This window comes from Actinacidiphila guanduensis, assembly GCF_900103985.1.
GTDB classification, from domain to species: Bacteria; Actinomycetota; Actinomycetes; order Streptomycetales; family Streptomycetaceae; genus Actinacidiphila; species Actinacidiphila guanduensis.
In genome coordinates this window covers 56,618-112,294 of sequence record NZ_FNIE01000013.1, presented here as the reverse complement: position 1 = coordinate 112,294, position 55,677 = coordinate 56,618, and the positions used below count along the sequence as shown (strand labels likewise).

Genomic DNA, 55,677 nt, shown 5'->3' with positions numbered 1-55,677 from the left:
GCGGCTGCTGGCCGGGGCGGCGAGCGGCGTCGTCTTCGTATTCGCCGCGGGCACGCTGCTCGGGCACCTGCGGGGCAGGTCGGCGCACCTGCCCGGGTGGGGGTTCAGCGGGGTCGGCGCGGGCATCGCCCTGTCCGGCGCGCTGGTGCTCGTCCTGGAGGCGGCCGGGGACTGGCGGACCGCGTGGTGGTCGGCCTCGGGCCTGTGCGCCGTCCTGACCGCGGCGGCCTGGCCGCTGCGCCCCGAGCCGGACCCGGAGCCCGCGGCGGGCGAGCGGGGGGCGGCCCGGCCGCGCACTCACCGGTGGTTCTCGGTGCTGTTCGCGAGCTACACGCTGGAGGGCGTCGGCTACATCATCGCCGGGACGTTCCTGGTCGCGGCGATCGTGCAGAACTCCTCGCGGACGGTGGGCGGGGCCGCGTGGGTCGTGGTGGGGATCGCCGCGGTGCCGTCCTCGGTGCTGTGGGCGCGGCTCGGCCGGCGCCGCACCCGGCCCGACCTGCTGCTGGCGGCGCTGCTCGTGCAGGCGGTCGGCATCGCGCTGCCCGCGCTGGTGGGCGGGGTGGCCGCCGCCTTCGTGGCCGCGTTCCTCTTCGGCGCGACCTTCCTCGGCGTCAGCTCCATCGCCCTGGCCGCGGGCACACATCTGCGCTTCCCGCGCGCGGTCGCCCTCTTGACGGCCGGCTACTCCGCGGGCCAGATCCTCGGCCCCCAGGTGGCCACCCCGCTGCTCCACCACGGCTACCACCTGGCCCTGCTGATGGGAGCGTCGATCGTGGCGGCGGCCGCGGCCTCGGCCGCCCTGCTGAGGGTGGGCTTCCCGCACCGCATGCCCGCGGCGGACGAGCACCAGGCGGCGGCGGACGCCTGAGCCGGCGGCCGGTCCACCGCCGCCCGAGCTACCGGAGCTACCGAGCAGTCCGAACCACCGAGCCGCCCACGGGGGCCCGCGGGGATCCCCATACCTCGCAGGGCCCCGCGATTGCTCCGATGTCCTCCGCCCGCACCACCCTCCTCCGCCGCGAATCGGCGCCCCGCGCCCGCAGTCATCCGAACTCTTCGGCGGGGCAAGGGGATTGGCGTAGCACAGGCGGCGCACTACAGTCCCCCGTGTTCGCCGCGGTCACTCCGCCGGGCAGGCGCCACGCCTGCCCCTCCCCCCTCAGGAGTTCCCATGCACCGACGCGCACCCACCCGGCGGAACAGGGCGGTCCGCGCGGCCGCGCTGCTCGCCGCCGCGCTGCTCGCGCCCGCCTTCGCCGCACCCGCGCTCGCCGCGGGCGCCTCCGCCGCCATCCCGGAGGCACCCGCGGCGGCCGCCGCCGATCCCGGCGGCTGGACCGGCACCTGGTCCGTCTCGCCGCAGAGCGGCGGCCCCTCGTACGGGGGCCAGACGCTGCGGCAGGTCGTGCACACCAGCATCTCCGGGACCTCGGCCCGCATCCACCTGTCCAATACCTTCGGCACGGCCCCGCTGACCGTCGCGGACGTGCACGTGGCCCGGCGCACCTCGGGCGCCTCGGTCGACACGGGCACCGACCGGGCCGTCACCTTCGGCGGTCAGTCCTCGGTGACGATCCCGGCCGGGCAGAGCGCGGTCAGCGATGCGATCGCCTTCTCCGTCCCGGCACTCGCCGACGTCTCGGTGAGCTTCTACCTGCCGCAGTCCACCGGTTCCGCCACCTACCACCAGCAGGGCACGCAGACCAACTACGTGGCCGGCGGCGATGTCAGCGCCGCCGCCTCGCTCACCAACCCGTCCACGACCGGCAGTTACGCCTTCCTGACCAACCTGGACGTGCAGAACTCCGCCGCCCAGGGGGCCGTGGTCACCCTGGGCGCCTCCATCACCGACGGTGTCGCCTCCGCCCAGGACGACAACCGCCGCTGGCCCAACGACCTGGCCCAACGGCTGAGTTCCGCGGGTCTGACGGTCGGCGTGCTCAACCAGGGCATCAGTGGCAACAAGCTGCTCACCGACGGCGCGGGCCAGAGCGCGCTCAACCGGTTCGACCGGGACGTGCTCCAGCAGCCGGGGGTGCGCTGGGTGGTCTTCTCCGACGACCCGATCAACGACGTCGGCGTCTCCAACCCGCCGAGCGGCGCCCAACTCATCTCCGCGCTCCAGCAGTTGATATCCCGCGCGCACGCGGCCGGGATCTCCTTCCTGTGCTCGACGCTCACCCCGTTCCAGGGTTCGAGCGGCTGGTCGCAGGCCGGCGAGACCGCGCGCGAGCAGGTGAACTCCTTCGTCCGCGGCGCCGGGAGCGGCTGCGACGGGGTGGTCGACCAGGACACGGCGACGCACGACCCGTCCCAGCCGACCCGCTACCTGCCCGCCTACGACGCGGGCGACCACCTGCACCCCAACGAGGCGGGCCTGCAGGCGATCGCGAACGCGGTGGACCTTTCGCTGCTCGGCGGCTCCACGAGCACCCCGCCCGGAAACGGTTCCGTGGTCTCGCTGCGGGCCCACGCCAACGGCGACTACGTCACCGCCGACAACGCCGGCGCCTCACCCCTCATCGCCAACCGCACCGCCATCGGCCCATGGGAACAGTTCGACCTCCTCGACGAAGGCGGCGGCTACATCGCCCTGCGCGCCCACGCCAACAACAAATACGTCACCGCCGACAACGCAGGAGCCGCACCCCTGCTCGCCAAAGTCGACGCCGTCGGCACCTGGGAACAATTCCAGCTCATCCACAACACCGACGGCAGCATCAGCCTCCAATCCCGCATCAACAACGACTACGTCACCGCCGACAACGCAGGAGCCGACCCCCTCATCGCCAACCGCACCGCCATCGGCCCCTGGGAAGAATTCGACCTCATCACCGACTGACGAACCGACCGGCAAGACCGGCCGATGAGACCGGCCGATGAGCCGGCTGACGACCGGTCGGCCCGCGGCGACGGCGGCAGGGGCGGGAGCGCACATCGCGCGCCCGCCCCTGCCGCCGTTGCTGTGCACACAGCCCATCACCGGTGCTATGAGCGCCAGATGAGGTGTTGACATCGTCAACGCACCATCCCTAGCATCCTCGTGTACGAGGCCGCCGGAGACGTCCGGCGACCGGACGGCGGAGGGGGCCGTCCGGCCGCCGGCACCCGGCCGGCCTCGCACGCGCTACCCCACGCGCAGGTTCTGCAGGGTGGCCGCGCCACTGAACACGTTGGCGCCGAACAGCCCGCCGGAGTACGCCGCGTCGGTCACGTCGATCACCGGCTCGGCGCCGTCCCCGAGGTACACCCTGATGCGCGGCCCGGCCGCCACGACCTTCAGGTGGTACACCTGCCCCGGCGTGATCGGCGCGGCGTGGACGCCGAGATCGGCGCCCGGCCGCCACAGCTTGATCTGGCCGCCCCCGGTCCGGTTGATGTTCGCGGTGTAGTGCGCCGTGGCGTCGGCGTTCGCGCGGAAGGTGAGCGAGACGGCGTCGGCGGTGTCCAGCCGCAGGTCGCCCTCGTAGGTGAAGTCGGTGCCGCTCTGCGCGGACAGGTAGAAGCCGTCGCCGCCGGCCAGGCCCTGCTCGCCGTCCGCGGTGGCGGTCCAGGAGCCGGAGACCGCGTGCCAGGGCCCGGCCGCGTTGGTGGCGAAGTGCGCAGGCGCGCTCCCCGTCGCGGTCAGGTTCTGCACGGTGCCCGCGCCGCTGAAGACGTTCGCGCCGAACAGGCCGCCGGTGTACGCGGTGTCGGTCGCGTCGATCACCGGCTGCGGGCCGTCGCCGAGGAAGACGCGGATCCGGTACCCCTGGGTCACGACCTTCAGGTGGTACACCTGCCCGGCCGCGATCGGCGTGGCGTAGGTCGCGAGGTCCTTGCCCGGGCGCCACAGCTTGATCTGGCCACCGCCGCTGGTGTTGATGTTCGCCGTGTAGTGGCCGGCGGCGTCGGGGCTCGCCCGGAAGGTCAGGCTCGCGGCCACGGCGCTGCCGAGCGACAGGTCGCCCTCGTAGGTGAAGTCGGTGCCGCCCTGCGCGGACAGGTGGAAGCCGTCGCCGCTCGCCCAGCCGCGTTTGCCGGCGGGCGTGTCGGTCCAGATCGAGGTGAGGGTGGTCCACGGCCCGGCCAGGTCCGTGGTCAGCCCGGCGTTCGCGTTGCGCAGCGCCGCCTTGCCCCCGCGCACATGGAGTCCGTAGAGGCCGCTGCCGTAGGCGCCGTCGGTGATGTCGATCGCCGGTCGCTCGGCGCCGTCGAGGTGGACCCGCAGCCGTGTGCCGACGGCGACGACCTTCACGTGGTGGACGGTGCGCCGCGCCACAGGGACGGCGTATGCGGCGAGCACGGCGCCCGGGCGCCACAGCCGCAGCCGGCCGCCCGCGGTGGTGTCGAGGTCCACGGTGTAGTGGCGGCTCGCGGTGGCGTCGGCGCGGAAGGTGAGGCCGGCCGCGCCGGCGCCGTCCAGCGACACGTCGGCCTCGTAGGTGAGGTCGGTGCCGGTCTCGGCGCTGAGCAGGAAGCCGTCCCCGGTGGCGGTGCCGGTGTTGCCGTCCGCCAGGTCCTTCCAGGTGCCGCCGACGGCCCGCCAGGGTCCGGCGAGGTTGCTGCCCGGGTTGGCGATCGGCACGAAGTCGGGCCAGGCGCGCCGCAGTTCGTGGAACTCGAGCGAGGTCAGGTGCACCCGGCCGCCCTCGGCGTAGACGGCGACGCCGCGGGCGGCCGCCGCCGGGTCGAAGTCGAGATTGTTGCTGGAGGCGAACTGGCCTTGGTTGCCGAAGACTTCGAGCTGACCGCGGTCGACCAGGGCCCGGATGCGGATGCGGCCGCCGGCCGGGGCGAGCGCGGTGCCCATCAGCTGTCCGGCGGCCAGGTCGTATCCGATGTCGGCGTTGCAGGTGCCGTCGGGGTAGGCGTGCAGCTTCAGGCCGAAGCGGGTGGCCGTGGCGGTGGTGGTGTCGAACTCCGCGACCACCTCGTAGGTCTCGCCGCCGAGTCCGGCCAGCGGGTTGGTCGCCGGGTCCCCGGTCACCGTGATGTGCCGCCAACTGCGGCTGTTGTGCCGCAGCTTCGCGAGCTCGGCGATCGGGGTACGGGTGACCCGCGGGCCCTCCGGGAGGGTGACGAGCTCCAACTCCACCGGGAAGGTGGCGTTCCCGGTCCACACGGAGCCGAAGTTGCCCTGCTGCCAGGCCATGTGGACGATCCGGCCGTCGGGCATGTCGTTGAAGACCTGTCCGGCGTAGATGTTGCGGCCGACGTCCATCTGCACCGGCTGCTGCCAGTCGGGGGCGAAGACGGTGCCGTCGAAGTCGCCGATGACGTACTTCGTACTGGCCGCGTTGACCACCCACTTGACGGTCCGGCCGCCGTCCAGGCGCATCGGGTACATGTCGGGGCACTCGAAGAGCCAGTCGGCGGCGAAGCGGCTGGCGTAGGTCCAGTCGAGCAGGTTCTGCGAGGTGAAGATGTCGTAGCCGTTGCCGCCCTCGTTCGACCAGAAGACCATCACCCACTGCCGGTGCTGCTCGTCCCAAAGCACCTTCGGGTCGCGGCTGTCGGTGCTGGCGGGCGGCGGGGCGGCGACCACGCGGCCGTTGCCGTAGGACCTGAACGTCCGTGCGCCGTCGGTGCTGTAGTCCATCAGGACACCGCCGGTGCCGGTGAAGACGACGATCGGGTCGTCGGGGCCGTCCTTGAGGCCGGTGACGTTGCGGTGGTCGACCACGCCGGCGCCCGACCACAGATTGCCCGGCTGCACGCCGGGTTCGAGCGCGACCGGCTGCTGGATCCAGTGCACGAGGTCGGTGCTGGTGGCGTGCCCCCAGTGCATGGTGTCCCAGGCCAGGCCGTGCGGGTTGTGCTGGTAGAACATGTGGTAGGTGCCGCGGTAGTACAGCGGGCCGTTGATGTCGTTCATCCAGCCGGTGCGCGAGCTGAAGTGGAACTGGCCGCGGTACGGCTCGTCGTAGGCGCCGAGTTTCGTCGTCGGGTACGGGTACTCCGGGTAGTCGGCGGGGCTGTCGGCCGCGGCGGGGGCGGTGCGCAGCACGGCGGGCAGGGCCGTGAGCGCGGTGGCCGCGGCGCCCGCGGCGAGGAAGGTGCGCCGGGTGGCGGCGGGCACCGCGGGCAGTGCGGGGCGGGGGCTTTCGGGCATGGCTGTGCTCCAAGGTGTCGGGGGTGCGGAGGGCGCGGCCGTGCGCTCCCGGCGCGGGGTCGCGCCGGGAGGCGGGGACGCACGTCACCCGGGGAGGGAGCGGAGCAGGAAAAAGGGGGAGGCAGGGGCTGCAGAGGCCCTTACTCGGCGCTCGCGGTCAGCGTCTTCGCCCCGGTCATGATCGCGACGGCGTCCTCCATCGAGTGGGAGGCGGGGGTGACGACCCCCGCGCAGCCGCCGAGGCGCTGGATGTGGACGCGGTCGGCGACCTCGAAGACGTGGGGCATGTTGTGGCTGATCAGGATGACCGCGAGGCCCTGGTCCCGCAGGTCCTTGACCAGCCGCAGCACCTGGCCGCTCTCGCGGACGCCCAGGGCCGCCGTCGGCTCGTCCAGGATGACGACCTTGCCGCCGAACGCGGCGGCGCGGGCGACCGCGACCGCCTGTCGCTGGCCGCCGGAGAGGGTCTCCACGGCCTGGCCGATGTTCTGCAGCGTGGTGATCCCGAGCCGCTTGACGTGCTCCTCGGCCTGCCGGCGCATCTCGCGGGTGTCGAGCATCCGCAGCACCGAGCCGAGCGGGCCCTTGCGGCGGATCTCGCGGGCGAGGAAGAGGTTGCTGGCGATGTCGAGAGCGGGGGCGACGGCCAGTGTCTGGTAGACCGTTTCGATCCCGGCGTCGCGCGCGTCCTGCGGCCGTTTGAAGTGCACCTGCTCGCCGTCGACGAGGATGGTGCCGCGGTCGGGCACCATGGCGCCGGAAAGGCACTTGATCAGGGTGGACTTGCCGGCGCCGTTGTCGCCGATGACGGCGAGCACCTCGCCGGCGCGCACGGTCAGCGACACATCGTCCAGGCCGACGACCCGGCCGAAGAGCTTGACCAGTCCCCTGGCCTCGAGCACGGGCGCGCTCATGCCTTCACGCTCCTGATCCACTGGTCGACGGAGACGGCCGCGATGACCAGGATGCCGACCGACAGCACCTGGTAGTTGGGGTCGAAGCCGGCCAGCGCCAGCCCGTTGTCGAAGACCTGGACGATGACGGCGCCGATCAGCGAGCCGAGCACCACCCCGCGGCCGCCGAAGAGGCTGGTGCCGCCGATCACCACGGCGGTGATGGACTCCAGGTTGGCGTTCAGGCCGCTGTTGGGGTCGCCGCCGCCGACCCGGCCGACCAGGATCCAGGCCGCGGCCGCGATGGCGAGGCCGGCCACCATGTAGGCGCTCAGCAGCACCCGGTTGACCGAGATGCCGGCCAGCCGGGACGCCTCGACGTCGTCGCCGACCGCGTACAGGTGGCGGCCCCATGCGGTGTAGCGCAGCGCGAAGCCGATCACGACATAGAGGGCGACCATCAGCAGGACGCCGTTGGTCAGGTGCAGTTGGCCGATCGAGACCGTGTCGGCGGTCCACAGCAGGAAGCCGCCGGGCGGCAGCGAGACCGTCTGGCCCTTGGCGTAGATGAGCGTGATCGCGGTGAAGATGCTCAGCGTGCCCAGGGTGACGATGAACGGCGGCAGTTTGATCCGGGTGACCAGCAGCCCGTTGACGGCCTGCGCGGCCACCGCGAGGGCCGCGCCGGCGAGCAGCGCGAGGACCCCGGGGACACCGTTGTCGAAGACCAGCTTGGACATCAGCAGCGAGGACAGCACCATGACCGCGCCGACCGACAGGTCGATGCCGGCGGTCAGGATCACCAGGGTCTGGCCCACGGCGAGCGATCCGACGACCGCGACCTGCTGGGCGATCAGCGAGAGGTTCTGCAACTGGTAGAAGCGGCTGTTGAGCAGGGCGAACACCACGCCGGCCAGGATCAGGACGATCGCCGGGCTCAGCGCGGGCTGCCGGTGCAGCACCGCGTGCAGGCGCTGGCCGGGGGTGGCCGGCCGTTCCAGGAGGTCGCCGGCCGCGGTCGGCGGGGTGGGCTTGCCCACGTGGGTGGTCATGTGTGGTCCCTTCGCCGCGGGGGCCGCCCGCGGCGTACTGGTCCCGGTGGTGCAGGCGCGCCGACGGGGGTCGGGTCGAGTGGCGCCCGTCGGCGCGCCTGGCTCCGGGGAGGGGAGGGTGGCGGAGGTGGGTCCGATGTGGGGGGACGTGCGGGTACGCCGGGCCGGCGGCGGGCGGGGCAGCGCCCGGCCGCGCGGTGCCGGTCAGCCCCAGCAGGTGCCGGCGCCGGCCGACGGGGAGGTGACGCTGACGCCCGTGACGGGCTTCGCGGCCACCAGCGCGGTGCCGGTGTCGTAGAAGGTCTTGCCGTGGGTGGCACTCGGCTTGGCGCCGCCGCGGGCCAGCTTGGCGATCGCGTCCACCCCGAGGGAGGCCATCTTGCCCGGGTACTGCACGGCGTCGGCGGTGAACTCGCCGCCGGCGACGAGCTTCAGGCCGGAGCAGCTGCCGTCGATGGCGTACAGGGCGACCTTGCCGGCCTTGCCCGCGGCCTTCAGCGCGTTGTAGGCGCCTTGTGCGGCGGGCTCGTTGATGGCGTAGACGACGTTGATGCCCGGATTGGCCGACAGGCAGTTCTCCATCGCGGTGCGGCCGCCGTCGATCGCGCCCTTGGTGGGCTGGTGGCAGGCGATCGTGTACGAACCGCCGGAGTAACGGCCGGACTTGGCCTCCTTGGCGTTCTGCGTGGTGCTGCGCGGGTCGATGCCCATGCCCTGCAGGAAGCCGTGGTCGCGGTCGATGTCGACCGAGACCACCTGGTCGTTGAAGAGGTCGAGCATGGCGATCACCGCCGGCTTGCCCGCCAGCGCGGCCGCCGCGTACTGCCCGTCGAGCCGGCCGGCCGCGGTGTTGTCGGTGGCGTAGGTGATGTCCGCGACGCTCGCCGGGTTCGTCGCGGTGTCCAGGGCGATGACGAACAGCCCTGCCTGCTTGGCCCGGTTGAGCGCGGCGTTCACCGCGTCGCCGTTGGTGGTGATGAGGATGCCCTTGTCGCCGCGGGCGATGGCGTTGTCGATCGCGGTGATCTGGGTCTGGGTGTCGCCGTCGCTGGTACCGGCGGCCACGGTCAGCTTGACGTTGTCCTTGGCCGCCGCGGTCTTGGCGTCCTTCTCCATCGATACGAAGTACGGGTTGGTGAGCGTCTTGACGATCAGGGACACCCCGACCGAACCGCTGCTCCCGCCCGAACCGCCCGCCGCGGAGGAGCTGTTGCCCGACGAGGAATTGGAGCCGCAGGCGGCGAGCGCGGCGGCCAGGCACACCGCCGTCGCCGCCATGGCGGCGCGCGGGCGGTGCCGGCCGGCACGGGTGGCCGTGGTCACGCAGTGTGCAGAGATCTTCATCTCGTAACCTTTCCGGTACTGTCGCGACCCGACCTGAGACAACGTGGTCTCGACGTCAGGGTGGCGTTCATGACAAAGTGCCGTCAAGGCGCGGTTCGAAGTGTGGAAGTAACGAGTCGGTAACGCAACTGCCAGTGGGAGACAACGATGCCTGAGGGCAGCTCAGAACAACCGAAGCGGCCGAACCGCCCCACGATGCGCGATGTCGCGCTGCTCGCCCGGGTGGCCCCCAAGACCGTGTCACGCGTGGTCAACGGCGTGCCCACGGTCGATCCCGCGATGGCCGCGCGGGTCCGCGAGGCGGCCAGGAAGCTGGGCTACCGGCCCAACCTGACGGCCAGCAGCCTGCGTCGCGGCGACGGCCGCACCCGCAGCATCGGCATGTTGGTGGAGGACGCGGCCAACCCCTACTCGGCGGCGCTGATCCGCTCGGTCGAGGACATCGCGCGCGAGCGCGGCGTGCTGGTGCTGATCGGCAGCCTGGACGAGGACCCGGCGCGCGAGCGGGAGTTGGCGCAGGAGTTCATCGACCGGCGGGTGGACGGCCTGGTGGTGGTCCCCGCCGGCCAGGACCAAGGCTACCTGCGGGCCGAGCAGCAGGCCGGCACCTGCGTGGTGTTCGCCGACCGCGAGCCGCGGCTGCTGGAGGCCGACGCGGTGGTCTCCGACAACCGGGAGAGCGCGGTGACCGCCGTACGGCACCTGATGGCGGCCGGCCACCGGCGGATCGGCTACCTCGGCGACCTCGCCTCGATCACGACGGCCGCCCAGCGCCTCGACGGCTACCGGCACGCCCTGGAGGTGGCCGGGCTCCCCGTGGCCGACGCCCTGATCCGGCAGGACCTGACGACCGAGCAGGCCGCGGTGGCCGCCACCCGGGAGATGCTGGCGCTGCCCGAGCCACCGACCGCGCTGTTCACCAGCCAGAACCTGGTCACGATCGGCTGCAGCCGGGCGCTGCGCGAACTCGGTATGCAGGACCGGGTGGCCATGGTCGGCTTCGACGACTTCCCGCTCGCGGACCTGCTGCGGCCGGGTATCTCCGTGATGGCGCAGGACGTCGAGGCGATCGGCACCCTGGCCGCGCGGATCCTCTTCCGCCGCCTCGACGGCGACCGGACGCCCCCGGCCACCACGGTCGTGCCCACCCGGCTGATCGCCCGCGGCTCCGGCGAGATCCCCGTGGCGGCCGCGCTCGCGGTACCCGCGGCGGCGGTCGAGCCGCCGGCCCCGGAACCGCCGGCGGCCGCGGCCCGCGCGGAAGGGGCCCTCGATGTCTGAGCAGGCACCCGCCGCCCCGCCCGCGGACCGGCCGGCCGTGTCCGTGCGCCCGCCGGCCGACCCCCCGGCCCCGCCGGCGCCGCTGCTCACCGTGATCGGCGAGGCGCTGGTGGACCTGGTGCCGCTCGCGGCCGCCCGCACCTTCGAGGCGCGGCCGGGCGGCAGCCCGTTCAACGTGGCCCTGGGGCTGGCCCGGCTGGGGCTGCCGACCGCGCTGATGGCCCGCCTGGCCGACAACGCCTTCGGCCGCATCCTGCGCCGGCACGCCGAGGCCGAGGGGATCGACCTGTCGGCGTCGCCCGCGGCGGTGGAGCCCACCACACTGGCCGTGGTCTCCATGGACGCCCAGGCGCGGGCGAGTTACGACTTCTACGAGCAGGGCACCGCCGACTGGCAGTGGACCGCGCAGGAGGCGGCGCGGGTGCCCGCGGGCACCGCCGTGCTGCACCTGGGCTCGCTCGCCTCCTGGACCCCGCCTGGCGACCGGCACCTGCACGACGCCGCCCTGCGCATGCGGCGGCGCGGCGGGGTGCTGGTCAGCTACGACCCCAACGTCCGGCCCGGGTTGATGGGCGATCCGGCGCGGGCCCGGGCCGCGGTCGAGCCGATGGCCGCGGCGGCGCACCTGGTCAAGGCGAGCCGCGAGGACGTGGAGTGGCTCTACCCCGGGGGTATGGAGGAGGCGGCCGAGCGGTGGCTCACGCTGGGCGCGCTGCTGGTCGTCGTCACCGACGGGCCCGACGGCGCCCACGCCTTCCGGCCGGCCCTGCCCCCGCTCACCCGGCCGGGCCGCGACACCGAGGTGGCCGACACCGTGGGCGCGGGCGACGCGTTCACCGCGGGGCTGCTGGGCGGGCTGGTCCGGCGCGGCCTGCACACCCCGGCCGCGCTGCGCGGCGCCGCCTCCGCGCGGCTGGCCGCGGCCCTGGACGACGCGGTGCTGGTCTCCTCGCTGACCTGCGAGCGGGTGGGCGCCGACCCGCCGGCGCTGTCCGCGGGCCGCGCGCCCATGGCGGACACCCCGCTGACGCCTGCGGACCTGTGCTTCAGGGACGTAGCGGGCGGCCCGTCGCCGGATCGAAGGGACCGGGACCGGGATCGCCCGCCCCCGGCAGCGGCACCCAGCGGTGCGACCAGGCCGTGACGGCCGCCAGCACCGGCTCCAGCTCCAGCCCCTTCTGCGTGAGGTGATACTCGGCCGGGGCGGGGCCGGGCGTGCCGCCCGGCCCCGCCCTGCGCTCCAGGAGCCCGTTCTCCTCCAGGGTGCGCAGCCGCTGGGCGAGCATGGTGTCGCTCAGGCCCGGCACGGCCGCACGGATGTGGGCGAAGCGGTGCTGACCGGTGAAGACCGCCCGGATGATGGCACCCGTCCACCGCCCGCCGATCAGCTCGATCGCGGTGTGGAAGCGCTCGCACACCTGGTGGATCGCGACGGCTTCCCCGGTCGTCATGGTGATCCCCGTTCGACTCGCCGGGGCGCGTGCGGCCGCACGCGCCCCGGTCCGATTCTCTCAGGTTCCCCGCGGGCGCTCCCCCGTCCTCCGATGGTCCCTGACTGCCTCCCGGTGGTCCTGCGGGTCTCCCCCGGCTCCCCGCGTGACCGTCGGCGGCCTGCCGCCCCTCCCTCAGGCCTGGCGCAGCGGGCGCAGCGTCGCCTCGACGCGGACCAGCTCGTCCAGCATCGCCTTGGCCGAGGAGACCATGATCTCGTTCGGCCGCACCTGCTGCTCCTCGTCGAGGAACTCGAAGACGAAGGGGATGTTCACCGCCTCGACGACGGGCGTCATCTTCACCGCGGTGACCACCTGCTTGACCATCTGGAGCGCGCGGGTGCCTGCGGCCACCCCGCCGTAGCTGACGAAGCCGACCGGCTTGTAGAGCCACTCGTTGTGCAGGTAGTCGATGGCGTTCTTCAGCTCGGCGTTGTAACCGTGGTTGTACTCGGGCATCACGAACACCAGGGCGTCCACGCCGGCGATGCGGGCGCTCCAGTCCTTGGTGTGCTGGTGGGTGTACTGGCCCAGGCGCGGGTGGCTGGGCTCGTTCATGAAGGGCAGCGCCACCTCGGCGAGGTCGATCAGGTCCACCTCGGCGAACCCGCCGTGCGTGCGCGCCTCCCCCTCGAACCACTGGGCCACCGGCAGCCCGATCCGGCCCGGCCTGGTGCTCGCCACAATGATTCCCAGCTTCGCCATTCTCTGCTCCTTCTGCGGCCGGCGCCTCGACGCCCGGCCGGCGGGCCCGGACCGCCGAACCCCTGCGGGCCGGCGGAAGATCGCACTAAGGATAACTGAGTGCCAAGCCGGTCCGTCGCCGGGCCCCGGTCCGCCGCGGCGTCCGCACATGGCCGAACCCAGGCGGCGGGTACGGGAGGCGGCCGGCACCGGCCGCTCCCCGCATCCACCCGCCGGGCCAGGCGCGTCACGCCGCATAGGGGCGGGCGGCCCGGGCGTCGCGCAACGCGACGGCCCACCAGACCAGTTGGTCGAGCAGCGTCTTCGACGCCACCGTGCACCCGTCGTCGGTGGGCTCGCCGTCGGCGTCGAAGACGCCCGCCGTGCTCTGGAAGCTGACCGTGTCGCGGATGGAGACGGCGTGCAACTCGGCGAAGACCAGGCGCAGTTGCTCCACCGCGCGCAGTCCCTGGGAGATGCCGCCGTAGCAGACGAAGCCCACCGGCTTGGCCTGCCACTGCGGCCGGTGCCAGTCGATGAGGGCCTTGAGCGGGGCCGGGAAGCTGTGGTTGTACTCGGGGGTGACGACGACGAAGGCGTCGGCGTCGTCGAGCCGGCGGCTCACCGGATCGACCCTGCCGTCGTCGCCGGCCGCCAGCGCCAGGTGCAGGTCGTCCTCGGCCAGGTCGATGACGTCCACGTCGAGGTTGGCGAACTGGCGGGCCTGGCCGACGAACCAGCGGGCCACGGTCGGGCCGAAACGCCCCGCGCGGGCACTTCCGACGATCACGGCGACGCGGACGGGATTCTGGGACATGGCGGTCCTGTTCCTCTCGGTCGTGCCGAATGCGGCTTGGGTGATATCCGGGCGCACTAGAGCGCCGCTCGCGCCGCTGCCGCCGGGGCTGCTCCCGGATCCCGGCCCGCGGTGGCCCCGCGTACGCCTTCGGCACGCCACACCGACCGGGGCGTTCGGGTGAAGCTCCGGCCAGAGGTCGGCCGGACCCCTGATACCCGGACGGGACACAAGGCACACAGGAGACAATCACCGCATAATTCCTTGCGGGCCGGTGCGCTGGGTGCCGCACCCGGCCGTCTTCCTCGCGGCGGAGGTCCCATGGCGACGGCGGTGCCGCCCGATCGGGGCGGGCGGGGGCTGTGGGCGCGGCTGCGGGGCGCCGCGGCGGACGGCCGCCACCGGGCGCTCGCGCTGCGGCACCTGGCTGAGCGGCGCTTCCCCGTGCTCACCGAGCTGACCGCGCGGCTGCTGTCGGTGAACCTGCTGGACGCCGCCACCCGGCTGGCCGCCCAGCTGTTCCTGACCGCGGTGCCGTTCGTCTTCGTGGCCGCCTCCTTCGCCCCCGAGAGCGTGCGCACCCATCTGGCCGACTCCGCGCACGACCTGTTCGGGCTCGACGGCGCCTCTGAGGACCAGCTGCGCCAGGTGTACGCCGCCGGCGGCACGGACACCGAGACGGTGCGGCAGACCACGGGGGCGATCGGCGTGGTCGTGGTGCTGCTGTCGGCCACCGCGAGCAGCCGGGCGATGGCGCGGGTCTGCGAGCGGGCCTGGCGGCTGCCGCGGGCGGGGGCCCGGCTGGTGGCCTGGCGCTGGTTCGCCTGGATCGCGGCCTGGGTCGCCATCCTCGTCCTGCAGGGGCCGTTGCGTACCGGCCTGGGCGCGGGCACCTGGCTGGGTGTGCCGCTGCTGTTCGTCGGCGACGTGGGCGTGTGGTGGTGGACGCAGCACCTGCTGCTGGGCGGCCGGCTGCCCTGGCAGCCGCTGCTGCCCGGCGCCGTGCTGTCCGCGGTGGCCATGACCGCCCTGTCGGTGACCGCGCACCTCTACATGCCGACCGCGCTGAACCGCAGCCTGGCCACCTACGGGCCGCTCGGCTCGATCTTCACGCTGCTGTCCTGGCTGATCGCGATCTGCGCGGCCCTGACCTTCACGATCACGGCGGGCGCCGTCCTCGCCGAGGAGCCCCCGCTGTCCCGCAGCCTGGGCACACCGGCGGCCCTGCGCGCATACCGCCGCCCCGGGCGGACCGACGGTGGGGCGGAGGGTGGGACGGACAGCGGGACGGAGCCCGGCGAGGAGTGAGGGCTCCGCCCCGCTCGGGCCCGCGCTCGGTCACCGCTCGGCCCGCCCGTACGTCGAGCGGTCACCGGCCCACGGGCTCACCGCCTCACCACGGCATCGGCGTGCCGTCCCAGGAGAAGAATCCGCCGGTCGGGCCGTCGTCGGGCAGCAGCGCGAGGCGGACCGCGCCGGCCGCGCCCTCGGCCGGGTCGCCGTCGCTCGCGGCCGCGCGGGCGTTGAGCCCGGTACGGCGCAGGCCGGGGGCGAGCGCGTTGACCTTGAAGCCCTCGCCGGCCAGCTCCAGGGCGTAGAAGACGGTCAGCGCGTTCAGCGCCGTCTTCGAGGAGCGGTAGGCGGCCGCGCCGCCGGTCTGCGGGAACCGCGCGTCCGGGCCGATGCTCCAGGCGAGGGACCCGGTGCCGGAGGAGACGTTGACGATCCGCGGGGCCGGCGAGCGGCGCAGTGCGGGCAGGAAAGCGTTGGTGACGGCGACGACGCCGAAGACGTTCGTCTCGTAGGTCTGCCGGAAGCTGTGGACCGCCGTCACGCCCGGCGTGCCGTCGCCGACCATCACGCCGGCGTTGTTGACGAGGATGTCCAGCTGCCCGACCTGGGCGGCGGCCTGCTCGATGGCGGCCTCGTCGGTGACGTCGAGGACCAGCGGCCGCGCGCCGGAGCCGATCTCCTCGGCGGCCTGCCGGCCGCGTTCGGCGTCGCGCGCCCCGACCAGGACGGTGAGACCGGCGGCCGCGAGCTGCCGGGCGATCTCCTTGCCGATGCCCTTGTTGGCACCGGTGACCAGTGCTGTGGAAGTGTTCATGGTGTCGACGATGCCGCCGGCGGGCACGGGCGGCCAGGGACAACCTGTACCAGGCTGGACGGCCGGCGGGCCGAGGAGGTGGCGGGATGGCACGCGTGGAGCTGGCGCGCTTCCTGCGGGAGCGGCGCGAGGAGCTGCGGCCGGAGGCGGCCGGGCTGACCGGGCGGGACGGGACGCGGCGGCGCACGCCCGGGCTGCGCCGCGAGGAGGTCGCCGCCCTGGCCCATGTGTCGGTGGACTACTACGTGCGCCTGGAGCAGGCCCGTGGACCGCGCCCCTCCGCCCGGGTGCTGGACGGCCTCGCGGTGGCGCTGCGCCTCGGGGCGCCCGAGCGGGCCCACCTCTTCCGCCTGGCCGGGGTGGCCCCGCCGCCGCCCGCGGTGCCGGCCCGGCGGGTCCGGCCCTACGTCGTGGACCTGCTGCACCGGATGCCGCTGACCGGCGCGGTGGTCACCGACGCCGCGTACGACGTCGTGGCCTGGAACCCGCTCGCCGACGCGCTGCTGGGCGGCCTTGCCGCGGAGCCCAACCTGGCCCGGCGCCGCTTCCTGCGGGGTGGGCAGCGCAGCGGCTCCGGCCCCGAGGAGTTCGCCCACTACGCGGTGGCGCGGCTGCGCGCGTCGGCCGACCGCTACCCCGGCGACCCGCGGCTGGCCGGCCTGCTCGCCGAGCTCCGCACGGGCAGCGAGGAGTTCACCCGTATCTGGGACAGCAACCCGGTCCGCGCGCCCGGCCACCGCAGCAAGACCCTGGCCCACCCCGAAGTCGGCCCGCTGCGGGTGGACTGCGACGTGCTCCCCCTCCCGGAGGACGACCAGCAGGTCGTCTTCATGACCGCGGAGCCGGGCACGCCGGCGGCCCGCGCCCTCAAGCACCTCAGCGAGCGCGGGAGCCCGCACGGAATGCCACCGACCGCCTGCCACTGAAGGCCCCCTGCCGGGTCCGAGCAGCCGCGCCGGCTCGGCCGGGAGGTCCGCGACGACCCGAACGAGGGGGCGAGCCGGGCATCCTGGGCCGACCCGCCCTCAGACCGCAGCGGCCGCCGCCTCCAGCGCGGCCGCGGCCCGCCGGGTGTCCTCCGCCGTCGTACGCCAGTTGCTGAAGGCAGCGCGCAGCGCCGGGGTGCCGTCCAGTGTGGTCGGGGTGAGGAAGACCTCGGGCGCGGCCTTGTCCGCCAGGGCGGCGAGCCGTTGGGCGGTGGGGTCCTCGGCGAGGGTGAGGCAGACGACGTTCAGCCGGACCGGGGCGAGCAGCCGCAGCCGCGGGGCCGCCTCGACCGCCCGGCCGAGGTCGCGCGCGCGGGCCACGCAGCGCTCCACGATCTCCCGGTGCCCCTCGGAGCCGTAGGCGTGCAGGGCGAACCACGCGGCCAGGGCCCGCATCCGGTGGGAGTTCTCAGGCGTGAGGTGGACCAGGTCGGGGATGTCGCCGAGCGGGCCGAGGTAGGCGGCGGCGTTCTGGAAGACGCGGGCCTGCAGGTCGCGGCGGCGGGTGAACTGCACAGCGCTGTCGTAGGGCACGTTGAGCCACTTGTGCAGGTCCACGCAGACCGAGTCGGCGAGGTCGAGGCCGGCCACGAGGTGGGCGTGCTCGGGCGAGAGGGCCGCGAAGGCGCCGAAGGCGCCGTCCACGTGGAGCCAGAAGTCGTACCGCTCACGCAGGGCGGCGACCGCCCGCAGGTCGTCGAAGTCCACCGTGTTCACCGTGCCGGCGTTGGCCACCACGACGCAGGGCCCGGACGTCTCGCGCAGCGCTGCCTCCAGCGCGGCGGGGTCCACCGCCTCGCGGCCGGGCAGGGTCGGCACGGCGACCAGGCTGCGGCGGCCCAGGCCCAGCATGGACAGCGCCTTGCCGACGCTGGAGTGCGGGCTGCCGGAGAGCACCCGCACCGGGCCGAGCGCGTGCGCGCCGTCGTCGCTGGGGCATACCCCGAGCCGTTCGCCCAGCCACTCACGGGCGACGGCCAGGCCCACCGTGTTGGACATCGTGGCGCCGCTGACGAAGGCGCCCTCGTGCGCCGCCGAGAGGCCGAACATCTCGCGCAGCCAGCCGGCCGTCTCGCGTTCGAGGTCCTGGCCCGCGGGGTCGAGGGCGCTGTTGGGGTTCTGGTCGTAGGCACCGGTGAGCCAGTCGCCGACCAGGGCGGCCGGGGTGACGCCGCCGGTGACGAAGCCGAGGTAGCGCGGGCCCGCGGCGGCCGACATGCCGGGCGCCCACCGCTCGGTGAAGGCGGCCAGCGCCGCGCGCGCACCCGAGCCGTGGCGGGGCAGCGGGAGCGGTTCGGGCGCCGCCCGGCCGGGCACCACCGCGCGCTCGTCCAGCCCGGCGAGGAAGGCGGCCGCGTGGTCGCGTGCGGCGTCCAGCAGGCCGGGCAGGGCGGCGAGGTCGGCGTCGAGCGGGGAGGGCTGGGCAGGCAGGGCGGGCACGGCCGGGCTCCGTTTCACAGTGTCGGGAACCGGCCACGCTAGACGGCCGGCAGCCGCCGCACCCGGGCCAATCGTACGGAGGTGGCCCGGCTGCGCCGCGTGCGTCATCAGGGTTCCGGTGCGCCGCGCCCCCGGGCGGACACGCGCCTCACCCTACTCGCACAGGCGTTCGAACATGTGCCAGAATCCAGCCATGCACGACTTCCCCGAGGACCTGGTCCAGGCCCAGCGCGACTGGTACGCCACCTACCGCGAACTGGCCGCGAGCGCCGGCACGGGCTCGCGCACGACCGTGCTGCGACGCCGGCTCGTCCGGCTGTCGGTGCGCATCAGCGCCCACCCGTACTGGGCCTCCCTCCCGGGCGGCGCCCCAGCCGCACGCATGCACCTGAAGGAACTCTCCTGGACCGAACCAGCCCCCTGACTACCGAACCGAACACCCCCGCGACCGCGCCAGGACCGAGCACCGGCAGGTATCGGCCCCCGCTCCCGGCCGCCGGGGCGGGCCCGCTCGGGCCGACTCGCACGAACGCCCCGCGGAAGGGCCCCACGGCCACTGCGCGGCCGAGCCCGCCACCGCCGAACAGCCCGGAATCAGCACCGGATCACGGACCTACGCCCTCAGGGCCCACCCGCGCAAAACGCCACCGCCGACTCTCCGGGCGCGCGGCCACGCGAACCGTTCTCACCAGCGACGGAAGTACCCGCACCAGACCGCGAACTGCGCCCCCGAACCGCCCCGCCGAACGACCCCACGCCCACCGCGCAGCGGACCGATGCCGGACACTCCCGGACCGACAGCGGGGTCCGGGCCCCGGCCCGGTCGCGGGCGCGGGCGAGGGCGGCGCGACATACCGCTCGCCCACCCCGCCCGGCCCCGCGCAGCGGCCCGCCGCCTCGCCGCAACCCGCCCGACACCGAACCGTGATCTCACCCGTCACATCCGCACCACCCGCGCCGCCACGCCACCGACACCGGAGAGCGCTCTCTGTACGGGTTGACACGGCGGGCACGCGGGCCTCAGGGTACGTCGTACGGCTTCAAGAGAGCGCTCTCAAAGGGGAAGCGCTCCCGGCCCGCGTGCGCCGCGAGCCGCCCGGCAGGGGAGGCCGTCCAGAGGTGGGGGCGTACGCCATGGCGTCGAGCAGAGCCGCAGACACGGGAGTTGCCGAGCACCGCGCCGCAGGCGGCCTGCTCACCCGCCCGCCGCTCGCGGCCGCCCTGGCCACCGCCGTACCGGCCGCATCCGCCGCGCACTCCCCCGTCCGCCAACAGCCGCGCGCCGAGCCCGACTTCGGCCCGAACGTGCGGGTGTTCGGCCCCGGCGGCCCCGCCGTGGACATCGCGGCGGCCCTGGCCGCGGCCGAGCGGTCCGGCAACCCGTACACCGTGCTCCTGCGGCCCGGCGGCTACGACACGGATCTCCGGGTCGGCTCCTGCACCTCGGTGTACGGCCTCGGCCCGCACCCGGACGATGTGACCGTCACCGGCGCCGTACGGTGGGCGGGCGAGGACAGCGCGCCCGACGATTCCTGGTGGCCGGCGGAGAACCTGACATGCGCGGAGGTCGGGGGCGTCCGCCCGGGAGCGGCCGTACCCGCGCGCCGGGTGCACCTGCGCGGGACCCACTCCTCGCCCGCCGGCCCCGGCCACCGCCCGGACGGCCCGCCGGCCGCCGCCCCGGCCGGCGGGCCACCCAGCCGCGAGAAGCCGTTCCTGTACTTGGACGAGGCCGGCGGCTACCGGGTGTTCCTGCCCGCCCTGCGGCACGCGGGCGCCGGACCCACGGGGGGCGGCGGGCGGCCGCACGGCTCCTCGGTGCCGCTCGACCGCTTCTTCGTGGCCCGCCCGGGCGACTCGGTCCGCGCCCTCAACAAGGCGCTCTCCCAAGGGCGTCACCTGCTGCTCACCCCGGGCGTCCACCGGCTCGCCGGCACCATCAGGGTCAAGTGGGCGGGCACGGTGGTGCTCGGCCTGGGTCATACGGTGCTCACGCCGCTCCAGGGCGCGGCGCCGATGACGGTGGCCGACGCCCGCGGGGTGCGCATCGCCGGGCTGCTCTTCGACGCGGGGTCCGCCGAGCCGCCGGTGCTGCTGGAGGTCGGCGCCCGGCGAGGTGGGCGGACCGACCCGCGCGAACCGGCGTCCCTGCACGACGTGTTCTTCCGCGTCGGCGCCGCCGGGCCCGGCCTGGTGGTCAACAGCGACAACGTACTGCTGGACCACGTGCGGGCCTGGCCGGCCGGCCCGGGAGCGGCGCCCGGCGTCGTCGTCCACGGCGACCATGTGCGGGCCACCGGCCCGTTCGCGGCGGACCTCCCGCGGGACGGGGTGCTCGCGGACAGCAGGCCGGGCCGCACGGTGGTCCGGAGCGAACCGTCCCCCTCCCAGGGGGCGGTGTGAGCGACCACGCGGCGGCCCGCACCGGCCGCACCACCCGGAGCGCGGCCGCCGCGCCCGCCGACGGGGTGCGGTGCCCGGTGGGTTGACCGCGTGGCCCATGGGGGTGAGGGGGCGCTGCCGTGGGGGCGGCGCCCCCTCACGATCGCCGGGGCTCCCCCGGGCTGTCCCGCCTGCGGCCCCGTCCCACCGCCGGAAAGGGGGCGGGGCCCGTGCGCATGGTTAGGCTGTCGGCGTGTCCGATGTGCCCAACCGCCCGATACGCCGGTTCCCGCCGCTGCGGCGCAAGCCGCTGGTCGTCACCGCGAGCGCCCTCGCGGGTGCGTGCGTGCTCGCGCTGCTCGCCGACGTCGCCCTGGAGCACACCGCGCGCGAGCGGATCGTCCGGGCGGCCGCCTGCAAACTGCGGCCGGCCGGGCGGGTGTCGGCGCGCCTGGACGGTTCGCTTGCGGGGCTGCGGCTGCTGACCGGCGAGGTCGGCTCGGTGCACATCGAGGCCGAGGACGTCCGCCGCCAGGGGATGGACTTGTCGGTCGCCGCCGACCTGTACCACGTGACGACCAAGGGCCGGACCAGCGGCGGCACCGCCACGGCCACCCTCAGCTACGCCGCGCTCGGCAACCGGATCGGCGACGGCATGGCGGGGCTGCGGCCGCAGTCCGACGGGCACGGCGGGCTGCTGCTCACCGGCACGATCTCCGGCGTCCCGCTGCCCGTCACGGTGCACACCGGCCTCACCGCCGCCGGCGACCGGCTCACCGTCACCCCCACCGACGTCTCGGTGCTCGGCGAGGACTTCCCCGTGGCCCACCTCGCGGCGAATCCGACCACCTCCCGGCTCGCCGGCAAGCTCGCCCCGCGCACCGTGGCGATCCCCCAGCTGCCCTCGGGGGTGCGGCTGACGGGAGTTCATACCGCCCCGGACGGCGTAGAGTTGGCCCTCTCCCTGCCGCGTTCCATCGCCGGGGCCGGCAACTCCACGTGCGCAGCGTAACGACCTGTGCACTCCTCTGTACCGGGCGGTCGCGGCTCCCTAGGATGAGGGGCGCTTCGCAATTGCAGCACTACGCACAGTTCCGAGATGTCTAGAGGGGCCCTATGAGCAACGGGGACGCATCGCTGTCCGACAAGATCGACGTGACGGTGCCGAGCGTGGCCCGCATGTACGACTACCTCCTGGACGGGAAGGACAACTACCCGGCCGACCGGGGCGCCACCGAGGCACTTCTCGAACAGGTGCCGAGCATGAAGGTGCTGGCGCTGAACAACCGCCAGTTCCTGCGCCGGGTGGTGCGGGTGCTCGCCGAGGACTACGGCATCCGGCAGTTCGTCGACCACGGCTCGGGCCTGCCCACCCAGGACAACGTGCACGAGATCGCCCAGCGCATCCACCCCGACGCCCGGGTCGTCTACACCGACAACGACCCCATAGTCCTGGCCCACGGGCGGGCGCTGCTGGAGCAGAACGAGAACACCGCGGTCCTGCAGGCCGACTTCCGCGACACCGAGAGCATCTGGTCCAGCCCCGAGGTGCGGCGGCTGATCGACCTGAACGAGCCGGTGGCCGCGCTCTTCGTGTCGGTGCTGCACTGCATCAAGGACAAGGACGACCCGGCCGGCGTGGTCCGGCGGGTGCGCGACAAGCTGCCCGCCGGCAGCTTCCTGGTGGTGTGCCAGCTGGTCAGCGAGGACGCCGATGTCCGGCGCGGGGTCACCGAGTTCATGGCCGAGTCCACCGGCGACACCTGGGGCGAGGTGCGCGAGCCGAGCCGGCTGAAGGAGTTCCTGGCGGGCACCGAGATCATCGAGCCGGGCCTGGTCGAGGTCTCCACCTGGCGCGCGGACAACGAACTGCGCCTGGAGCAGCCGAGTTACGAGTGGATCGAGTACGGCGGCGTGGGCCGTATCGTCTGATCCGCGAGCCCACACGCGAGGGGCGCCGCCCGAGACCAAGCGGTCTCGGGCGGCGTCCCTCGCGTGTGGGCTCGGCGGGCGCTACCGGTAGTGCTTGAGGGCGTCCTCCAGCATCGCGCGGCTCTCGGCCGGGGTCGCCGCCAGCGCGCTCAGCTCGTCCAGGGCGGCGCGGTAGCGGTCCAGGTCCTCCAGCCGGTCGAGGTAGACCGCGCTGGTCATGTGCTCCAGGTACACCACGTCGGGCAGGAAGCCCTGGGCGAAGCGCAGGTAGGTGACGGCGGCGCCGGGCGTGGCCGCGGCGCTCGCCTCGTAGGAGGCGATCTGCAGCCGGACGCCGGGCCGGCGCAACACCTCGATGAGGTAGGTGAGCTGGTCGTACATCACCTGACGGCCGCCGACCGGGCGGTGCAGCACGCCCTCGTCGATGAGCGCCCACAGCACGGGCGCGCCGGGCTCGGTCATCCGGCGCTGCCGCTCGCGGCGCAGGGCGACGCGCTGCTCGACCTCGCGCGGTGGGGCGAGCCGGTGGCCGCTGAGCACGACGGCCTCGGCGTAGGCGGGGATCTGCAGCAGGCCGGGCACGAACTGGGTCTCGTAGGTGCGGATCACGTGGGCGTCGCGCTCCAGGCCGATCAGCCCCTGCAGCCAGTCGGGGACGACCTCGCCGTAGGGCTGCCACCAGTCGGGGCGGGCGGAGCGCTCGACCATGTGGATGATCTCGGCGCGTTCCTTGGGGTCCACGCCGTAGAGCGTGAGGAGGTCCTCCACGTCGCGGGTCTTCAGCGTGACGTGGGCGGTCTCCATGCGGCTGATCTTGGACGCGTGCGCCCTGATGTGCCGGCCGGCCTCCACAGGGGCCAGGCCGCGGCTCTCGCGCAGGGCGCGCAGATAGTTGCCGAGCACCCGGGACATGGCTTTCGCGCCCATGTCGGGTCGGCGCTCAAGCAGGTGTATGGGCGAGACGAGCTGCGGCGACGCGGGCATGCGGGCTCCCAACAAATACTGGACGGGCCAGTATTGCACCCGGGAGCCCGCTTTGGCCGCTCGATGATGCTGTTTATCGGACGACTTCGGCAGGTGGCCCGTGAACGGCCGGCCGAGCCGGGCCGGCACAGGCCGAAAAAGGGCCGGTACCGGAAAGGATCAGCCGGTGAAGGCGTCGAAGTCGCCGTCCTTGGCGCCCTCCACGAAGGCGGTGATCTCCGCGCGGGTGTAGACCAGGGCCGGGCCCTCGGGGTGGCGGGAGTTGCGCACCGCGATGTCGCCGCTGGGGAGCTGCGCGACCTCGACGCAATTGCCGCTCTGGTTGCTGCGGCCGCTCTTGATCCACTGGACCCCGTCGATCGCGCCGGCCGGCATCCCGTTGTCGAACTGCTGCACCACGCCTCACTCCTTCGTGGAATCTGCGGACTCCGGCCCTCCGCCGGCGCCTCGCGGGTCACGATAGTTACAGGAGTACCCCTCGCACACGTGCTGATGCAATTTCCAATGCAATTGCAACACTTGGCGGCCGTGAGGGGTACTGTCGGTTCCCACGTGACTCGATGTGTGCGTGCGCCAAGCGCGCTCTGAGGGGTGAACAGGATTGACCGCCCAGTCGTCGCAGGCCGGGGCCGCCTACCCGGCGGGGCGCCGGGTCCCGCCCGCCGAGCGGGACTTCGGCCCGCTGGACGCCTTCCTGCGCTCGGCACCGGTCGAGCAGGCCGCCGAGGGGGGTTTCGCGGCGCTGCGGTTCGACGCCAGCCCGGACAGCGTCACCGGCACCCGCCGCTTCCTGCGCTCCACCCTGACCGGCTGGCAGCTGGCCGACCTGGTGGACGACGCCGCGGTGGTCACCGCCGAACTGGTCGCGAACGCCGTGACGCACGCCCTGCGCGGCCCGCTCACCCCCGCCCGCGGGTCCTTCGGGGAGGCCGCCTGGCTGGCGCTGCTGCGGATGGACCATGCTGTGGTGTGCGCGGTGGCCGATCCCAGCCCCGCGCTGCCCGCGATGCACGAGCCGGAGCCCTTCGCCGAGTCGGGCCGGGGCCTGCGGATCGTCGCGGAGCTGAGCGAGACCTGGGGTCACGAGGCATCGCCCGGGCCCGGGTCGGCGGGCAAGACCGTATGGGCGCGACTGGCCAGCGGAAGGTGATGGGGGCCTCCGCTTCGGGCGTGCCCGGAGGGACCGCACGTGGGGTTCCACCGGGCACGCCCCACAGGTGGGCGGGACGGCGGCACGGCTCAGGGGGCCGTACCGCCGCCCGTCGGCCGACTCATGCTCACCGGCGGACCGCTTCCCCGTCGGTGGCTGCCGGGCGGGCAGTGGACGCCCGCCCGGCTGGAACGCTGCCGAGGGGCGCGCGGACACCCGCGCGCCCCTCGGGCCCGCACCAACCCGCACGGCCGTCCGGCCCTGGCGCCTTCAGGCCGCTCCTGCCCGCCCGCTACCCGTGCGCCCGCACCTCGATCAGCAGCGCCTGCTGCGGGTTGAGCGTCGGCATCGGCAGTCCCGCGGTCGCCAGGACCGCGCCCGGCAGGTCGATCCAGCCCCAGACGGCCCGCTCCAGCCAGGCCGGGCCGCCGGTCTGGTGCAGCGAGGGCAGCCCCAGCTCGGTGCGCACCCGCAGCCGGTAGCGCCCGGCGCCGTCAAGGCCCGGCAGCCGCACCCGTCCTGACTGGCCCTCGGGCGAGGTGGTCAGGCGGGCCCAGCAGTAGAGGGCGGCCGAGCCGTCGGCTGCGACCACTCCGTGCAGCAGCCGCGCCTGGTCCTCCAGGTCGGCGCGCACGGTCCGGCCGGAGTGCAGCAGCGGCCGCAGCTCGCGGTAGAGGGCGCTCCAGGCGGTCAGCCGCGCGATCTCCTCCGGCGGGCAGGCGGTGAGGTCCTGCTCGATGCCGGCGTGGCCGAACAGCGCGGTGGCCAGCCGGAAGGAGTCGGCGGTGACGCGGGCGGTGGTGTGGCTGGCCGCGGCGCCGACATGGGTGCCGACGAGTTCGGGCGGCAGCAGCTGGCCGGTCCAGCGCTGCACGGCCTGCCGCTCGACGGGGTCGTTGCAGTCCGAGGGCCAGACCCGGTCGGTGCGGGCGAGGATGCCGAGGTCGATCCGGCCGCCGCCGCTGGCGCAGCTCTCCACCTCCAGGCCGGGGTGGCGTGCCCGCAGGCCGTCCAGCAGCCGGTAGAGCGCCTCGACCTGGACGTGCCCGGCCGGACGGTCGCCCGGGGCGTGCACGGCCTCGTGCACCTCGCGGTTGTGGTCCCACTTCAGGAAGGCGATGCCGTACTCGGTGACCAGGGCGTCCAGCGCTGCGGCCACGTAGGCGTGGGCGTCCGGGTGGGCGAGGTCCAGCGCGTACTGGCTGCGGGCGGAGGGGCCGAGGCCGGTGGCGGGGCCGAGCACCCAGTCGGGGTGGGCGCGGGCGAGTCCGGAGTCGAGGTTGACCATCTCCGGCTCCACCCAGAGCCCGAAGTCCATGCCGAGCGCCCGTACGTGGTCGGCGAGCGGGCCGAGGCCCTGCGGCCACACGGCCGGGTCCACGCTCCAGTCGCCGAGGCCGGCGGCGTCGGAGCGGCGGCCGGTGAACCAGCCGTCGTCCAGGACGAACCGCTCGACGCCGACCTCGGCGGCGCGCTCGGCCAGCCGCATCAGCCGCTCCTGGTCGTGGTCGAAGTACACCGCCTCCCAGCTGTTGAGGACCAGCGGGCGCGGGGTCCGCGGGTGGTCCGGGCGGGCGCGCAGCAGGGCGTGGAAGCGGCCGGCGAGCCCGTCGAGGCCGGCGTCGGACCAGGCGAAGTGGCTGACCGGGGTGGTGTAGGACTCCCCTGGCGCGAGGCGGATCTCGCCGGGCCGCAGCAGCTCGCCGCCGCCGAGCACGCCCGCGTGCACGCCCGCGCCCTCCGGCAGTTGCTCGGCCAGGTAGCGCTGGTCGCCGCTCCAGGCGACGTGTACGGCCCACACCTCGCCGCGGGCGAAGCCGAAGCCGGCCTCGCCGGCGACCAGCAGGTAGGGCGAGTCGACGCCGGGCTTGCCGCGGCGCACGTCGCGCGCGTGCGTGCCGTGGGTGAACGGGCGCGACTGCGGGCTGCGTTCACGGCTCCACTTGCCGGTGAAGTCCAGCAGTTCGGTGGCGCGGCGGGGCAGCGGCAGCAGGGTGAGCGCCTGCGCGAGGTCGTAGGGGGCGGCGCCGGCGCCCTCACGGCGGGTGAGTTCGGCCTGGACGGCGAGGACGCCGGAGGGCGCGAGGCGGTAGGTGAGGGCGACGTCGAGGCCGTTGCCGTCGTCGGCCAGCCGTACGGTCAGCTCGCCGCCGCCGTCGGGGTCCTCGCGGTGGTCGGCGCCGCTCAGGCGCAGCCGGGGGGCGGCCGCGGTGCCGTCGAGGTGGCCGGCGTGGGCGGGGGTGCCGGACCAGCCGTCGGCCTCGGTGGGCCACAGGGTGAAGCGGCGGGGGATGTCGACGGAGTTGTTGAGGACCGCGGGCTCGGCGGTCAGGGCGAGCGCGGCGAGGTCGGCGCCGGTGAGGTCGCCGAGGTCCGCGCCCCAGTGCAGGACTCTGGGCACCGGCTCTGCGAGTTCGACGGCGAGGCAGGTGCCGGCCGCACGCAGGACCGTGGTCCGCGCGGGGGTGGAGGGCATGCGGAGTCCTTTCGAGTGTCCGGGCGGGCAGGCCCGCGGCCGGACCGGGCGGTGGCCCGGCCGCGCTCGGCCGGGCCACCGGATGCGGTGGTCGGATCAGCCCTTCCCGAGCAGGTCCTCGCTCCTGCTCCGCATCCGGGCGAAGACCCTGTCACCCTTCCCGACGGCCCGACGTACGCGCAGCGCCGAGGAGCGCCTCACCCGGTGCGGCACCACCGCCGTGACCAGCGGGACCAGGGTGCCCGGCACCACCGCGAGGACAACGAAGCAGAATCAAGCAGGCGGTCGCCGGCGGGCAGCGCCGGAAGACGTCGTCGTGGTCGCGGCGGCGCGCTCGGTGTTCCGGCGGCGGCCGCCGGGGCGGCCGTGGCGGCCACCGTGCCGGCGCCCCCCGGCGACGGCACGGCCGGCGTCGGATGGGCGTCCCGCGGGGTGACCGCCACGGCACTCTCCTGCGGTCGCAGGGGACCGGATCGGGTGGTGCGGGTGGGTCAGACGGTGATCTTGTCGATGTCCGACGCGTAGTCGTTCGGGTTGCCGAAGCCGATCGTGTTGCTGCCGGCCTTCAGCTGGACGGGCACCGTGATGGACTGCGCGGCGCCCCAGTTGTTGTCGTTGCTGCCCGGCAGCGGCAGCTGGAACGAGCTGCCGTCGACGGTGACGACGGCGGTGCGGCCCGAGGAGCCGTCGACGTAGTCGATCGTGAGCAGGTAGGTGCCGTCGGCCGGGGCCTTGACGCCGTTGAACGTCAGGCTGTTGCCCCCGCCGCCGAGGTTGCCGACCTTCTTGCCGCCCGAGCAGCCGGAGCAGTCGCCGACGCTCGCGCTGCCGGTGAGGGTGTTGCCGGACGCCTCGGCCTCGTAGCCGGCCGGTCCGCCGGCCGCCGGGGTGGTGACCGACACGGCCTTGCCGGGCTGGGAGGTACGGCCCTTGGCGTCCTTGGCGACGACCGTGAAGGTGTAGCCGGTGCCGGCCTGCAGCCCGTTGACGGTGGCGGTGGTGCCGGTGGTGGTGGCGACGGCCTTGCCGCCGGCGTAGACGGTGTAACCGGTGGTGGCCGAGCCGGAGTTCACCGGCAGCCAGGCCAGCGAGACGCTGCCGGCGGTGTCGGCGGTGGCGTGGACGTCCAGCGGGGTGCCCGGGCCGTTGCCGGTCTTCTGCGGGGTGAGGGTGAACAGCCGCGAACCGTGCGGGGCGAGGTTCTCGGTGATGTGCCCGGAGGCGCTGCCGAGGTTCTTGTGGCTCCACAGGTCGCGCACCGCGACCTTGCCGGAGATGCCCAGGTCGGACAGGTCGGCGGTGACGTCGCTGTAGCCGGCGCCGAGGTTGAACAGGGCGACGGTGTAGCTGCCGTCGGCGTTGCGGGCGTACCAGGTCTGCTGGTCGGTGGCCTGGCTGACCGGGCGGGCAGGGTTGCCGGCCTGGTCCACGCCGATGACCTCGTCGTTGGTGAGCAGCGACAGGCCGTAGGGGTCCAGGTGGGTCAGGTCGTCACCGGAGAACAGCGGGGCGGACTCGATCGCCCAGAAGGTGGCGTAGCTCTGCCGCTCCACGTCGGTCAGGCCGTCCATGGGGCCGACGCCGACGTCGAGGGAGTCGAGGTTGTTCCAGTGGCCGGGGCCTGCGTCGCCGATCCACTGCACGACGTCGTTCCACCGCTGCTTGACGGAGTTGTTCCAGGTGACCAGCGTGTTGCAGTAGCACTCGACGTCGGTGTCCACCCGCCATCCGTTGGAGTTGGCCTTCCAGGTGGCGGCCTGGGCGTGGCTGAGCGACCAGGACAGCGTCAGCTGGATCGGCCGGCCGGTGGCCTGCAGGGCGGTGTGCCACGCCTTGATGTCGGCGGTGTTGTCGTGTGCCGCGTCGCCCTGGTTGGAGCCGGGGCCGACACCGTCGATCTTGAGGAAGTCCACACCCCAGGAGGCGAGTTCGTCGGCCTCGGACTGGATGTACTTCGCTGTGCAGGGGTTGGCGAAGTTCAGCTGGTAGGAGACGTCGTCCCAGCCGCTGGTCTTGCGCAGGTCGGGGTAGACGATGTCCTTGGTGGTGCAGCCGGGCGCGCCGTAGATCGGCGTCTTACCGTCGTTGTAGTAGTCCTGGTACAGGCCGACGGCCAGGTAGACGCCGAACTTCAGCCCCTTGGCGTGGAGTTGGTCGCCGAGGTACTTCATGCCGTGCGGGAACTTCTTCAGGTCCGCGGTCGGCCGGGCGTAGGCGTCGGAGACGTTGTGGCCGTTGTCGACGTTCCAGCCGGCGTCCACGTTGACGTAGTCGTAGCCGTGGGACTTCAGCTTCGAGGCCACGATGTCGGCCTGCTGCAGCACATGGGCCTCGGTGAGCCAGTTCTCCCCACCGTAGCCGGGGAAGTTGGTGGACTCCAGGCTCCAACTGCTCCAGCCCATGTAGGGCTTGGCCGCGAGCACCGAGGAGTCGCCGGACCCGTGGGACGCGACGGTCTGCGCGGAGCCCTGGGCCGGGACGCCCGTGTGGGCCGCGGCGGACGCCGAGGCGGGTACGAGGAGCGCGGCCGCGAGGGCGCCCGCGGTCACCGCGGGCAGGGCGAGGGTGCGCAGGACTCCGCCGCGGCGGGCGGGGGTTCTGAGCTTGACGTGCGAAAAGGGTCCTGCTGGACGAGCCATGGGGTAACTCCATCTCGGCGCCGGGGCGCGGCCGGGCCCGGGAGGGACCCCGCCGTGCCCGCGCACGGTCGACCGCCTTGGGGACAAGGGGATGTGCAGGTTCTCGTCGGACGGGCAGGGGCTTGGCCTGCCCGTGGTGCCGTGCCCTCGGTGGCGGTCGTCCCGGAACACCACCGAGGGAGTCTGCGCGGCCGCGGGGAGGCCGGCCGCGTCTCCGCAGGGGCGGTTACCGGCCGCCCCGGTGCGGAAGTGCGGCGAATGTAGCCAGAGTTTCCTTCCAGCGTCAACATATTCGACAGCGGAAATCCACTGCTTGGGGAACCGCAGGGCCAGGACAGACTCGCCATGCACCCGCGCCGATGCCGCCACGTGAGCGTCACATCCCACCACAGGACGGGCTTTGCGCGACGAAGAGAGCGGATCACCGGGTCCACTTGTGGCCCGGACCGGGTTGCGGCGGCACTTCCTTAGTTTCCGCCGGAAATGTAGTGTCCGGTCATGACGCTCGCCGACCAGCCCCCCGCGGCCGCACTGGTCTTCCAGACCCTGCTCGCCCACGGCCCGCTGACCCGCGCGGAGGTCGGCCGGCGCACCGGCCTGTCGCCCGGCGCGGTGACCAAGGTGGCGACGCCGCTGCTGGCCGACGGCTGGATCGCCGAGCTGGGCCGCCCGGCCGTCGAGCGGTCCAGCGGGCGCCCGGCGACGCTGATCGCGGTCCGCCCGGAGCGGGCCCGCTTCGCCGGGGTGAAGGTGACCGGCGACGAGTTGATCGGCGTGCTCGCCGACCTCACCGCGCAGCCGCTGGCCACCGCCCGCGCCCCGCTCGGCTCGCGCGACGTGGGGACGGTGGTGCTCGCCATCGCCCGCCTGGTGGCGGCGCTGCGCGCGGAGGCGGGCGCCGAGCAGGACGGCGCCGTGCACAGCGTGGGCGTCACCATCTCCGGCGATGTGGACGGGCAGACCGGCACCGTGCAGTTCTCGCCCTTCCTCGACTGGCGCCGGGTGCCGCTCGCCCAGCTGGTGGAGACCGCCACCGGCACCCCGACGGTCATCGAGAACGACGTGCGGGCGCTCACCGTGGCCGAGCAGTGGTTCGGCGCGGGCGTCGGCCTGTCGTCCTTCGCGCTGGTCACCGTGGGCGCGGGCATCGGCTGCGGCATCTCGATCGGCGGCCGGGTGGTCTCGGGCGCCCACGGGGTCTCCGGGGAGGTCGGACATCTGCCGGTCGGCGGCTCCGAGCGGGTGTGCACCTGCGGCAACACCGGGTGCGTGGAGGCCGTCGCCTCCTCCCACGCCATCACCGAGCAGGCCCGGCAGGCCGCCGGCGAGCCCGCCCTGACCATCGACGACGCGGTGCGGCTCGCCCACGGCGGCGACCCCGCGGTGCGCGCGGTCTTCGCCCGGGCCGGCCACGCCCTGGGCCTGGCGCTGGCCTCGGTCGCGAACCTGATCGGTCCCGAGCGGATCATCATCTCGGGCGAGGGCGCGTCCTCCTACGACCTCTACGAGGACCAGATCCGCCAGACCTTCGCCGCCCACGCCTTCGGCGCCGCCGCCGACTGCGACCTCGTGGTGCGCCCGCTCCCCTTCGAGGAATGGGCCCGCGGCGGCGCCGCGGTTGCCGCCCAGCGGCTGTTCGCCCCGGTGAAGTAGCGGGCAGCGATTCCGCCGCGCTGCGGCGAGGCCCGGCCGCACGGCCGGGGCGGGCGGATGAACGGGCGATCTGCCGGCTGGTCGGCAAGCCGGTCGGAGCCAGGGCAGCAGGTGGTCGGGGAGCCGACCGACGCCGGGCCGACCGGCCGGTCAGCCGGACGCGCAGGCGGATGAGCAGGGCGGGCGACCGGCCGGGCAGCGCCGGGCGGCCAGGCGGTCGGGGCCGGCCGAGCGGAGCCGGATGGAGCGGTAGGTGGCAACCGGCGCGTCACCCGGCCCGGCCCGCGGCCCGGTGGCCGGTCGGTCACATGGCCCGGCACGCGGCCCTGCCCGCGGGCCCCCGTCCCCCGGGTGGGGCCGCTGCGGTCGACACCGCCGTGGGCGGGGCCGAGGCTGGGGGCACGTGCGCCGGTGCGGCCGCAGGGCGCCGACGAGCGGCGAAGGAGACGCAAGTGGCCGAGACAGCGACCGTCAGCGGCAGGGCGGCGGAGGACGCGCAGCAGCAGGATCTGCGCCGGGTCGGCATCCACCCCGACTTCTGGTATCCCGTCGCCACCTCACGCCAGGTGCGGCGCGGCACCGTCACCGCGGCGTCCTTCGCCGGGCAGCGCCTCGCGGTGTACCGCACGGCGAGCGGCCGGGTGCACGCGCTGGAGGACCGCTGCGCCCACCGGCAGGTGCCGCTGAGCATGGGCGTCGTCGAGGGCGAGGCGCTGCGCTGCTGCTACCACGCCTGGGCCTACCGCGGCGACGGCCGCATCTCGCAGATCCCCTACCTCCCCAAGGGCGCCGCCCGTCCGCCGCGCGGGGTGCGCTCCTTCCCGGTCCGCGAGGCGTACGGCCTGGTCTTCGCCTTCCCTGGCGACCCGGCCAAGGCGGAGACGGTGCCGCTGCCCGACCTGCCCGAGTACGGCGAGGGCACGCACGCCGCCATGCGCTTCTCGCGGACCGTGCGCTGCCACTACACGTTCATGCACGAGAACCTGCTCGACATGAACCACCAGTTCCTGCACCGCGGGGTGCTCGGCCGCATCCAGCCCACGCTGCTCGGCTACGAGACCGGCCCGGACTCGGTCGAGGCCCGCTACCTGTTCACGCCGGCCGGCGGCCGCAAGGACCGCGGCGCCGGGCTGCTCTCGCGCGAGGGGGTGGGCGGCGGGGACTCCCCCGACGTCGTCACGATCCGCACCGGCTACCCGTACCAGACGCTGCACGTGGTGCCCGAGGGCGCCGACCGGCCGGCCTTCCGGCTGTGGGCGGCCTACGTGCCGCTCGACGCCGAGCAGCGCACCTGCCACGTGCACGGTCTGCTGATGATCCAGAAGCCGCGCGTGCCCGGCGCGCTGCGCCTGGCCTGGCCGTTCATGCGCCGCTTCACCGAGCGCGTCTTCGCCGAGGACCGGATGGCGGTGGAGGCCGAGCAGCGCGCCTGGGACGAGCAGGGCGCGGACCACAACCAGGAGGTCTTCCCCCTGATCCTCGACCTGCGCACGATGCTCCGCTCGAACGGCGTCCCCCTCCCGGAGGCGGCGGCTCCCTGCGCGGACGGCGCTGCCTGCGCGGGTACGGCGCCGGAGCGCGCGGCGGTCACGCCGTAGGGGGACGCAGGCGGCACCGCGTGCCCGGTGAGACCGGCCACCGGCTCAGGCTCCACAGCACCACAGACGCGGCCCCCCCGGGTGGCGGGCACCCGCCACCGCCGCGGCAGCAGGTGCGCGGGGCCGACCCCAGGGTGGCGGGCGCGCGACGCCGACCGCTACGGCACCACACAGGCCGGGCCGACCCGTGGCCGACCGCGCTTCCCGCTACGGGTGCCCGCCCGCGGCCGGTGCCGGCAGCCCCGAGCGCAGGCCGAGTCGGCCGACCCCGTCACAGTCCTTGAGCAAGCGGCTCGGCCACGCCGCGGGCGCGCGGCACCCACGGGTCGGCCGATCACCCCGTAGCGCCCCACGCACCCGCCACCACGGCTCGCCCCGCCCTACGCGGGTCACCGTACGGGTGCCGGTCAGGTCGGGCGGTTGCACGCGCAGGCCGTCGCACGGCACCGCGCGGGTCGACCGATCAGGCCGTAGCCCCCGGCGGGCCCGCCACCAGGCTCGCCCCGCCCTACGGGGATCACCATACGGGTGCCGGTCAGGTCGGGCGGTTGCGGGCGCTGGCCGTGGTGGCGCGCAGGCGATCGGCGCGGCGGGTGACCGTGTCGAGGCGCGCGGCCAGGGCGGGGTGGCGGGCGGGCAGGTGCGGGGCCGTGGCGGTGAGGGGGGCGACCAGGCGGGCCGCGTCGTCGTGGGCGAGGGCGTCGCGCAGGTCGCGCAGGCCAGGACGGGCGGCCGGTGGCAGGTCGGTCAGGGCCGCGATCTCGCCCGCGAGCAGCCGCAGTTCGCCCGCGTTCTCCCGCGCCCAGGCGCTGACGCTGCGGTCGGCCGCGCGGCTGTCGCGGGTGGCCCGGACCCGCTCCTCGCCCGTGCTGCCCTCCTCACCGGGCCGCAGCCGCAGGTAGCGGCGCTCGGCGGCCTGGCGGCTGGCCACGCCGAGGGGCCCGGCGAGGTCGGCCCAACTCGCCCCGGCGGCCCGGGCGGTCTCGATCAGCCCGGTCTCCCAGCCGGCCAGCCGTTCGCGCACCTCGCGCAGCAGCAGCAGCGAGGCGAGAGCCTGGTCGCGGCCGACGGGCGGTCCCCCGACTTCCCGCTTCGCGCCTTCCCCGACTTCCCCGCCGTCCCTGCCTTCCCCGCCCGCCACGTCGCCCGCTGTGCGCAGCGCCGCCTGGATGCTCTCCAGGGCCGCCGCGGCGGCAAGGAAGGTGGCCGGGGCCGGCCGCGGCGGGCCGGACGGTGCGGCGTCGTCAGCCGTCATCGCGTACTCCCAAGCTCGTCGTCCAAAGGGTGACATCGCAAGTTGTCATCGAATGGATGACATGCTACAACGGAAACAGGTGAACCGCACGGCACCAACTGCCAGACGGATTCGGAGGTGTTTACCGATGCTGATGCGCACCGATCCTTTCCGTGACCTGGACCGCCTCGCCGAGCAGCTGCTGCGGCCGGGGACGTGGTCGCGGCCGACCGCGATGCCGATGGACGCCTACCGCGACGGCGACACCTACGTGGTCGCCTTCGACCTGCCCGGCGTCGAGCCGGACGCGATCGACATCGACGTCGAGCGGAACATGCTGACCGTCAAGGCCGAGCGGCGCCCGGTCACGCACGGCGAGCACACGCAGACGGAGCTGTCCGAGCGCCCGTTCGGCGTCTTCTCGCGCCAGATCCAGCTGTCGGACTCCCTGGACACCGAGCACATCGACGCCGGGTACGAGGCCGGGGTGCTGACGCTGCGCATCCCGATCGCGGAGCGCGCCAAGCCGCGCAAGATCGTCGTCGGCGGGGACCGCTCCCGCAAGGAACTCGCCGGCTGACCTGCCGCTCCGGCTGTCCCGCACCCCCTCCCGGGACCGGCCGGACGGCCTCCCCCGGCCGGTGCCGCCCCCCGACCCCTCGGCACCGGCCGCTCCCCCTCGCCGGGGCTCCCCGCACCAGGGGAGCCCCGGCCCATCCGAGCCGCCCCTTCCACCGAAGGGGCCCGCGCATCCGAGAGATCCGAGAAAGGCGAACAGCGCTGCCATGCACGAGCAGTCGGTGATCCCCCGCCCGGCCGCCGAGGACGGATACGGCCGGCTCCTGGAGAAGGTCCGCTACGAGGGCGCGTACCCGACGCGCGAGCGCGCCGAGACCGTCGTCCGCGCGGTCCTGGCCCAACTGGGCCGCCAGCTGACCGGCGACGAGCGGGTCGACCTCGCGGCCCGCCTCCCCCACGAGGCCGCGCGGGTCCTCGCCGAGCAGATCCCGGCCGCCGAGCCGCTCACCGGCTGGGGCTTCGTCAAGGATCTCGCCGAACGCACCGGCCGCTCCCCCGCGGTCGCCCGCTGGGACACCGGCGCGGTCCTCACCGCGGTGGCCGCCCTGGCCGGACCCGCCCTGCTCACCCGCATCCTCGCCCAGCTCCCGCCCGGCTACGCCCTCCTCTTCGGCCAGCCCGAACTCACCCCGCACCCCCGGACCACTCCCCCGCCCCCGCAGGACACCCTGACCCCGGCCGCCTAGCACCACTCCGCGGAAAGGGCGCCGCGACGGGGCGGCGCCCGAACGGCCGCGCTGCCGCAAGCCGTACGCGAGAGAGGCTGGGCCGTCCCGGCGAGGTGGGCCAGTCGCGGCGGGCGGGCCCCGAGCAAACAGCAGGCGTCGTAGCGCCTTCCCGAGCGGCGGCCCGCTGTGTACGTGGCCGGGCTCGTCGCCGCGAGAACAACAGGTGCCCGCCCCGCAGCTTCCGGTCGCTCGCGCTCGACTCCCCACCCAGTACGCGGGGTTCATCGCGGCCTGGAACGGCGGCGGCGCGGCTACTTCGGCGGGTCGGACAGGGCGGCGAGGGCGGACAGGGGGACGGGGAAGGCCGGGGTGCGGGTGGACAGGGCGCGCAGGTCCGATTCCGTGACGGGGCGGCCCTGTTGGCACGCGGCCAGGCCGGCCGTGGCGAAGCCGCACATGCGGCCCTGGCACCACCCCATTCCCGGCCGGGCCAGCATCTTCAGGGTGCGGGCGTCTGCCGCGCCCAGCTCCTCGTGAGCCGCGCGGAGTTCGCCGTACCGTACTTCCTCGCAGCGGCACACCACGGTGTCGTCCGCGAGCCACTGCGGCCAGGCGGCGGGCACCGGGTACGCACGGTGCATCGCGGCCGCGAAACGGCGAGCCCTGCGGACCCGGGCCCGCAGGTGGCGGATCGCGGCCGCGTTCTCGGGGGCCGCGAGCGCGAGAGCGGCAAGCCGGCCCTCGGCAACGGCGAGGGCCGCGCCGCCCACCCCTGTTGCCTCCCCCGCCACGTACACGCCCTCGACACTGCTGCGCTGGCGGCCGTCCACCGCGACGACGAGCGAGCCGTCGATGTCCACACGGGTCGACGCCCCCAGCATGAGCGGGAGTTCGAGCGAGGGGGTGAACCCCCAGCCGAGCGCCACCAGATCGGCGGGTACCTCGCGCGCGAGCCCGGCCGGGCGCCCCTCGCGGTCGACGCGGCCGATCCTGACCGCCTCGACCCGCCCGTCCCCCAGGATCTCCCGCACGGCGGTCCCGGTGCGGTACGGCACCCGGTGGCGGGCGAGCGCGGCCGCGTAGCCGGCAGCCTCAACCCCCTTGCCGGGAGCGGACATCGCGCCGACGGGGTGGCCGAGCCAGCCGCGGGTGCGGTTCGCCTCCGCGACGGTGGCCACGCGCGCCCCGGCCCGGGCGAGCCCCACGGCGACCGGCAGCAGGAAGGGGCCCGTTCCCGCGACAACGGCCCGCCGCCCGGCGAGCGCACGGTGCCCCTTGAGCAGGGCCTGCACACCACCCGCGGCCATCACGCCGGGCAACTCCCAGCCGGGCAGCGGCAGATGGCGGTCGTGCCCGCCCGGGCAGAGGATCAGCGCCCGGGCGGTGACGGCTTCCCAACGGCCCTCGCCGTCAGCTGTGTTGTCCTCCGGCCGACCCGACTCCCCTACGGAGGCGGCACCGTTGAGCCCGGGCACCGTGGGCGTCAGCCGCAGCGTGAACGTACCTGCCTCGTCCCGTGCGGCGAGCCAGACCTGATGTCCCGTCAGATAGCGGATGCGGCCCTCCTCGCGCAAGCGGTGCAGCCGCTCCCGGAGACGGGTGAACGCCGAGCGGCCGTGCTGCCCGGCGAGGTCCCCGGGCCGGGCGAACCGCTCGTCGTAGTGCCGCCAGAACTGGCCGCCGGGCTGGGCCGCGGCGTCCACGAGCACGACGTCCAGCCCGGCGCCCGCCGCCTCCACAGCAGCGGCGAGCCCCGCCGGCCCGGCCCCGACCACGGCCACCTCACACACACGCGTCCCCATCGCCACCCTCCTCGCCACTCGTCCTGCTGCCGTCACGCCCGACGGGGCACCCGCGTCAGGGGCCGTTTCACGCGCGTCCATCGCTGTCGGCCTCCCCCAGCCTCATTCCGTCCCGGGCCGGGACGAGGCAGGCGCGCTCCGCGGGGGCTCCGTCGATCGTGAGGAGGCAGTCGAAGCAGAGGCCGATGCCGCAGAACAGGCCGCGGGGGCTCCCTTGGTGGCGGGTGGCGCGCCAGTCGGTGATGCCGGCCGCCACCAGGGCAGCGGCAACGCTCTGGCCGGGCTCGGCCGTGACGGTCCGGCCGCGGAAGGTCATCCGGTGACTCATCGCGGGGCCTCCCCCCGAGCCGTCGGCGGGCGGACTGCCGAAGCCGCTGCCGGACCTGCCTCCAGGCCCGTGGTCGAGCCCGCCACCGGGTCGCCCCTCGGACCTGCCACCGGGCGCCGCCTCAGCCTCGGCCCCCGGCCCGTGGCCCGACCTGTCGCCGCTCCCGTCGAAGGACCCACCGCCCGGCCCGGCTGCGAAGCGTTCCGGTGCGAACGGTGCCAGGTCCAAGTCCGGTTCCGCACCTGTCAGGGCCTGGGCCAGCAGCTTGCCGGTGCCCGCGGACAGGCCGATGCCCGCGCCCTCGTGGCCGCAGGCGTGCCACAGGCCGGGCGCGCGCGGGTCGGGGCCGATGACCGGCAGGTGGTCGGGGCAGTACGGGCGGAAGCCCAGGTACGTGCGCATGAGGCGGACCTCGGCGAGCATCGGGAAGAGCGCCACCGCCTTGGCGGCGAGCGCGGCCGCCGCGGGGAGCGAGAAGGCGCGGTCGAAGCCGACGCGCTCACGCGAGGCCCCGATCAGGATCGTGCCCGCGCCGGTGCTCTCCACCACGGGCGAGGTCTGGAGAGCGGCGTCGGAGCTGGCGACATCGCCCACGTACTCGGCAGCGTAGACCTTGTGGCGGACCGTGCCGGGCGGCATCGGCTCAGTGACCAGCACGAAGCCGCGGCGCGGCAGCACCGGCAGGTGCACGCCGGCCAGCGCGGCGACCTCACCCGCCCAGGTGCCGGCCGCGTTGAGCACCGCGCCCGCGGGGACGTCGCCCGCGGTGGTGCGCACCCCGGTGACCCGCGCGCCGGAGCGCAGGAAGCCGGTGACCTCGGTGCCGGTGCGCACCTCGGCGCCCGACTCCCGGGCCAGCCGCAGCAGATGGGCGACGGCGAGCATCGGCTGGAGCTGGGCGTCCTGCGGGTAGTAGGCGCCGCCGGCGAGTTCGCGCGACAGGTGCGGCTCGTAGTCGGGCAGCGCCTGCGGCCCGACGTCCTCAGCGGTGACGCCCGACGCCCGCTGCGCGGCGGTGAGTTGGCGCAGGGCGGCCGCGCTTGTCCGCGAAGCGGCCACCACCAGGCCGCCCTTGGCCTCGTACTCCCAGTGCTGTCCGTGGGCGGCGAGGTCCTGCGACCACACCTGCCGCGAGTACAGGGCGAGGTCGAGTTCGGGCCCCTCCTCCTTGTCGGAGACCAGCAGGTTTCCCTCGCCGGCGCTGGAGGTGCCGGAGCCGGCCGCGCCGCGGTCGAGCACGGTGACCCGCAGCCCGGCGAGGGCGGCGAAGTACGCGCAGGCGGCGCCCACCACGCCGGCGCCGACGACGACCAGGTCGGCGCCCCGCGCGGTCACGGCGCCGCCTTCCCGCCGCCGGCCCACAGCCCCCGCACATGGCCGATGTGACGGCGCATCAGTTCCTCGGCGCCGGTGGCGTCGCGCGCCTCGACCAGGTCCATCAGCTCGTGGTGCTCGGCGGCCGAGCGGCCCAGCCGCCCGCTGTGCAGCAGCGGCGCGAGGCCCAGCAGCCGGGTCCGGGAGCGCAGCCCGGAGACGACCTCGACCAGGTGCCGGTTGCCGCTGTAGCCGAGCAGGGCCAGGTGGAAGACGTGGTCGGCGCGGATGTAGCCGACCAGGTCGCCGCGGTCGACCGCGTCCACGATCGCCTGCGCGAGGTCGCGCAGATGCGGCAGGTCCGCCTCGGGGATCAGCGCGGTGCAGTCCCGGACGGTGGGCGGCTCGATGAGCAGCCGCACCGCGGCGATGTCGTCCAGGTCCTGCTCGGAGACCTCGGTGATGCGGAAGCCCTTGTTCGGCTGGGCGACGACCAGGCCCTCCTTGGCAAGGTCGAGCATCGCCTCGCGCACCGGGGTGGGCGAGACCCCGAAGCGCGTGCCGAGCGCGGGCGCGGAGTAGACGGCGCCGGGCTCCAGCTCGCCGGAGATGACGGCGGCCCGCAGCGCGTCCCTGACCCGTTCGCGCAGCGTCTCGCGCCGCCCGAGTGCCCGAAGTCCCGGTTCGGGACCGGACGCGGGGGCGGGCCCCGGCCCGGCGGTCCCGGTCACAGCGTGAACCCCGCGGGGAACGGGTCCGTCGGGTCCAGGTGGAACTGCGCGGTCGCGGTGATCCACGCCCGCCCGGTGATCGAGGGCACCACCCCGGGGTAGGGCCCGACGGCGGTCTCGCCGAGCAGCCGCCCGGTGAACCGGGTGCCGATGAAGGACTCGTTGACGAACTCCCGGCCGAGGGCGAGTTCGCCGCGCGCGTGCAGCTGTGCCATCCGCGCGCTCGTCCCGGTGCCGCACGGGGAGCGGTCGAACCAGCCGGGGTGGATCGCCATGGCGTGCCGGGAGTGCGCGGCGGTGGAGCCGGGCGCCTTGAGGTAGACGTGGTGGCAGCCCGCGATGTCCGCGCGCTCCGGATGGACCGGGCGGGCCTGCGCGTTGATCGCGTCCATGACGGCCAGGCCCGCGGTGAGCAGGTCGCCGCCGCGGGCGCGGTCGAACGGCAGCCCCAGGTCGTCGAGTTCGACGATGGCGTAGTAGTTGCCGCCGAAGGCGAGGTCGTAGCGCAGGCGGCCGTGCCCGGGGACGTCCACCTCGGCGTCGAGCGCGTGGCAGTAGGACGGGACGTTCTCCAGGGTGACCGAGACGGCCGCGCCGTCCTCGACCGCGACGGCGGCGGTGACCAGGCCCGCGGGCGTGTCGAGGCGGATCGTGGTGACCGGCTCCACGACGGGCACCATGCCCGTCTCCACCAGCACCGTGGCGACGCCGATCGTGCCGTGGCCGCACATCGGCAGCACCCCGGAGACCTCGATGAACAGCACGCCGTAGTCCGCGTCGGGGCGGGTGGGCGGCTGCAGGACGGCCCCGCTCATGGCGCCGTGGCCGCGCGGCTCGTACATCAGCAGGGTGCGGATGTCGTCGTCGTGGGCCATGAAGTGCAGCCGCCGCTCGGCCATCGTGGCGCCGGGGATGGTGCCGACACCGCCGACGACGACCCGGGTGGGCATGCCCTCGGTGTGCGAGTCCACGGTGTGGAAGGTGCGGCGCGACCTCACCGGTACCCCTTCGCCAGCAGCGCCTCGGTGTCGGCGGTGATCCGCGCGGCCGTCTCGGCGGGGAGCGCCAGGCGCGGCGGCCGGCAGGCGCCGCCCTTGCGCCCGGCGGCGTCCATCGACAACTTGATCGCCTGCACGAACTCGGTCCTGGAGTCCCAGCGCAGCAGCGGGTGCAGGTCGCGGTAGAGCGGCAGCGCGCGGACGAGGTCGGCGCCGTCGCCGGAGGTGGCAAGCCGGTACAGCTCCACGGTGCTGTGCGGGATCGCGTTCGGGTAGCCGGCGATCCAGCCGACCGCCCCGGCCAGGCCCAGCTCCAGCAGCACGTCGTCGGCGCCGGCCAGCAGGTCGAGCCCGGGCGCCAGTTCGGCGATCCGGTAGGCCCGGCGCACATCGCCGCTGAACTCCTTGACGGCCACGATCAGCCCCTCGTGGAAGAGTTCGGCGAGCAGTTCGGGCGTCAGGTCGACCTTGGTGTCGTAGGGGTTGTTGTACGCGACCACCGGCAGGCCGGTGCGGGCGACCTCGCGGTAGTGCGCGACGACCGCCTCCCGCTCGGCCCGGTAGGTGTTCGGCGGGAGCAGCAGGACCGCGCCGGCGCCTGCCGCGGCGGCCTGCTCGGCCCACCGGCGGGCCTCCAGGGCCCCGTAGGCGGCGACGCCCGGCATGACACCGAAGCCGTCGGGCGCGGCCTGCACGGCGGTCTCGACCACGCGGGCCCGCTCGTCGTCGGTGAGCGTCTGGTACTCGCCGAGGGAGCCGTTGGGCACCACTCCGTCGCAGCCGCCGGCGGCGAGGAAGCGCACGTGCTCGGCGAAGGCGTCGAAGTCGACACTCAGGTCGTCGTGGAACGGCAGCGCCGAGGCGACGTGGACGCCGTGCCAGGGCTGGGCAGGACCGGTCATGGCCGTACTCCTTCCGGGGAGGTGCCGGCAGCGTACCAGTGCAATGTCACATGGTGCTTCCCCCTGTTTCTCCCCGGAACCCGCACGGCCCGGCCCGCGACCCGCGGTACGTCCAGCGCTTAGGCTCTTCCCCACGGCGAGGGGGCGCCGGCACTCCTCGCGCGGCTGCGCACCGAGGAGAGCGATGAGCACACCCCCCGGGGGCCCGGGCCCCTACGGCAACTCCCCGTCCCCGGGCGGCCCTTACGGTCCCCCGCTCGCCACGGGGCACCCCGCCTACGGCCCTTCGCCCCATGCACCCGGCCCGCACGCCGGCGGCCCGGCGGCACCCGGCCCGTATGCGCCCGGGCCGCACGGCACCGCGCCGTACGCGCCCGGTCCGGCCGGGCAGGGTGCGGCGCAGGCCCCGCGGGGCGGCGGCTGGGTGCCCACCGGGGTCACGCCGCCGCCGAACAAGGCGCAACCGGGTGTCGGCGAGCGGCAGTTCACAGCGGCGCCGCGGCGCTCACGGACGGGGCTCGCCGCGCAGTACGTGCTGCAGTACGTCTACATCCCTCTGTGGGCGACGATCGCGGTGACGCTGCTGCTCGCCGTGATCGCCATCGACATCTTCGCCGAGGCCAACCTGGGGCTCTCGGGCGCGGTGTTCGACTTCACCAAGACCGGCATCTCCTGGCGCCGGCTGCGGGCGGAGTGGACCGGCCGGCCGGACCTGTGGGCACCCTTCACCGCCGAGCGGTTCGCCGAGCTGTTCCCCAAGGCGGAGAAGAACAGCGGCTGGGAGCCGGCCAAGCTGCCGCCGAGCGGGGTGCGGCGGGCGGTGTGCGAGCTTCCGGTACGGCACTACCGCGGCCTGGACTCCGCGGCGATCGAGCAGCTGGCCGGGGCGCGCGGCTGGGCGGTGGACTGGGAGGCGACGAAGGACCCGCGCGGCGACCTGCACCTCTTCCGGCTCCTCCCGCCCCCGCCGCTGACCGGTGTGCCCGACCCGTACGGGCCCGCGCCCCGCCGCGGCGAGCCCTGGGGACCGCTGCCCCGGCGGCTGGCCGTGCCGCTGCTCACCTTCGTCTTCGTGCCGCGGCTGCGGGCCCTGGAGCTGCGCGGCAGCGCGGACGCCTACGCCGCGCACCTGCGCGCCCACCTGCCGCGCGTCTTCGCCGCCGAGACCAAGCGGAACCCGCGGCACGACTACCTGGCCGAGGACGGCGTCATCATGCGCCGGGTCAAGGTGCCGTCCTGGCACTTCCGGGGCGCGGGCGCCCACGCCGTCCTCCGCGCCGCCGCCGAACTCGGCTGGCAGCTCGACCCCGCCTTCCCGCCCAGGCCGCAGGGCCCGATCCACCTGTGCCGCCCCGACTCGGCCGCACCGCGGAAGGAGGCGTAGCCGAGCCCCGCGGGCTCAGTCCTCCCGTTCCCCGACCCGGGTGGCCCCCGCGGGTCCGGGCGCCGGCCCGCCTCCCTCGCCGGCTCCCGCGGTTCCGGCGGTGGGCGCTCGGGAAGCCCCGCCCGGGCCGCGCCCGGCGGTCTTCTCCTCGCCCGGCTCGTACTGGCGCAGGCGCGGCAGCGGTTCGGGCTCGTCGGAGAGCTCCTTGATCCCCGCGAGGTCCTGCTCGCCCTCGACAGCCGGCGTCTTCGGGCGGTCGAGGCCGACGCCGACCGCGCCGGAGGCCACGCCCTCGGGCGGGGTGAGGCCGTAGTGCAGGTACAGCTCCTGCTCCTGGTCGAGGCCGAGGTGCTGCTCGGCCGACATCAGCGGGGCGGCGGCGACCGCGGCCGCCGAGCAGGGCAGCCGCAGGCCCCCGGAGCGGGGCAGCTCGGCGCCGGCCAGCGGGACGAACGTCTCTCCGGTGCCGCGCTGCTCCCCGTGCCCATCGAGCCGTACCGTCGCCCACCGGGCGCGGCCGCCGAAGTCGTCCACGTACACCTGCTCGATGCTGCCGATCCGCTTCCCGGCCTGGTCCCAGACGGTCAGGTTCCGGATGGCCTCCGGGTCGGCGAAGCGGTCCTCGGGCATGCCGGTACTCCTTCGGCTCGACGGGCCCCGCGGGCGGCGGGCCGCCCCGACGCAGGGGCCCTCATCCGCCCGGTACCCCGTCGCACCGCAAACAGAACCGCCCGTAAGGGGTCAAAACAGACACGGTTGCCGCCGCACAAGGTGCACAGAACCGCGTATGCCGCCACAGGCTGCGAGGGCGGCCGCTCCGGCGCCCGCATGCCGGAGTGATAATTCAGACATAAGGTGCGTCGTGTTGCTCCCACCCAGGAGGCCCTCATGTCCGAGCTCATCGTCATCGGCTACGGCGACCACAAGACCGCCGACGACGCCTACAACGCCGTGCAGCGCCTGCAGAAGGACTACGTGGTGAACCTCAACGGGCTCGCCGTCGTCACCGTGGACGACGAGGGCAAGACCCACGTCGACACCCCGAACCGGATCGTCGGGGTCTCCGCGGCGTCGGGCGCTCTGTGGGGCATGATCTTCGGCATCCTCTTCCTCGTGCCCGGCCTCGGCCTGCTCGCGGGCGCCGCGATGGGCGGCCTGTTCGGCAAGCTCGGCAAGTCCGGGATCGACGACCAGTTCCGCGACCAGGTGCAGCAGATGCTCACGCCGGGCTCCGCGGCCGTGGTGATCATGGCCTCGAAGATCACCGAGGACAAGTTCGCCGACGCCATGCAGCCCTACGGCGGCAGGCTGCTGAAGACCTCGCTCAACGAGGACAACGAGAAGGAGCTGGCCGAGCACCTGGGTGCTCCCACCCGGTGAGCCCGGCGGTCACCTCGGCAGCGGAGCCGCCGCGCCCGGCTCCAGCAGCCCCGCGAGCAGGTCGCCGTCGCGCTCGACCCGGGCCGGCACGTCCTCGATGGTGAGGACCAGGTCGTCCGGGTCGCCGGCCGCCTCGACCTCCTCCCAGGTCAGCGGCGCCGAGACGGTGGGATGCGGGCGGGCGCGGACGGTGTAGGGGACGGCGGTGGTCTTGCTCGCGGAGTTCTGCGACCAGTCGATGAAGACCCGGCCCGCGCGGTCCGCCTTGGCCATCCGCGAGACCACGGCCGCGGGCCGCTCCCGTTCCAGTTCGGCGGCGATCCGGCGCGAGTAGGCGCGGGCCTGGTCGGGCGTGGCGCCGCGCAGGGCGGCCAGCAGGTGCAGGCCCTTGGAGCCGCTGGTCTTGGCCCACGCGGTGATCCCGTCGGCGGCCAGCCGCTCGCGCAGGGTGAGCGCGACCCGGCAGCAGTCGACCGCGGTGGTGCCCGGCCCCGGGTCGAGGTCGAAGACCAGCCGGTCGGCCCGCTCGGGCACCGCCGCCGTCCACTGCGGGGTGTGGATCTCCACGCAGGAGAGGTTGCCCGCCCACACCAGCGTGGCCAGGTCGTTCACCTCGACCTGCGGCATCAGCTCGCCGCTGCTGCGCACCCGGGCGGTGGTCCTCACCCAGTCGGGCGTACCGGCGGGCGGCCGCTTCTGGAAGAAGCGCTGGCCGTCCACGCCGTCCGGGGTGCGCACGAAGCTGGCCAGCCGGCCGCGGGTGTGCGGCAGCAGGACGGCGGCCACCGTGGCGTAGTAGTGCAGCAGCTCCGCCTTGGTGGTGCCGGTGGCCGGCCAGAGCACGCGGTCGAGATGGCTCAGGGTGAGCCGGCGGCCCTCGACCTCGGTGATCGGCATACGATAAAGATCCCATAACCTGACATAAAGGACTCGCTCATGCGCAGTGTCTGGTCGGGAAATCTCGCCTTCGGCCTGGTCTCCATACCCGTGAAGCTGGGCTCCGCGGTCTCCAGCCACAAGATCGGCTTCCGCCAGATCCACACGGCCGACCACGGCCGGGTCCGCTACCAGAAGACCTGCGAGCTGGACGGCCGGGTGCTGGACTCCTCCGAGATCGGGCGGGCCTACGAGACGCCGGACGACCAGCTGGTCGAGGTGTCCGACGCCGACCTGAAGGCACTGCCGCTGCCCACGGCGAAGACGATCGAGGTCAGCGGCTTCGTGGCGGCCGAGGAGGTGGACGCGATGCAGCTGGCCAGCCCCTACTTCCTCGCCCCCGCCTCGCCGGCCGCCCACAAGCCCTACGTGCTGATGCTGCGCGCGCTGGAGCGCTCCGGGAAGGTCGCCCTGGGGAAGTTCGCGATGCGCAACTCCGAGCACCTGGCCCTGGTCCGCCCGCGCGGGGACGTGCTGCTGCTGCAGACGCTGCGCTGGCCGGACGAGCTCAACTCCCCCGCCGACGTCACGCCCAAGGGCCGGGTGACCATCAGCGACCAGGAGCTCCAGCTCGCCGACACCCTCATCGACGCCCTCGGCGAGGCGGACCTCGGCAGCTACCAGGACGAGTACGCGCAGGCGGTCGAGGCGCTGGTGGCCGCGAAGCTGGAGGGCGCGCAGCCGCCGACGGCCAAGGAGGAGGGCGGCGGCCAGGTGGTGGACCTGATGTCGGCGCTGCGGGCCTCGGTGGAGCAGGCCAAGCCCAAGCGGTCGGGACGGCGCAAGGCGTCGGGCGAGTAGCGCGGTCCACGGGCGCCGACCTTTAACGGCGTGTGAAACCCGGGCCGCCGCAACCGGTACGAACTCACCCATAGGGCACGGCGGTTCGTTGACACCCCGTTCGGCCGCTGCCTAGCGTACGGCGCAGGCCGGGACGCTTCGGGCACCCGGCCGGACGCAGCCGCGCCGCCCCGGGGTCCCTCCCGCGGGCGGAGCAGACCGGCAGACACCGAGGTGGGCGCAATGGACGCAGGTACGGCGGCAGCCGCGCGGCGCAGCCGCGACCACCGCTGCTCGTGTCCCGGCTGTCCCGGCACGTCCTGTCGCCCCTGCCGCCGGTTCTGACCGGAGCAGGCGAGCACCTTCCCGCGCTCCCCCGCCGTTCCCGCCCTTCGGCGGCGGCGAGGCCGCCCACCACCAGCGCAGCGCCGGCGCACCGCCGGCCGGTGGCCGGCCCGCGTTGCCGCGCCCCTCCCCGTCCGCACGCGGCCGTCCGCGGCCCCGGCTCCCACCGGGCCGTGCCGCGCCCGCGCCGCGGGGCCCCCTTCTCCCGCGCCGGAGTCAGCCGATGAGCGAGCACCTGCCGACCGCGCCCGCCGAGCCCGGCGACGCGCCACCCGCGTACCCGCCACCCCCACCGGAACCGGTGCCCCATTCCACCGCAGCGGCCGGCGGGCCGGTCCCCGCCGACCAGCGGGTCGTCCCGCTGCGCCACCCCTGGCGCTGGGCGGCCACCCTCGCCGTGCTGGTCGTCGTCGCCCAGGTGATCCACGGCCTGGCCACCAACCGCTTCTACCAGTGGGACCGCTTCGGCTACTGGTTCCTGCGCCCGGCGATCCTGCACGGCCTGGTCATCACCCTCCAGGTCACGGCCTGGAGCGCGGTGTTCGGCCTGCTCGGCGGCATCGTGCTGGCGGCCGCGCGGCTCTCGCGCAGTCCGGTGCTGCGCGCGGTGAGCTGGGTGTACGTGTGGCTGTTCCGCTCGGTGCCGCTGATCGTGGTGCTGCTCTTCCTCTACAACTTCCAGGCCCTGTACGCCACGTTGAGCCTGGGCGTGCCGTTCGGCCCCGGCTTCGTGCACTTCGGCGAGACGAAGCTGGCCACCGAGACTGTGGTCGCGGTCGTCGGCATCAGCCTCAACGAGGCCGCGTACGCCGCCGAAGTGGTGCGTGCCGGGGTGCTCTCGGTGGACCAGGGCCAGCACGAGGCGGCCGCCGCGCTCGGCCTGCCGCGCGGGTACGAGTTCACCCGGATCGTCTTCCCGCAGGCGCTGCGGGCGATCGTCCCGTCCTACGTCAACCAGCTGATCGGCCTGATCAAGAGCACCTCGCTGGTCTTCTACGTCTCGCTGCTCGACCTGTTCGGCCGGGTGCAGACCCTGGGCAGCACCTACCCGAGCGACATCGTGCCGCTGCTGCTGGTGGCGACGGTCTGGTACCTGATCCTGACCAGCGTGGTGTCGGTGGCGCAGTTCTATGTGGAGCGGTACTTCTCGCGCGGCGCGCTGCGTACGGTGCCGCCGACCCCGCTGCAGCGGCTGCGTGCCGCGGTGCGCGAGGCCCGGGTGCGACTGGCGGCGCAGACGGCGGGGGTGGCCCGATGAACGCGGTGGACAAGGCGGGCACGGCGGGCGCGTCGGCTGCGGTGGGCGCCTCGGCTGCGCCGACAGCAGGTGCCGCGGGCGCGACGGAGCCGGTGCGGCCGGCGGCGGTGAGCGTGCACCGCGCGTACAAGCGGTTCGGTGAGCGGCAGGTGCTCGCCGGGATCGACCTGGAGGTGCCGGCCGGCCAGGTGCTCGCGGTGCTGGGCCCCTCCGGTTCGGGCAAGTCGACGCTCCTGCGGGTGATCAACCACCTGGAGCAGCTGGACGCGGGCCATGTGGAGGTCGGCGGCGAGCCGGTCGGCGTGCGGCGGCACCGCGGCCGCTTCAAGGAGCTGGGGCCGCGGCAGATCCGCGCCCAGCGCAGCCGGATCGGCTTCGTCTTCCAGGACTTCAACCTCTTCCCGCACCTGACCGCGCTGGACAACGTGGCCGCCGCCCCTGTGGCGACCCGCCGGGCCGGCCGTGCGCAGGCCCGCGAGCGCGCCCGCGAACTGCTCGGCCGGGTCGGGCTCGCCGACCGCGCCGAGGCCTACCCGCGGCAGCTGTCCGGCGGCCAGCAGCAGCGCGTGGCCATCGCCCGGGCGCTGGCGCTGGACCCGGGCGTCATCCTCTTCGACGAGCCGACCTCGGCCCTCGACCCCGAACTGGTCGGCGAGGTGCTGGCGGTGATCAGGGACCTGGCCACCAGCGGCACCACGCTCATCGTGGTCACCCATGAGATCGGCTTCGCCCGCGACGTCGCCGATGCCGTGGTCTTCCTCGACGGCGGCCGGATCGTCGAACAGGGCCCGCCCGACCAGGTGCTGACCGCTCCCCGGCACCCCCGCACCCGGGAGTTCCTCAGCCGCGTGCTGTGACCCCGCCCCAAGGCCCGGCACGAGCAGGCCCCTTCGCCCGCCCGGTGCCGGACTCCGCACACCCGCACGCCCGTTCACACCGCCCACCCGCGCATCCCATTGGCCCGCACGTCCGTTCGCACCGCCCGAATCCGAGGAAGGCAGCCATGCCCCGTTCCGCCCCCCGCCCCGCGCGCGTCCCGCGCCCGGGAGCACGCCCCGTCCTCGCGGCAGCCGCCGCCGGCGCGCTGCTGCTGGGCCTCGCCGCCTGCGGCAGCGACGACGGCCCGGGCAGCGCGAAGCCCGCCGCGGCGACCGCCAAGGACACCGTGGTCGTCGGCGCCCTGTCCAACGGCGCAGCGAAGGAGACCACCCTGAAGGTGCCCGAAGTGGCCTCGATCCGCGCCGAGTTGCCCAAGGCGGTGCGGGACCGCAACCAACTCGTCGTCGGCCTGGGCTTCCTGCCCTCCGGCTCGCCGCCGATCGGCTACGTGGGCACCGACCAGAAGACGCTCACCGGCTCCGAGCCGGACCTGGGCCGCCTCGTCGCGGCCGTCCTGGGCCTCAAGCCCGTGCTCACCAACGCCACCTGGGACAACCTCTTCGTCGGCATCGACAGCGGCCGCACCGACGTGGGCTTCTCCAACATCACCGACACCGAGCAGCGCAAGGAGAAGTACGACTTCGCCTGCTACCGCAAGGACAACCTCGGTTTCCTGGTGCGCAAGGACGACCCCTGGAACTTCGGCGGCGACTACCGGAACCTGGCCGGGAAGACGGTCGCCGTGGGATCGGGCACCAACCAGGAGAAGATCCTGCTGGAGTGGCAGAAGAAGCTGAAGGCCGAGGGCAAGAAGCTCGACGTCAAGTACTACCAGGACAACAACAGCGTCTTCCTGGCGCTGAACTCGCACAAGATCGACGCCTACTTCGCGCCCAATCCGGGCGTCGCCTACCACGACGCCACCACCGCGGGCACCCCGCAGGCCACCCGCAGCGCGGGCACCTACTCCGGCGCCGGCGCCACCTTGCAGGGCCTGATCTGCGGCACCACCAAGAAGGACAGCGGCCTGGTCAAGCCGGTCGCCGACGCCATCAACCACCTGATCGACAACGGCCAGTACGCCAAGTGGCTGGCCGCCTGGAACCTCACCGACGAGGGGCTGCCCAGCTCGCGGATCAACCCGCCCGGGCTGCCACTCGGCAACTCCTGACCGGCCGCGGACGCGCGGGCCGCGACCGTTCACGTCCGGTCGCGGCCCGCGCCGGCCCGACCGTACGGGCCGGCCGGCGTGACCTGGATCACGGGCGGTTCGCCGGGAACGCGCCTTTCGCTCCCGGGTGCGGGGGCGGCAGCGGGATTTCCTCGGCCGGGCCGGGCGTTGTCCTCCACAGCCGCACCCGCACCACGCCTACCCCGAACGGAGTGTCACCGCGACATGTCCACCAGCCTTCAGACCCCGCACGATCCGCCGGCCTCCGCGATCGCTGTGGCCGCCGTGGCGGCCCCGGCGGCCAAGCAGGAGCACGGCGGCCACGTCCTGGACAACCCGGCGTGGGCGTCGCTGACCGGGGCGCACCGCCGGTTCGCCGAGACGGTCGGCCTCGCGGCCCGCTACCAGGACGACGTCTCGCCCATCGCCGCGATCGCCGACCCCGCCGACCCGCGGGCCTGGGCGGACCTCGCCGAGCTGTTCGGGTCCGGCACGGCGCTGACCCTGGCGGGCGTGCCCGAGCTGCCCGAGGGCTGGGGCGGCGGCGAGGCGATCCCGGGCGTGCAGATGGTGGCGACGACGCTGCGCGGTGCGACCGACCCCGAGGCGGTGGCGCTCGGCCCGGAGGACGCCGCGGAGATGCTGGACCTGGTGGCCCGCACCCGCCCCGGGCCCTTCCTGCCCCGGACCGTGGAAATGGGCTCCTACGTCGGCATCCGCCGCGACGGGGCGCTGGTGGCCATGGCGGGCGAGCGGTTGCGGCCGCCGGGCTGGACGGAGATCAGCGCGGTCTGCACGGACCCCGAATACCGCGGCCACGGCTTCGCCTCGCGGCTGATCCGCCACGTCGCGGCGGGCATCGGCGCCCGCGGCGACACGCCCTTCCTGCACGCCGCGGCGGCCAACACCTCGGCGATCCGCCTCTACGAGTCCCTGGGCTTCACCCAGCGCGTCACCACGGTCTTCCGCATGATCCGGGTCCCGTAACCGCGGTCGCGGACCGCTGAGCCGCCCTCCCCCTCCTCGAAGATCGCCGGCCCGACGCCGCGCCGGAGTCGGCAGAGGGGCGCCGTCAGCGGGTGAAGGCGCGGCGGTAGGCGGTGGGGGTGGTGTCCAGGGCACGGCGGAAGTGCAGCCGCAGGTTCGCCGCCGTACCGAGGCCGCAGTCCCGCGCGACCTGGTCGACCGAGTGGTCGGTGGTCTCCAGGAGTTCGCGGGCCACGCCGAGCCGGGCCCCCACCAGCCACTGCAGCGGCGTCGTACCGGTCTCCTCGACGAACCGGCGCATGAACGAGCGCTCCGACATGCCCGCGTGGCGCGCCAGCATGGGGACGGTGAGCGGCTCTCCGACCCGTTCCAGGGCCCAGGCCCGGGTGCCGGCCAGCGAGGCGTCCCCGCTGGTGGCGACCGGTGCCGGCACGAACTGGCTCTGCCCGCCGTCGCGGTGCGGTGCGGCGACCAGACCGCGGGCGAGCTGGTTGGCGGTGGCCGCGCCCAGGTCGCGCCGCACGATGTGCAGGCACAGGTCGATGCCGCAGCACACCCCGGCCGAGGTGAGCACCTCTCCCTCGTCGACGTAGAGCACGTCGCGGTCCACCCGCACGGCGGGGAACTCCCGCTCCAGGTCGTCGATGTACTGCCAGTGGGTGGTGGCGTGGCGCCCGTCCAGCAGGCCGGCCGCGGCCAGCGCGAAGGTGCCGGTGCAGATCGACACCACCCGCCGGCCCCGGTCGAGGGCCTCGGCCAGGACATCCAGCACGGACGCCGGCATCTCCCGCAGCGGCGGGTCGTACCCCGGCACGATCACCGTGTCCGCGGCGCGGACCTCGGCCATCCCGCCGTTGGCCAGCAGTGCGAATCCGGTGGTGGCGGCGATCTGTTCGGTCACTCCGCACAGGGTGACCTCGTACGGGGTCTCCTCGCGCGGGCGGAAGACCTGCAGTGGGATGGCCAGGTCGAGCGGGGCCACCCCGTCCAGCGCCAGCACCGCGACCCGGTGGACGGCCTCAGCGGCCATGGTTCCGTTCCATGGCAGAATCCTAACGGAAGTGGGCACATCTGCCACTCGCCCTTCGCGGCCACCGGAACGAGCCTGGTTGCCATGACCGGAATCGATCCCTCCACCAGGCCCGATCCCCTTGCCGGACCTCACCCCCGCGCCCTGCGCCGTCCCGTGTGCGGGGGCGCCCTGTGACGACCGAGACCGTCCGGCGCGGCGGCGAAGCCCTGCGCGCCCCGCGCACTCCCGGCCCCGCGAGCCTGCTCCTCCTCGCCTCGATCGTCGTGTCGTTCCTGGCCTCGTCGAGCGCGCCCACGCCGCTCTACGCGGTCTACGCGGCCGCGTGGCACTTCTCGCCGATCACGACCACCGTCGTCTTCGGCGTGTACGCGATCGCCGTCCTGGTGGCGCTGCTGGTGCTGGGCCGCCTCTCCGACCACCTCGGCAGACGGCCGGTGCTGCTGGCCGCCCTCGCGCTCCAGATCCTCGCGATGGCCGTGTTCGCCACGGCCGGCGGCACCGGTGAGCTGTTCGCGGGGCGGGTGCTCCAGGGCATCGCCACCGGCGGCGCGCTCGGCGCCCTCGGCGCGGCGATGCTCGACATCGACCGGGTGCGCGGCACCCGCGCGAACACCGCCGCGCCCGGCATGGGCACCGGAGCCGGCGCGCTGCTGTCCGGGCTGGTCGTCCAGTACCTGCCCGCGCCCACGCACCTGATCTACGTGCTCCTCATCGGCGTGTTCGCCGTGCAGGCCGCGGGGATCGCCCTGATGCCCGAGACCGTCGGCCGCAAGCCCGGGCTGCGGGCCGCTCTGGTGCCGGAGTTGGCGCTGCCGCGCGGCCTGCGCGGACCGGTGCTCGCGGCGGCGCCGGCGCTGTTCGCCGTGTGGGCGCTCGCCGGCTTCTACGGCTCGCTCGCGCCGGCGCTGGTACGGCAGTTGTCGGGCTCGACGTCCGTGGTGATGGGCGGGACGGGGCTGTTCGTCCTGGCCTTCGTCGCCTCGCTCACCGCCCTCGCGCTGGACCGGACCCCGCCGCGCTCGGTGATGCTCCTCGGCGCCGGGCTGCTGGCGGCGAGTTCGCTCGGCACGCTCGCGGCCGTCGAGGCGTCGTCGACCGCGGGCTTCTTCGTCAGCGCCGTCGCGGCCGGCGTCGGCTTCGGCGCGGGCTTCCAGGGCGGCATGCGCACCGTCGTCCCGCTCGCCGCGCCGCACGAGCGCGCGGGCGTGCTGTCGGTGCTCTTCGTGGTCTGCTACCTCGGCATGGGCGTGCCCGCCGTGGCCGCCGGATTCCTCGTCGTGCACGGCGGCGGCCTGATCGGCACCACCCGCGTCTACGCGCTGTTCGTCATCGTCCTCGCGGCCGCGGCGCTCGTGGGGCTCGCCCGGGTGGGCCGCCCGCCCGCGGCGGGAAGCCGGACCGCCGGAGAGGAGTCCGCGCCGTAAAGAGGGGATTGCGCGGCCCGGCGGGGGGAGTTAGCGTCAACGGAGGTGCACGGTTCGTGCGGACAGGGGGTGGAGGCAGTGCCGGCAGGCAGCAGGCCCGGCCCCGTCCCCGCCGAGGGGACCGCCGGCGCAGCCGCAGCAGGCACCGTTCCCACCTTCCCGGCGGCCGCCGTACGCACGTTGACCCGGCGCGGCCGGCTCGTCCATCTGTACGGGCGCCAGCACATCGACCTCCAGCGGGTGGCCGGCGCGCTCTGTCGCGGCTGACCGCACTCCCCCGCGACGCCGCCGGCACCCGTACCGCCCGCCGTACCCCGCGCACCCCCCTGCCCGCCCGCGGGCCGGCCCGTGCGCCGCCCGGCCGCGTCCTTCCTCCGGTCGTACGAGAAAGGCACCACGGGCATGTCCGAAACCTCCGCTTCCTCCCCCGATTCCGACCCCTCCGCCGCCGGCGGCCCCGACCCCGCGGACGGGCCGCTGCACCTCGCCGTCGCGCTCCAGGACGCCGGCTGGCACCCGGCCGCCTGGCGGGAACCGGACGCACGCCCGCGCGAGCTGTTCGACGCCGGCTACTGGACCGACGCGGTGCGGGAGGCCGAGCGCGGCCTGCTGGACTTCGTCACCTTCGAGGACTCCCTCGCGCCGCAGTCCGCCTCCCCCTTCGCCCCCGACGACCGCACCGACCAGGTGCGCGGCCGGCTCGACGCGGTGCTCGTGGCGGCCCGGGTCGCCCCGCTGACCGAGCGGATCGGCCTGGTGCCGACCCTGGTGGCCACCCACACCGAGCCCTTCCACCTGTCGAAGGCGGTCGCCACGCTGGACTACGTCAGCACCGGCCGGGCGGGCCTGCGGGTGCAGATCGCCCCGCAGCCGCACGTGGCCGCGCACTTCGGCCGCCGCGAGTTCCCCCCGCTGCCGGAGCGGGACTTCAACGCCCCGCAGGTGCAGCAGCTGATCGCCGACCTCTTCGACGAGGCCGCCGACTACGTCGAGGTGGTGCGCCGGCTGTGGGACAGCTGGGAGGACGACGCGGAGATCCGCGACGCCGCCACCGGCCGCTTCATCGACCGCGACAAGCTGCACTACATCGACTTCGAGGGCCGGTTCTTCAAGGTCAAGGGCCCCTCCATCACCCCGCGCCCGCCGCAGGGGCAGCCGCCGGTGGCCGCGCTCGCGCACGCCTCGGTGCCCTACCGGCTGGTGGCCCGCTCCGCCGACATCGGCTTCGTGACGCCGCAGGACGCCGGGCACGCCGCCCGGATCGTCGCCGAGATCCGGCAGGAGCAGCAGGAGGCCGGACGGTCGGCGGAGCGCCTGCACGTCTTCGGCGACGTGCTGGTCTTCCTCGACGAGGACGCCGGCGCCGCCCAGGCCCGCCGTGAGCGGCTGGACGGCCTGCTGGACGAGCCGTACACCAGCGACGCGCCCGTCTTCGCCGGCACCCCGCGCGGCCTGGCCGACCTGCTGCTGGACCTGCGGGCCGCGGGCCTGACCGGCTTCCGGCTGCGCCCGGCCGACGCCGACCGCGACCTGAAGGCGATCACCCGCGGCCTGGTGCCCGAACTCCAGCGGCGCGGCGCCTTCCGCCGGTCGTACGAGGCCGCGACCCTGCGCGGGCTGCTCGGCCTGCCCCGCCCCGCCAACCGCTACGCCACCGCCGCCGCCCGCGCCTGAGCCGGAGGACCGCCACGCCATGACCACCGCCAGCAGCGCCGACCAGCGGCGCCCCAAGCAGATCCACCTCGCGGCCCACTTCCCCGGCGTCAACAACACCACGGTGTGGAGCGACCCCGCGGCCGGCAGCCACATCGAGTTCGCCTCCTTCCGGCGCTTCGCGCAGACCGCCGAACGCGCGAAGTTCGACTTCCTCTTCCTCGCCGAGGGCCTGCGGCTGCGCGAACAGGGCGGGTTGATCTACGACCTGGACGTCGTGGGCCGCCCCGACACCTTCACGGTGCTGGCCGCGCTCGCCGCCGTCACCAGCCGCATCGGCCTGGCCGGCACCATCAACTCCACCTTCAACGAGCCCTACGAGGTGGCCCGGCAGTTCGCCAGCCTGGACCACCTGTCGGCGGGCCGCGCCGCCTGGAACGTCGTCACCTCATGGGACGCCTTCACCGGCGAGAACTTCCGGCGCGGCGGCTTCCTGCCGCGCGAGGAGCGCTACACGCGGGCCGAGCAGTTCCTGTCCACCGCCAAGGAGCTGTTCGACTCCTGGCGGGGCGACGAGATCGTGGCCGACAAGGCCTCCGGCCGCTTCCTGTCCGACCCCGCGGCCGGCGCCTTCAAGCACAAGGACGACCACTTCTCCATCGAGGGCCGCTTCAATGTGCCGCGCAGCCCGCAGGGCCGGCCGGTGATCTTCCAGGCCGGGGACTCCGACGAGGGCCGGGAGTTCGCCGCCCGCTCCGCCGACGCCATCTTCAGCCGGCACGCCCGACTGGCGGACGGCCAGGCGTTCTACCGGGACGTCAAGCGCCGGCTCGCGGCCTACGGCCGCACCTCGCGGGACCTGCTGATCCTGCCCGCGGCCACCTTCGTCCTCGGCGACACCGACGAG

Annotated in this window: 48 protein-coding genes and 1 pseudogene (2 of these 49 only partly in view); 26 read left to right on the top strand and 23 right to left on the bottom strand. The window is 74.5% G+C overall.

The genetic code is table 11. The features are described 5' to 3' along the window. A protein-coding gene (locus tag BLR33_RS26190; protein ID WP_093787193.1) for a YbfB/YjiJ family MFS transporter crosses the window boundary here: on the top strand, positions 1-871 show its 3' portion. Its footprint begins 248 nt before the window's first position; the window shows 871 of its 1,119 coding nt (coding positions 249-1,119); the start codon falls outside the window, past its left edge; the stop codon is at positions 869-871. 303 nt (positions 872-1,174) lie between these two features. Beyond that, complete coding sequence (locus BLR33_RS26185; RefSeq protein ID WP_218136703.1) at positions 1,175-2,845, top strand: GDSL-type esterase/lipase family protein; 1,671 nt, start codon at positions 1,175-1,177, stop codon at positions 2,843-2,845. Between the two features lie 285 nt (positions 2,846-3,130). Here BLR33_RS26185 and BLR33_RS26180 read toward each other — a convergent pair whose 3' ends face one another. The 4 genes from BLR33_RS26180 to BLR33_RS26165 form a co-directional block, all read right to left on the bottom strand. Then, the gene (locus BLR33_RS26180) at positions 3,131-6,097 is read right to left on the bottom strand and encodes a GH32 C-terminal domain-containing protein (RefSeq protein ID WP_093787073.1); all 2,967 of its coding nucleotides are present in this window, start codon (positions 6,095-6,097) and stop codon (positions 3,131-3,133) included. A 140-nt stretch (positions 6,098-6,237) separates the two neighbouring features. Continuing rightward, positions 6,238-7,011 carry an ATP-binding cassette domain-containing protein gene (locus BLR33_RS26175; protein WP_093787072.1) on the bottom strand — a complete coding sequence of 258 codons (774 nt, stop codon included), beginning with the start codon at positions 7,009-7,011 and terminating at the stop codon, positions 6,238-6,240. Beyond that, a complete protein-coding gene (locus BLR33_RS26170; RefSeq protein WP_093787071.1) occupies positions 7,008-8,042 on the bottom strand; it encodes an ABC transporter permease in 1,035 nt (344 codons plus the stop codon). The genes BLR33_RS26175 and BLR33_RS26170 overlap by 4 nt, the downstream gene beginning before the upstream one ends. A 204-nt stretch (positions 8,043-8,246) precedes the next feature. Then, positions 8,247-9,386: a substrate-binding domain-containing protein gene (locus BLR33_RS26165; RefSeq protein ID WP_093787070.1), complete on the bottom strand. Its 1,140-nt coding sequence runs from the start codon at positions 9,384-9,386 to the stop codon at positions 8,247-8,249. A 195-nt stretch (positions 9,387-9,581) separates the two neighbouring features. Between BLR33_RS26165 and BLR33_RS26160 the strand changes: the two genes are divergently transcribed. Together BLR33_RS26160 and BLR33_RS26155 are read left to right on the top strand one after the other, a co-directional pair. Further along, on the top strand, positions 9,582-10,667 hold the full coding sequence (locus tag BLR33_RS26160; RefSeq protein ID WP_245771672.1) for a LacI family DNA-binding transcriptional regulator: 1,086 nt from the start codon (positions 9,582-9,584) through the stop codon (positions 10,665-10,667). Then, complete coding sequence (locus BLR33_RS26155) at positions 10,660-11,811, top strand: carbohydrate kinase family protein (RefSeq protein WP_093787068.1); 1,152 nt, start codon at positions 10,660-10,662, stop codon at positions 11,809-11,811. Before BLR33_RS26160 ends, BLR33_RS26155 begins: the two co-directional genes overlap by 8 nt. Here BLR33_RS26155 and BLR33_RS26150 read toward each other — a convergent pair. From BLR33_RS26150 to BLR33_RS26140, 3 genes are all read right to left on the bottom strand, one after another. Beyond that, a complete protein-coding gene (locus tag BLR33_RS26150) occupies positions 11,714-12,118 on the bottom strand; it encodes a winged helix-turn-helix transcriptional regulator (RefSeq protein WP_093787067.1) in 405 nt (134 codons plus the stop codon). The two genes, BLR33_RS26155 and BLR33_RS26150, sit on opposite strands and share 98 nt — an antisense overlap. Before the next feature lie 174 nt (positions 12,119-12,292). After that, complete coding sequence (locus tag BLR33_RS26145; protein ID WP_093787066.1) at positions 12,293-12,862, bottom strand: NADPH-dependent FMN reductase; 570 nt, start codon at positions 12,860-12,862, stop codon at positions 12,293-12,295. 226 nt (positions 12,863-13,088) lie between these two features. Then, positions 13,089-13,658 (bottom strand): NADPH-dependent FMN reductase, encoded by a 570-nt coding sequence (locus tag BLR33_RS26140; RefSeq protein ID WP_093787065.1) that lies wholly within the window; start codon positions 13,656-13,658, stop codon positions 13,089-13,091. A 300-nt stretch (positions 13,659-13,958) separates the two neighbouring features. Between BLR33_RS26140 and BLR33_RS26135 the strand changes: the two genes are divergently transcribed. After that, positions 13,959-14,945 (top strand): YhjD/YihY/BrkB family envelope integrity protein, encoded by a 987-nt coding sequence (locus BLR33_RS26135; protein WP_093787064.1) that lies wholly within the window; start codon positions 13,959-13,961, stop codon positions 14,943-14,945. An 85-nt stretch (positions 14,946-15,030) separates the two neighbouring features. Here the strand turns inward: BLR33_RS26135 and BLR33_RS26130 are convergent, their stop codons facing one another. After that, positions 15,031-15,744, bottom strand: a complete 714-nt coding sequence (locus BLR33_RS26130; RefSeq protein ID WP_093787191.1) for an SDR family NAD(P)-dependent oxidoreductase — start codon at positions 15,742-15,744, stop codon at positions 15,031-15,033. An 86-nt stretch (positions 15,745-15,830) separates the two neighbouring features. On the opposite strand from BLR33_RS26130, the gene BLR33_RS26125 reads away from it, so the two are divergent. Beyond that, the gene (locus BLR33_RS26125; RefSeq protein WP_093787063.1) at positions 15,831-16,670 is read left to right on the top strand and encodes a helix-turn-helix transcriptional regulator; all 840 of its coding nucleotides are present in this window, start codon (positions 15,831-15,833) and stop codon (positions 16,668-16,670) included. Positions 16,671-16,769: 99 nt separating this feature from the next. Here BLR33_RS26125 and BLR33_RS26120 read toward each other — a convergent pair whose 3' ends face one another. Then, complete coding sequence (locus tag BLR33_RS26120) at positions 16,770-18,170, bottom strand: pyridoxal phosphate-dependent decarboxylase family protein (RefSeq protein ID WP_245771671.1); 1,401 nt, start codon at positions 18,168-18,170, stop codon at positions 16,770-16,772. Between the two features lie 193 nt (positions 18,171-18,363). Between BLR33_RS26120 and BLR33_RS26115 the strand changes: the two genes are divergently transcribed. The 4 genes from BLR33_RS26115 (at position 18,364) to BLR33_RS26100 (ending at position 22,484) form a co-directional block, all read left to right on the top strand. Continuing rightward, positions 18,364-18,594, top strand: coding sequence for a hypothetical protein (locus BLR33_RS26115; protein ID WP_093787061.1), 231 nt, complete (start codon positions 18,364-18,366; stop codon positions 18,592-18,594). 710 nt (positions 18,595-19,304) lie between these two features. Further along, positions 19,305-20,573 (top strand): hypothetical protein, encoded by a 1,269-nt coding sequence (locus tag BLR33_RS26110; RefSeq protein WP_093787060.1) that lies wholly within the window; start codon positions 19,305-19,307, stop codon positions 20,571-20,573. 232 nt (positions 20,574-20,805) lie between these two features. Continuing rightward, positions 20,806-21,564 (top strand): LmeA family phospholipid-binding protein, encoded by a 759-nt coding sequence (locus BLR33_RS26105; RefSeq protein WP_093787059.1) that lies wholly within the window; start codon positions 20,806-20,808, stop codon positions 21,562-21,564. Between the two features lie 104 nt (positions 21,565-21,668). Beyond that, positions 21,669-22,484, top strand: coding sequence for an SAM-dependent methyltransferase (locus tag BLR33_RS26100; RefSeq protein ID WP_093787058.1), 816 nt, complete (start codon positions 21,669-21,671; stop codon positions 22,482-22,484). Between the two features lie 81 nt (positions 22,485-22,565). Here BLR33_RS26100 and BLR33_RS26095 read toward each other — a convergent pair whose 3' ends face one another. Further along, entirely contained in the window at positions 22,566-23,468 is a 903-nt protein-coding gene (locus BLR33_RS26095) for a helix-turn-helix domain-containing protein (RefSeq protein ID WP_093787057.1), read from the bottom strand. 159 nt (positions 23,469-23,627) lie between these two features. Continuing rightward, complete coding sequence (locus BLR33_RS26090; protein ID WP_176930501.1) at positions 23,628-23,864, bottom strand: DUF397 domain-containing protein; 237 nt, start codon at positions 23,862-23,864, stop codon at positions 23,628-23,630. 205 nt (positions 23,865-24,069) lie between these two features. Here BLR33_RS26090 and BLR33_RS26085 point away from each other — a divergent pair, with 205 nt between their 5' ends. Then, positions 24,070-24,618, top strand: a complete 549-nt coding sequence (locus tag BLR33_RS26085) for an ATP-binding protein (protein ID WP_093787056.1) — start codon at positions 24,070-24,072, stop codon at positions 24,616-24,618. Between the two features lie 292 nt (positions 24,619-24,910). Here BLR33_RS26085 and BLR33_RS26080 read toward each other — a convergent pair whose 3' ends face one another. Next, entirely contained in the window at positions 24,911-27,094 is a 2,184-nt protein-coding gene (locus BLR33_RS26080) for an alpha-galactosidase (RefSeq protein WP_093787055.1), read from the bottom strand. Between the two features lie 491 nt (positions 27,095-27,585). Next, positions 27,586-29,733 (bottom strand): fibronectin type III domain-containing protein, encoded by a 2,148-nt coding sequence (locus BLR33_RS26075; RefSeq protein WP_093787054.1) that lies wholly within the window; start codon positions 29,731-29,733, stop codon positions 27,586-27,588. A gap of 498 nt (positions 29,734-30,231) precedes the next feature. Here BLR33_RS26075 and BLR33_RS26070 point away from each other — a divergent pair, with 498 nt between their 5' ends. Both BLR33_RS26070 and BLR33_RS26065 read left to right on the top strand, forming a co-directional pair. Beyond that, positions 30,232-31,386, top strand: a complete 1,155-nt coding sequence (locus tag BLR33_RS26070) for an ROK family transcriptional regulator (protein WP_093787053.1) — start codon at positions 30,232-30,234, stop codon at positions 31,384-31,386. 452 nt (positions 31,387-31,838) lie between these two features. Continuing rightward, positions 31,839-32,984 carry an aromatic ring-hydroxylating oxygenase subunit alpha gene (locus BLR33_RS26065; RefSeq protein WP_245771670.1) on the top strand — a complete coding sequence of 382 codons (1,146 nt, stop codon included), beginning with the start codon at positions 31,839-31,841 and terminating at the stop codon, positions 32,982-32,984. A gap of 535 nt (positions 32,985-33,519) precedes the next feature. Here BLR33_RS26065 and BLR33_RS26060 read toward each other — a convergent pair. Next, positions 33,520-34,239: a hypothetical protein gene (locus BLR33_RS26060; protein WP_093787051.1), complete on the bottom strand. Its 720-nt coding sequence runs from the start codon at positions 34,237-34,239 to the stop codon at positions 33,520-33,522. Positions 34,240-34,366: 127 nt separating this feature from the next. Between BLR33_RS26060 and BLR33_RS26055 the strand changes: the two genes are divergently transcribed. Both BLR33_RS26055 and BLR33_RS26050 read left to right on the top strand, forming a co-directional pair. Next, complete coding sequence (locus BLR33_RS26055; RefSeq protein ID WP_093787050.1) at positions 34,367-34,798, top strand: Hsp20/alpha crystallin family protein; 432 nt, start codon at positions 34,367-34,369, stop codon at positions 34,796-34,798. 205 nt (positions 34,799-35,003) lie between these two features. Beyond that, positions 35,004-35,483: a DUF2267 domain-containing protein gene (locus BLR33_RS26050; protein ID WP_093787049.1), complete on the top strand. Its 480-nt coding sequence runs from the start codon at positions 35,004-35,006 to the stop codon at positions 35,481-35,483. A gap of 293 nt (positions 35,484-35,776) precedes the next feature. Here the strand turns inward: BLR33_RS26050 and BLR33_RS36330 are convergent, their stop codons facing one another. The 6 genes and pseudogenes from BLR33_RS36330 to BLR33_RS26025 form a co-directional block, all read right to left on the bottom strand. Beyond that, positions 35,777-37,267 (bottom strand): FAD/NAD(P)-dependent oxidoreductase, encoded by a 1,491-nt coding sequence (locus BLR33_RS36330; RefSeq protein ID WP_093787048.1) that lies wholly within the window; start codon positions 37,265-37,267, stop codon positions 35,777-35,779. A gap of 67 nt (positions 37,268-37,334) precedes the next feature. Beyond that, on the bottom strand, positions 37,335-37,583 hold the full coding sequence (locus BLR33_RS36325) for a (2Fe-2S)-binding protein (RefSeq protein WP_245771684.1): 249 nt from the start codon (positions 37,581-37,583) through the stop codon (positions 37,335-37,337). 204 nt (positions 37,584-37,787) lie between these two features. After that, positions 37,788-38,930, bottom strand: a pseudogene (locus BLR33_RS26040) (NAD(P)/FAD-dependent oxidoreductase); the annotation flags it as partial. After that, positions 38,927-39,640 (bottom strand): GntR family transcriptional regulator, encoded by a 714-nt coding sequence (locus BLR33_RS26035; RefSeq protein ID WP_093787046.1) that lies wholly within the window; start codon positions 39,638-39,640, stop codon positions 38,927-38,929. The pseudogene BLR33_RS26040 and the gene BLR33_RS26035, both read right to left, overlap by 4 nt. Then, positions 39,637-40,638: a proline racemase family protein gene (locus tag BLR33_RS26030; RefSeq protein WP_093787045.1), complete on the bottom strand. Its 1,002-nt coding sequence runs from the start codon at positions 40,636-40,638 to the stop codon at positions 39,637-39,639. Before BLR33_RS26030 ends, BLR33_RS26035 begins: the two co-directional genes overlap by 4 nt. After that, positions 40,635-41,540 carry a dihydrodipicolinate synthase family protein gene (locus BLR33_RS26025; RefSeq protein WP_093787044.1) on the bottom strand — a complete coding sequence of 302 codons (906 nt, stop codon included), beginning with the start codon at positions 41,538-41,540 and terminating at the stop codon, positions 40,635-40,637. Before BLR33_RS26025 ends, BLR33_RS26030 begins: the two co-directional genes overlap by 4 nt. Positions 41,541-41,724: 184 nt before the next feature. Here BLR33_RS26025 and BLR33_RS26020 point away from each other — a divergent pair, with 184 nt between their 5' ends. Next, on the top strand, positions 41,725-42,924 hold the full coding sequence (locus BLR33_RS26020; RefSeq protein WP_093787043.1) for a hypothetical protein: 1,200 nt from the start codon (positions 41,725-41,727) through the stop codon (positions 42,922-42,924). 15 nt (positions 42,925-42,939) lie between these two features. On the opposite strand, the gene BLR33_RS26015 is transcribed toward BLR33_RS26020, so the two are convergent. Next, on the bottom strand, positions 42,940-43,554 hold the full coding sequence (locus BLR33_RS26015) for a PRC-barrel domain-containing protein (protein ID WP_093787042.1): 615 nt from the start codon (positions 43,552-43,554) through the stop codon (positions 42,940-42,942). Positions 43,555-43,812: 258 nt separating this feature from the next. On the opposite strand from BLR33_RS26015, the gene BLR33_RS26010 reads away from it, so the two are divergent. Continuing rightward, on the top strand, positions 43,813-44,304 hold the full coding sequence (locus tag BLR33_RS26010) for a DUF1269 domain-containing protein (protein WP_093787041.1): 492 nt from the start codon (positions 43,813-43,815) through the stop codon (positions 44,302-44,304). 9 nt (positions 44,305-44,313) lie between these two features. Here BLR33_RS26010 and ligD read toward each other — a convergent pair whose 3' ends face one another. Then, a complete protein-coding gene (gene ligD, locus BLR33_RS26005) occupies positions 44,314-45,201 on the bottom strand; it encodes a non-homologous end-joining DNA ligase (protein WP_093787040.1) in 888 nt (295 codons plus the stop codon). Between the two features lie 39 nt (positions 45,202-45,240). On the opposite strand from ligD, the gene ku reads away from it, so the two are divergent. The 5 genes from ku to BLR33_RS25980 all read left to right on the top strand — a co-directional run bounded on the left by ku (position 45,241) and on the right by BLR33_RS25980 (position 50,660). Then, positions 45,241-46,041 (top strand): non-homologous end joining protein Ku, encoded by an 801-nt coding sequence (gene ku / locus BLR33_RS26000; RefSeq protein WP_093787039.1) that lies wholly within the window; start codon positions 45,241-45,243, stop codon positions 46,039-46,041. 547 nt (positions 46,042-46,588) lie between these two features. Next, positions 46,589-47,623 carry an amino acid ABC transporter permease gene (locus BLR33_RS25995; RefSeq protein ID WP_093787038.1) on the top strand — a complete coding sequence of 345 codons (1,035 nt, stop codon included), beginning with the start codon at positions 46,589-46,591 and terminating at the stop codon, positions 47,621-47,623. Continuing rightward, entirely contained in the window at positions 47,620-48,480 is an 861-nt protein-coding gene (locus BLR33_RS25990) for an amino acid ABC transporter ATP-binding protein (RefSeq protein ID WP_093787037.1), read from the top strand. Before BLR33_RS25995 ends, BLR33_RS25990 begins: the two co-directional genes overlap by 4 nt. Positions 48,481-48,626: 146 nt before the next feature. Next, positions 48,627-49,673 carry an ABC transporter substrate-binding protein gene (locus BLR33_RS25985; RefSeq protein WP_093787036.1) on the top strand — a complete coding sequence of 349 codons (1,047 nt, stop codon included), beginning with the start codon at positions 48,627-48,629 and terminating at the stop codon, positions 49,671-49,673. A 225-nt stretch (positions 49,674-49,898) separates the two neighbouring features. Further along, positions 49,899-50,660, top strand: coding sequence for a GNAT family N-acetyltransferase (locus BLR33_RS25980; RefSeq protein ID WP_093787035.1), 762 nt, complete (start codon positions 49,899-49,901; stop codon positions 50,658-50,660). Positions 50,661-50,745: 85 nt separating this feature from the next. Here BLR33_RS25980 and BLR33_RS25975 read toward each other — a convergent pair whose 3' ends face one another. Next, positions 50,746-51,690: a GlxA family transcriptional regulator gene (locus BLR33_RS25975; protein WP_093787034.1), complete on the bottom strand. Its 945-nt coding sequence runs from the start codon at positions 51,688-51,690 to the stop codon at positions 50,746-50,748. Positions 51,691-51,863: 173 nt separating this feature from the next. On the opposite strand from BLR33_RS25975, the gene BLR33_RS25970 reads away from it, so the two are divergent. The 4 genes from BLR33_RS25970 to BLR33_RS25960 form a co-directional block, all read left to right on the top strand. Continuing rightward, on the top strand, positions 51,864-53,117 hold the full coding sequence (locus tag BLR33_RS25970) for an MFS transporter (protein ID WP_245771669.1): 1,254 nt from the start codon (positions 51,864-51,866) through the stop codon (positions 53,115-53,117). 45 nt (positions 53,118-53,162) lie between these two features. Then, positions 53,163-53,384, top strand: a complete 222-nt coding sequence (locus BLR33_RS37185; protein WP_407639725.1) for a putative leader peptide — start codon at positions 53,163-53,165, stop codon at positions 53,382-53,384. Between the two features lie 135 nt (positions 53,385-53,519). Further along, on the top strand, positions 53,520-54,791 hold the full coding sequence (locus tag BLR33_RS25965; RefSeq protein ID WP_093787033.1) for an LLM class flavin-dependent oxidoreductase: 1,272 nt from the start codon (positions 53,520-53,522) through the stop codon (positions 54,789-54,791). A 19-nt stretch (positions 54,792-54,810) separates the two neighbouring features. Then, on the top strand, positions 54,811-55,677 hold the 5' portion of the coding sequence (locus BLR33_RS25960) for an NtaA/DmoA family FMN-dependent monooxygenase (protein WP_093787032.1). 528 nt of this gene lie beyond the right edge of the window; the window shows 867 of its 1,395 coding nt (coding positions 1-867); the start codon lies at positions 54,811-54,813; the stop codon falls past the right edge of the window.

What these genes read in the sequence shown, in the direction of transcription:
- BLR33_RS26185 (WP_218136703.1), top strand. Translation starts at nt 1,175, where the DNA reads ATGCACCGACGCGCACCCACCCGGCGGAACAGGGCGGTCCGCGCGGCC.
- BLR33_RS26180 (WP_093787073.1), bottom strand. Translation starts at nt 6,097, where the DNA reads ATGCCCGAAAGCCCCCGCCCCGCACTGCCCGCGGTGCCCGCCGCCACC.
- BLR33_RS26175 (WP_093787072.1), bottom strand. Translation starts at nt 7,011, where the DNA reads ATGAGCGCGCCCGTGCTCGAGGCCAGGGGACTGGTCAAGCTCTTCGGC.
- BLR33_RS26170 (WP_093787071.1), bottom strand. Translation starts at nt 8,042, where the DNA reads ATGACCACCCACGTGGGCAAGCCCACCCCGCCGACCGCGGCCGGCGAC.
- BLR33_RS26165 (WP_093787070.1), bottom strand. Translation starts at nt 9,386, where the DNA reads ATGAAGATCTCTGCACACTGCGTGACCACGGCCACCCGTGCCGGCCGG.
- BLR33_RS26160 (WP_245771672.1), top strand. Translation starts at nt 9,582, where the DNA reads ATGCGCGATGTCGCGCTGCTCGCCCGGGTGGCCCCCAAGACCGTGTCA.
- BLR33_RS26155 (WP_093787068.1), top strand. Translation starts at nt 10,660, where the DNA reads ATGTCTGAGCAGGCACCCGCCGCCCCGCCCGCGGACCGGCCGGCCGTG.
- BLR33_RS26150 (WP_093787067.1), bottom strand. Translation starts at nt 12,118, where the DNA reads ATGACGACCGGGGAAGCCGTCGCGATCCACCAGGTGTGCGAGCGCTTC.
- BLR33_RS26145 (WP_093787066.1), bottom strand. Translation starts at nt 12,862, where the DNA reads ATGGCGAAGCTGGGAATCATTGTGGCGAGCACCAGGCCGGGCCGGATC.
- BLR33_RS26140 (WP_093787065.1), bottom strand. Translation starts at nt 13,658, where the DNA reads ATGTCCCAGAATCCCGTCCGCGTCGCCGTGATCGTCGGAAGTGCCCGC.
- BLR33_RS26135 (WP_093787064.1), top strand. Translation starts at nt 13,959, where the DNA reads ATGGCGACGGCGGTGCCGCCCGATCGGGGCGGGCGGGGGCTGTGGGCG.
- BLR33_RS26130 (WP_093787191.1), bottom strand. Translation starts at nt 15,744, where the DNA reads ATGAACACTTCCACAGCACTGGTCACCGGTGCCAACAAGGGCATCGGC.
- BLR33_RS26125 (WP_093787063.1), top strand. Translation starts at nt 15,831, where the DNA reads ATGGCACGCGTGGAGCTGGCGCGCTTCCTGCGGGAGCGGCGCGAGGAG.
- BLR33_RS26115 (WP_093787061.1), top strand. Translation starts at nt 18,364, where the DNA reads ATGCACGACTTCCCCGAGGACCTGGTCCAGGCCCAGCGCGACTGGTAC.
- BLR33_RS26110 (WP_093787060.1), top strand. Translation starts at nt 19,305, where the DNA reads ATGGCGTCGAGCAGAGCCGCAGACACGGGAGTTGCCGAGCACCGCGCC.
- BLR33_RS26100 (WP_093787058.1), top strand. Translation starts at nt 21,669, where the DNA reads ATGAGCAACGGGGACGCATCGCTGTCCGACAAGATCGACGTGACGGTG.
- BLR33_RS26095 (WP_093787057.1), bottom strand. Translation starts at nt 23,468, where the DNA reads ATGCCCGCGTCGCCGCAGCTCGTCTCGCCCATACACCTGCTTGAGCGC.
- BLR33_RS26080 (WP_093787055.1), bottom strand. Translation starts at nt 27,094, where the DNA reads ATGCCCTCCACCCCCGCGCGGACCACGGTCCTGCGTGCGGCCGGCACC.
- BLR33_RS26075 (WP_093787054.1), bottom strand. Translation starts at nt 29,733, where the DNA reads ATGGCTCGTCCAGCAGGACCCTTTTCGCACGTCAAGCTCAGAACCCCC.
- BLR33_RS26070 (WP_093787053.1), top strand. Translation starts at nt 30,232, where the DNA reads ATGACGCTCGCCGACCAGCCCCCCGCGGCCGCACTGGTCTTCCAGACC.
- BLR33_RS26060 (WP_093787051.1), bottom strand. Translation starts at nt 34,239, where the DNA reads ATGACGGCTGACGACGCCGCACCGTCCGGCCCGCCGCGGCCGGCCCCG.
- BLR33_RS26055 (WP_093787050.1), top strand. Translation starts at nt 34,367, where the DNA reads ATGCTGATGCGCACCGATCCTTTCCGTGACCTGGACCGCCTCGCCGAG.
- BLR33_RS26050 (WP_093787049.1), top strand. Translation starts at nt 35,004, where the DNA reads ATGCACGAGCAGTCGGTGATCCCCCGCCCGGCCGCCGAGGACGGATAC.
- BLR33_RS36330 (WP_093787048.1), bottom strand. Translation starts at nt 37,267, where the DNA reads ATGGGGACGCGTGTGTGTGAGGTGGCCGTGGTCGGGGCCGGGCCGGCG.
- BLR33_RS36325 (WP_245771684.1), bottom strand. Translation starts at nt 37,583, where the DNA reads ATGACCTTCCGCGGCCGGACCGTCACGGCCGAGCCCGGCCAGAGCGTT.
- BLR33_RS26025 (WP_093787044.1), bottom strand. Translation starts at nt 41,540, where the DNA reads ATGACCGGTCCTGCCCAGCCCTGGCACGGCGTCCACGTCGCCTCGGCG.
- BLR33_RS26020 (WP_093787043.1), top strand. Translation starts at nt 41,725, where the DNA reads ATGAGCACACCCCCCGGGGGCCCGGGCCCCTACGGCAACTCCCCGTCC.
- BLR33_RS26015 (WP_093787042.1), bottom strand. Translation starts at nt 43,554, where the DNA reads ATGCCCGAGGACCGCTTCGCCGACCCGGAGGCCATCCGGAACCTGACC.
- BLR33_RS26010 (WP_093787041.1), top strand. Translation starts at nt 43,813, where the DNA reads ATGTCCGAGCTCATCGTCATCGGCTACGGCGACCACAAGACCGCCGAC.
- ligD (WP_093787040.1), bottom strand. Translation starts at nt 45,201, where the DNA reads ATGCCGATCACCGAGGTCGAGGGCCGCCGGCTCACCCTGAGCCATCTC.
- ku (WP_093787039.1), top strand. Translation starts at nt 45,241, where the DNA reads ATGCGCAGTGTCTGGTCGGGAAATCTCGCCTTCGGCCTGGTCTCCATA.
- BLR33_RS25995 (WP_093787038.1), top strand. Translation starts at nt 46,589, where the DNA reads ATGAGCGAGCACCTGCCGACCGCGCCCGCCGAGCCCGGCGACGCGCCA.
- BLR33_RS25990 (WP_093787037.1), top strand. Translation starts at nt 47,620, where the DNA reads ATGAACGCGGTGGACAAGGCGGGCACGGCGGGCGCGTCGGCTGCGGTG.
- BLR33_RS25985 (WP_093787036.1), top strand. Translation starts at nt 48,627, where the DNA reads ATGCCCCGTTCCGCCCCCCGCCCCGCGCGCGTCCCGCGCCCGGGAGCA.
- BLR33_RS25980 (WP_093787035.1), top strand. Translation starts at nt 49,899, where the DNA reads ATGTCCACCAGCCTTCAGACCCCGCACGATCCGCCGGCCTCCGCGATC.
- BLR33_RS25975 (WP_093787034.1), bottom strand. Translation starts at nt 51,690, where the DNA reads ATGGCCGCTGAGGCCGTCCACCGGGTCGCGGTGCTGGCGCTGGACGGG.
- BLR33_RS25965 (WP_093787033.1), top strand. Translation starts at nt 53,520, where the DNA reads ATGTCCGAAACCTCCGCTTCCTCCCCCGATTCCGACCCCTCCGCCGCC.